Origin of the sequence: Litchfieldella qijiaojingensis, assembly GCF_014651875.1 — a bacterium.
GTDB lineage: Bacteria > Pseudomonadota > Gammaproteobacteria > Pseudomonadales > Halomonadaceae > Litchfieldella > Litchfieldella qijiaojingensis.
The window spans coordinates 57672-114606 of sequence record NZ_BMXS01000011.1 but is presented as its reverse complement, the minus strand read 5'-3'; the positions used below and the strand labels follow the sequence as shown (position 1 = coordinate 114606).

General features: G+C 60.9%; 54 protein-coding genes and 1 tRNA gene (2 of these 55 only partly in view). 24 read left to right on the top strand and 31 right to left on the bottom strand.

Annotation, left to right across the window (positions count from 1 at the left end):
• A protein-coding gene (locus tag IE093_RS12015; RefSeq protein ID WP_189469479.1) for a LysR family transcriptional regulator crosses the window boundary here: on the bottom strand, window positions 1-669 show its 5' portion. 237 nt of this gene lie to the left of the window's left edge; 669 of the gene's 906 nt are visible here — the first part of the coding sequence; it begins with the start codon at window positions 667-669; its stop codon lies off the left edge, out of view.
• A 182-nt stretch (window positions 670-851) separates the two neighbouring features.
• Between IE093_RS12015 and IE093_RS12010 the strand changes: the two genes are divergently transcribed.
• From IE093_RS12010 to IE093_RS11995, 4 genes are all read left to right on the top strand, one after another.
• Window positions 852-1841: a Bug family tripartite tricarboxylate transporter substrate binding protein gene (locus IE093_RS12010; protein ID WP_189469477.1), complete on the top strand. Its 990-nt coding sequence runs from the start codon at window positions 852-854 to the stop codon at window positions 1839-1841.
• A 25-nt stretch (window positions 1842-1866) separates the two neighbouring features.
• Window positions 1867-2301, top strand: a complete 435-nt coding sequence (locus IE093_RS12005; RefSeq protein WP_189469475.1) for a tripartite tricarboxylate transporter TctB family protein — start codon at window positions 1867-1869, stop codon at window positions 2299-2301.
• Between the two features lie 36 nt (window positions 2302-2337).
• Window positions 2338-3831, top strand: a complete 1494-nt coding sequence (locus tag IE093_RS12000) for a tripartite tricarboxylate transporter permease (protein WP_189469473.1) — start codon at window positions 2338-2340, stop codon at window positions 3829-3831.
• Between the two features lie 74 nt (window positions 3832-3905).
• A complete protein-coding gene (locus IE093_RS11995; protein WP_229803516.1) occupies window positions 3906-5186 on the top strand; it encodes an aminotransferase class V-fold PLP-dependent enzyme in 1281 nt (426 codons plus the stop codon).
• A gap of 6 nt (window positions 5187-5192) precedes the next feature.
• Here the strand turns inward: IE093_RS11995 and bluB are convergent, their stop codons facing one another.
• The 3 genes from bluB to IE093_RS11980 all read right to left on the bottom strand — a co-directional run bounded on the left by bluB (window position 5193) and on the right by IE093_RS11980 (window position 10130).
• Complete coding sequence (gene bluB, locus IE093_RS11990) at window positions 5193-5912, bottom strand: 5,6-dimethylbenzimidazole synthase (protein ID WP_189469469.1); 720 nt, start codon at window positions 5910-5912, stop codon at window positions 5193-5195.
• A 305-nt stretch (window positions 5913-6217) separates the two neighbouring features.
• Window positions 6218-8854, bottom strand: a complete 2637-nt coding sequence (locus IE093_RS22470; RefSeq protein ID WP_229803514.1) for a hypothetical protein — start codon at window positions 8852-8854, stop codon at window positions 6218-6220.
• Between the two features lie 4 nt (window positions 8855-8858).
• Window positions 8859-10130 carry a hypothetical protein gene (locus IE093_RS11980; RefSeq protein WP_189469467.1) on the bottom strand — a complete coding sequence of 424 codons (1272 nt, stop codon included), beginning with the start codon at window positions 10128-10130 and terminating at the stop codon, window positions 8859-8861.
• A 182-nt stretch (window positions 10131-10312) separates the two neighbouring features.
• On the opposite strand from IE093_RS11980, the gene IE093_RS11975 reads away from it, so the two are divergent.
• Genes IE093_RS11975 through IE093_RS11965 form a run of 3 tightly spaced genes read left to right on the top strand, consistent with a single transcriptional unit; the run spans window position 10313 to window position 14924 of the window.
• Window positions 10313-13339: a peroxidase family protein gene (locus IE093_RS11975; protein ID WP_229803512.1), complete on the top strand. Its 3027-nt coding sequence runs from the start codon at window positions 10313-10315 to the stop codon at window positions 13337-13339.
• A 22-nt stretch (window positions 13340-13361) separates the two neighbouring features.
• Complete coding sequence (locus IE093_RS11970) at window positions 13362-14429, top strand: catalase family protein (RefSeq protein WP_189469465.1); 1068 nt, start codon at window positions 13362-13364, stop codon at window positions 14427-14429.
• A gap of 27 nt (window positions 14430-14456) precedes the next feature.
• On the top strand, window positions 14457-14924 hold the full coding sequence (locus IE093_RS11965) for a hypothetical protein (protein ID WP_189469463.1): 468 nt from the start codon (window positions 14457-14459) through the stop codon (window positions 14922-14924).
• On the opposite strand, the gene IE093_RS11960 is transcribed toward IE093_RS11965, so the two are convergent.
• From IE093_RS11960 to IE093_RS11950, 3 genes are all read right to left on the bottom strand, one after another.
• Window positions 14903-15625: a glutathione S-transferase gene (locus IE093_RS11960; protein WP_189469461.1), complete on the bottom strand. Its 723-nt coding sequence runs from the start codon at window positions 15623-15625 to the stop codon at window positions 14903-14905. The genes IE093_RS11965 and IE093_RS11960 overlap by 22 nt on opposite strands.
• 41 nt (window positions 15626-15666) lie before the next feature.
• Window positions 15667-16353, bottom strand: a complete 687-nt coding sequence (locus IE093_RS11955; protein WP_189469459.1) for a glutathione S-transferase family protein — start codon at window positions 16351-16353, stop codon at window positions 15667-15669.
• A 70-nt stretch (window positions 16354-16423) separates the two neighbouring features.
• Window positions 16424-17419, bottom strand: coding sequence for a zinc-dependent alcohol dehydrogenase family protein (locus IE093_RS11950; RefSeq protein WP_229803511.1), 996 nt, complete (start codon window positions 17417-17419; stop codon window positions 16424-16426).
• A 192-nt stretch (window positions 17420-17611) separates the two neighbouring features.
• On the opposite strand from IE093_RS11950, the gene IE093_RS11945 reads away from it, so the two are divergent.
• A complete protein-coding gene (locus IE093_RS11945; protein ID WP_189469457.1) occupies window positions 17612-18748 on the top strand; it encodes a CapA family protein in 1137 nt (378 codons plus the stop codon).
• Window positions 18749-18771: 23 nt separating this feature from the next.
• Here IE093_RS11945 and IE093_RS11940 read toward each other — a convergent pair whose 3' ends face one another.
• The 6 genes from IE093_RS11940 to IE093_RS11915 all read right to left on the bottom strand — a co-directional run bounded on the left by IE093_RS11940 (window position 18772) and on the right by IE093_RS11915 (window position 23740).
• Window positions 18772-19569 (bottom strand): DUF2797 domain-containing protein, encoded by a 798-nt coding sequence (locus IE093_RS11940; RefSeq protein WP_189469553.1) that lies wholly within the window; start codon window positions 19567-19569, stop codon window positions 18772-18774.
• Between the two features lie 38 nt (window positions 19570-19607).
• Window positions 19608-19868: a YeaC family protein gene (locus tag IE093_RS11935; protein ID WP_189469455.1), complete on the bottom strand. Its 261-nt coding sequence runs from the start codon at window positions 19866-19868 to the stop codon at window positions 19608-19610.
• Window positions 19861-20727 (bottom strand): rhomboid family intramembrane serine protease, encoded by an 867-nt coding sequence (locus IE093_RS11930; protein ID WP_189469454.1) that lies wholly within the window; start codon window positions 20725-20727, stop codon window positions 19861-19863. The genes IE093_RS11935 and IE093_RS11930 overlap by 8 nt, the downstream gene beginning before the upstream one ends.
• A gap of 183 nt (window positions 20728-20910) precedes the next feature.
• On the bottom strand, window positions 20911-21897 hold the full coding sequence (locus tag IE093_RS11925; RefSeq protein ID WP_189469551.1) for a metallophosphoesterase: 987 nt from the start codon (window positions 21895-21897) through the stop codon (window positions 20911-20913).
• Between the two features lie 19 nt (window positions 21898-21916).
• Complete coding sequence (locus IE093_RS11920) at window positions 21917-22798, bottom strand: NAD(+) kinase (RefSeq protein ID WP_189469452.1); 882 nt, start codon at window positions 22796-22798, stop codon at window positions 21917-21919.
• Window positions 22799-22867: 69 nt separating this feature from the next.
• Window positions 22868-23740, bottom strand: coding sequence for a carboxylate/amino acid/amine transporter (locus tag IE093_RS11915; RefSeq protein WP_189469450.1), 873 nt, complete (start codon window positions 23738-23740; stop codon window positions 22868-22870).
• Window positions 23741-23764: 24 nt separating this feature from the next.
• Between IE093_RS11915 and IE093_RS11910 the strand changes: the two genes are divergently transcribed.
• A complete protein-coding gene (locus IE093_RS11910) occupies window positions 23765-24232 on the top strand; it encodes a DUF6314 family protein (RefSeq protein ID WP_268247398.1) in 468 nt (155 codons plus the stop codon).
• A gap of 25 nt (window positions 24233-24257) precedes the next feature.
• On the opposite strand, the gene IE093_RS11905 is transcribed toward IE093_RS11910, so the two are convergent.
• The 8 genes from IE093_RS11905 to IE093_RS11870 all read right to left on the bottom strand — a co-directional run bounded on the left by IE093_RS11905 (window position 24258) and on the right by IE093_RS11870 (window position 33209).
• Window positions 24258-25943: a glycerol-3-phosphate dehydrogenase/oxidase gene (locus IE093_RS11905; RefSeq protein ID WP_189469446.1), complete on the bottom strand. Its 1686-nt coding sequence runs from the start codon at window positions 25941-25943 to the stop codon at window positions 24258-24260.
• Between the two features lie 125 nt (window positions 25944-26068).
• Window positions 26069-27808 (bottom strand): ABC transporter substrate-binding protein, encoded by a 1740-nt coding sequence (locus IE093_RS11900; protein ID WP_189469444.1) that lies wholly within the window; start codon window positions 27806-27808, stop codon window positions 26069-26071.
• A gap of 57 nt (window positions 27809-27865) precedes the next feature.
• Window positions 27866-28138 (bottom strand): DUF2160 domain-containing protein, encoded by a 273-nt coding sequence (locus IE093_RS11895; protein ID WP_189469442.1) that lies wholly within the window; start codon window positions 28136-28138, stop codon window positions 27866-27868.
• Window positions 28139-28152: 14 nt separating this feature from the next.
• Window positions 28153-29082 carry a carbohydrate ABC transporter permease gene (locus tag IE093_RS11890; RefSeq protein WP_229803509.1) on the bottom strand — a complete coding sequence of 310 codons (930 nt, stop codon included), beginning with the start codon at window positions 29080-29082 and terminating at the stop codon, window positions 28153-28155.
• Window position 29083: 1 nt separating this feature from the next.
• Window positions 29084-29968 (bottom strand): carbohydrate ABC transporter permease, encoded by an 885-nt coding sequence (locus IE093_RS11885; RefSeq protein WP_189469440.1) that lies wholly within the window; start codon window positions 29966-29968, stop codon window positions 29084-29086.
• Complete coding sequence (locus tag IE093_RS11880) at window positions 29961-31061, bottom strand: ABC transporter ATP-binding protein (protein WP_189469438.1); 1101 nt, start codon at window positions 31059-31061, stop codon at window positions 29961-29963. Before IE093_RS11880 ends, IE093_RS11885 begins: the two co-directional genes overlap by 8 nt.
• 1 nt (window position 31062) lies before the next feature.
• The gene (locus IE093_RS11875) at window positions 31063-32151 is read right to left on the bottom strand and encodes an ABC transporter ATP-binding protein (RefSeq protein ID WP_189469436.1); all 1089 of its coding nucleotides are present in this window, start codon (window positions 32149-32151) and stop codon (window positions 31063-31065) included.
• Between the two features lie 536 nt (window positions 32152-32687).
• Window positions 32688-33209 carry a YqaE/Pmp3 family membrane protein gene (locus IE093_RS11870; protein WP_189469434.1) on the bottom strand — a complete coding sequence of 174 codons (522 nt, stop codon included), beginning with the start codon at window positions 33207-33209 and terminating at the stop codon, window positions 32688-32690.
• A 293-nt stretch (window positions 33210-33502) separates the two neighbouring features.
• Here IE093_RS11870 and IE093_RS11865 point away from each other — a divergent pair, with 293 nt between their 5' ends.
• From IE093_RS11865 to putP, 7 genes are all read left to right on the top strand, one after another.
• On the top strand, window positions 33503-33661 hold the full coding sequence (locus IE093_RS11865) for a hypothetical protein (RefSeq protein WP_189469432.1): 159 nt from the start codon (window positions 33503-33505) through the stop codon (window positions 33659-33661).
• Window positions 33662-33735: 74 nt separating this feature from the next.
• Window positions 33736-34146, top strand: coding sequence for a CBS domain-containing protein (locus IE093_RS11860; RefSeq protein WP_189469430.1), 411 nt, complete (start codon window positions 33736-33738; stop codon window positions 34144-34146).
• A gap of 367 nt (window positions 34147-34513) precedes the next feature.
• Window positions 34514-34587: transfer RNA gene (locus IE093_RS11855), tRNA-Gly, on the top strand.
• Window positions 34588-34647: 60 nt separating this feature from the next.
• Window positions 34648-35025, top strand: a complete 378-nt coding sequence (locus tag IE093_RS11850) for a hypothetical protein (protein WP_189469428.1) — start codon at window positions 34648-34650, stop codon at window positions 35023-35025.
• Window positions 35026-35102: 77 nt separating this feature from the next.
• Window positions 35103-35912: an AraC family transcriptional regulator gene (locus tag IE093_RS11845; RefSeq protein WP_189469426.1), complete on the top strand. Its 810-nt coding sequence runs from the start codon at window positions 35103-35105 to the stop codon at window positions 35910-35912.
• A gap of 194 nt (window positions 35913-36106) precedes the next feature.
• Window positions 36107-39298 carry a bifunctional proline dehydrogenase/L-glutamate gamma-semialdehyde dehydrogenase PutA gene (gene putA, locus IE093_RS11840; protein ID WP_189469424.1) on the top strand — a complete coding sequence of 1064 codons (3192 nt, stop codon included), beginning with the start codon at window positions 36107-36109 and terminating at the stop codon, window positions 39296-39298.
• 136 nt (window positions 39299-39434) lie between these two features.
• Window positions 39435-40913, top strand: a complete 1479-nt coding sequence (gene putP, locus IE093_RS11835) for a sodium/proline symporter PutP (RefSeq protein WP_189469422.1) — start codon at window positions 39435-39437, stop codon at window positions 40911-40913.
• A 63-nt stretch (window positions 40914-40976) separates the two neighbouring features.
• Here putP and IE093_RS11830 read toward each other — a convergent pair whose 3' ends face one another.
• The gene (locus IE093_RS11830) at window positions 40977-41264 is read right to left on the bottom strand and encodes a cyd operon YbgE family protein (RefSeq protein WP_189469420.1); all 288 of its coding nucleotides are present in this window, start codon (window positions 41262-41264) and stop codon (window positions 40977-40979) included.
• Window positions 41265-41563: 299 nt separating this feature from the next.
• On the opposite strand from IE093_RS11830, the gene IE093_RS11825 reads away from it, so the two are divergent.
• Window positions 41564-42172, top strand: coding sequence for an OmpW/AlkL family protein (locus IE093_RS11825; protein WP_189469418.1), 609 nt, complete (start codon window positions 41564-41566; stop codon window positions 42170-42172).
• 73 nt (window positions 42173-42245) lie between these two features.
• On the opposite strand, the gene IE093_RS11820 is transcribed toward IE093_RS11825, so the two are convergent.
• Window positions 42246-42746: a gamma-glutamylcyclotransferase family protein gene (locus IE093_RS11820; protein WP_189469415.1), complete on the bottom strand. Its 501-nt coding sequence runs from the start codon at window positions 42744-42746 to the stop codon at window positions 42246-42248.
• 13 nt (window positions 42747-42759) lie between these two features.
• Window positions 42760-43092 (bottom strand): YqcC family protein, encoded by a 333-nt coding sequence (locus tag IE093_RS11815; RefSeq protein WP_189469414.1) that lies wholly within the window; start codon window positions 43090-43092, stop codon window positions 42760-42762.
• A 285-nt stretch (window positions 43093-43377) separates the two neighbouring features.
• On the opposite strand from IE093_RS11815, the gene IE093_RS11810 reads away from it, so the two are divergent.
• The 4 genes from IE093_RS11810 (at window position 43378) to IE093_RS11795 (ending at window position 46355) form a co-directional block, all read left to right on the top strand.
• Entirely contained in the window at window positions 43378-44406 is a 1029-nt protein-coding gene (locus tag IE093_RS11810) for a DUF3549 family protein (protein ID WP_189469412.1), read from the top strand.
• 13 nt (window positions 44407-44419) lie between these two features.
• Window positions 44420-44857 carry an ATP-dependent zinc protease family protein gene (locus IE093_RS11805; protein WP_189469410.1) on the top strand — a complete coding sequence of 146 codons (438 nt, stop codon included), beginning with the start codon at window positions 44420-44422 and terminating at the stop codon, window positions 44855-44857.
• 38 nt (window positions 44858-44895) lie between these two features.
• Window positions 44896-45804, top strand: a complete 909-nt coding sequence (gene rimK / locus IE093_RS11800) for a 30S ribosomal protein S6--L-glutamate ligase (RefSeq protein ID WP_189469408.1) — start codon at window positions 44896-44898, stop codon at window positions 45802-45804.
• Between the two features lie 110 nt (window positions 45805-45914).
• A complete protein-coding gene (locus tag IE093_RS11795) occupies window positions 45915-46355 on the top strand; it encodes a hypothetical protein (RefSeq protein WP_189469406.1) in 441 nt (146 codons plus the stop codon).
• Between the two features lie 15 nt (window positions 46356-46370).
• Here IE093_RS11795 and IE093_RS11790 read toward each other — a convergent pair whose 3' ends face one another.
• From IE093_RS11790 to IE093_RS11760, 7 genes are all read right to left on the bottom strand, one after another.
• The gene (locus IE093_RS11790; RefSeq protein WP_189469404.1) at window positions 46371-47087 is read right to left on the bottom strand and encodes a SanA/YdcF family protein; all 717 of its coding nucleotides are present in this window, start codon (window positions 47085-47087) and stop codon (window positions 46371-46373) included.
• A gap of 28 nt (window positions 47088-47115) precedes the next feature.
• Complete coding sequence (sufT, locus tag IE093_RS11785) at window positions 47116-47679, bottom strand: putative Fe-S cluster assembly protein SufT (RefSeq protein WP_189469547.1); 564 nt, start codon at window positions 47677-47679, stop codon at window positions 47116-47118.
• Between the two features lie 32 nt (window positions 47680-47711).
• Entirely contained in the window at window positions 47712-48953 is a 1242-nt protein-coding gene (locus tag IE093_RS11780; RefSeq protein WP_189469402.1) for a cysteine desulfurase, read from the bottom strand.
• 2 nt (window positions 48954-48955) lie between these two features.
• Window positions 48956-50305, bottom strand: a complete 1350-nt coding sequence (sufD, locus tag IE093_RS11775) for a Fe-S cluster assembly protein SufD (protein ID WP_189469401.1) — start codon at window positions 50303-50305, stop codon at window positions 48956-48958.
• Window positions 50302-51054: a Fe-S cluster assembly ATPase SufC gene (gene sufC, locus IE093_RS11770; protein ID WP_189469399.1), complete on the bottom strand. Its 753-nt coding sequence runs from the start codon at window positions 51052-51054 to the stop codon at window positions 50302-50304. Before sufC ends, sufD begins: the two co-directional genes overlap by 4 nt.
• 67 nt (window positions 51055-51121) lie before the next feature.
• On the bottom strand, window positions 51122-52564 hold the full coding sequence (sufB, locus tag IE093_RS11765; protein ID WP_189469397.1) for a Fe-S cluster assembly protein SufB: 1443 nt from the start codon (window positions 52562-52564) through the stop codon (window positions 51122-51124).
• Between the two features lie 54 nt (window positions 52565-52618).
• Window positions 52619-53086 (bottom strand): SUF system Fe-S cluster assembly regulator, encoded by a 468-nt coding sequence (locus IE093_RS11760; RefSeq protein WP_189469396.1) that lies wholly within the window; start codon window positions 53084-53086, stop codon window positions 52619-52621.
• Window positions 53087-53684: 598 nt separating this feature from the next.
• Here IE093_RS11760 and IE093_RS11755 point away from each other — a divergent pair.
• The 3 genes in view from IE093_RS11755 to IE093_RS11745 are tightly spaced (at most 36 nt apart) and all read left to right on the top strand, a layout consistent with a single transcriptional unit that may run on beyond the window.
• Window positions 53685-55037: a UDP-glucose dehydrogenase family protein gene (locus IE093_RS11755; RefSeq protein WP_189469394.1), complete on the top strand. Its 1353-nt coding sequence runs from the start codon at window positions 53685-53687 to the stop codon at window positions 55035-55037.
• Window positions 55038-55047: 10 nt separating this feature from the next.
• Window positions 55048-56616: a glycosyltransferase gene (locus tag IE093_RS11750; protein ID WP_189469392.1), complete on the top strand. Its 1569-nt coding sequence runs from the start codon at window positions 55048-55050 to the stop codon at window positions 56614-56616.
• A gap of 36 nt (window positions 56617-56652) precedes the next feature.
• Window positions 56653-56935, top strand: partial view of a PilZ domain-containing protein gene (locus IE093_RS11745; RefSeq protein ID WP_189469390.1) — the 5' end (the start) only. Its footprint extends 1337 nt past the window's final position; 283 of the gene's 1620 nt are visible here — the first part of the coding sequence; the start codon lies at window positions 56653-56655; the stop codon falls past the right edge of the window.

Genomic DNA, 56935 nt, shown 5'->3' with positions numbered 1-56935 from the left:
ATCCGCGGTCAACGTGGCTGCCCCCATCCCCTGGTGAGATAGCCAACGGTTGACGCTCTGGGCGAATCCGGAACGCTTGCCCTGGCCGATCAGCGTGTAGTTGTCGAGCGCGCTGATCGGCAACGGGCGAGGCCCGCCGACCAATCCTTCACACGCCATCAAGGCCATTTCCACTTCCTCTACCAGCCGCGACTCGACACCGGGCTGAGCGAATGCTTCCGACACCATGGGAATCACCACCAAGTCCAGCTCTCCGTCCTGAAATTGCTGATAGAGGGTACGGCTCATGTCGATAGTGATATCCAGCCGGATCTCGGGGCGCTCCGTGGTGTAGTCGCGCAGAAAATTGGGTAACCACGTCAGGGCGGTAAGCTCGGTGAAACCGATACGGACACGATGCAGGGTCCGCTCCGGGTAGTGGTTCAGCTCAAGGATCCTATGGGCATTGCTGAGTGTGGCATGGGCTAGCTCCAGCATGCGCTCGCCTTCTTCGGTGAGCCGCGCGTTGCGACGTGAGCGGTCGAAGAGCTGGAGGCCGGTGGCCTCCTCCAGTTCGGAAATGCGCTTGGATACGGTGGATTGCGTGGCATTCAGGCGCTGGGCGGCGCGTTCGAAGGTGCCAAGTTCGACGACCTGTATGAAGGTTTCGAGCTGTTTGAGTGTCAGCATGGCGCTCTCACGCTTAGATGAAAAAAGCGAATGATAAGAGATGAAATTTATTCGCTTTTTAGAAAGTATAGATTGCTTTTACGCTGTTGTTGAGCGCTACGTCGCGTCACGCTTGGCAGCAAGAGCGCCGCGGTGGGCAAACTGAACGACTCACAACCACAACAGTAATAAGGAGTGTCTCGATGTTCGTTCAATCGAAGTTGGTAAAGCGAGTCGCACTAGCCGCGATGGCGACGACCATAGGGGTCGGTCTGGCCGGTGCAACCATGGCGGCAGAATATCCCACCAAGCCGATCGAGGTGATCGTCGCTTATGGTGCCGGCGGCAGCACCGACACCATGGCGCGCATCTTCGCAAAGTATGCCGAAGAAGAGATCGGCCAGCGGATGGTGGTAGTCAACAGGCCCGGCGCAGGGGGTGAATTGGGCTGGGTGCACCTGGCCAATGCCAAACCGGATGGCTACACGATCGGTTTGATCAACTCTCCCGTGGTGGAGGTCTACCCCTTCACCCGCGAGGATACCGTTGGATATTCCTACGAGGGTATCCGCCCTCTAGCCAACGTGGTCACCGACCCTGGTGTGCTGGTGGTCGCCGCTGATAGCCCCTATCAAGACCTGGATGACTTTGTCGCCGCGGTGAAGGACGATCCCGAATCGATTATCGTCTCGCACGAAGGGGTCGGCGGTGACGATCACCTGGCGGCACTCAATTTTGCCGAAGCGGCAGACATCGACCTGAGCTTCGTTGCCTTCAATGGCAACGCGGAGGCCACGGCAGCGTTGTTGGGCGGCCATATCACCGCCTTCGAAGGCAATATGTCCGAAGCGGCGGCACAGATCCAGGAAGGCAAGGCACGCGCCTTGGCGGTGTGGTCCGATCAGCGGATGGAGGCAATGCCCGACGTGCCAACCGGCATGGAGCAGGGCTATGAGGTGGAGGCAGCGGCTTCCCGTGGCTTCGCGGTTCCGGCTGGCGTGCCCCAGGAGGTCTACGACAAGCTGCTCGACGTCTCCCGTGCCGTCATCGACAACCCCGAGTTCCGTGCCGAGATGGCTCAGCTCAACATGCCGGTCAATCCCATTTACGGCCAGGACTATGTCGATTTCCTCGATGCCAGCCATGAGCGGTTGAAAGCGCTCTGGGAAAAGGATCCCTGGATCGAGCAGTGATCTTCCAGGCGCGGGGAGTTCTGACATGACACTCGTAAAAATCGACCGCGGTGTGGCCTTGTTGTTTGGCGTGGCCTTCGCCGCGGTGATAGCGACGGGGTTGGGGATGCGCGGCGACGCGGGGGTTTTCCCCGCGATCGCTGGCAGCTTGGGGATTATCGCCTGCATTGGCTTGGCCTTGGGTACCTTGCGTAGCAACCCTTCGGATGAACCTTCCGCACCGCTCGAAGTTCGTCGACTGCTGATCATTTGCCTATGCGTGCTGGGGTTGTTGGTGCTGATGGTAACGGCTGGCACCTTCATCGCCCTTCCGCTGTTCCTGTTCGCTGGCTTGCGATGGCTGGCCCGCTTGCGGTGGCTGACATCCTTGCTGATTTCACTGGGATTCACCGCGATGATCTACCTGATCTTCGTACAACTTCTGGCCGTGCCACTGCCGTCTGGATGGCTGACATCATGACTGGAATCCCGATCGCCACCTGGCCAGGAAATCGCTATGGATGTATTGCTTCCCGCCCTCGCTAATGTGCTGACACCGCTGGCCTTGCTGACGTTATTGCTGGGGACAATGGCGGGCATGACGATCGGCTCCTTGCCGGGGCTTTCTTCGACGATGGGGGTGGCGCTGTGCATTCCCATCACCTTCAACATGCCACCGGATCTTGCCCTGATGTTGCTGGGGGCCGTGTATGTCAGTTCGGTGTATGGAGGCTCCGTCACCGCCATCCTGCTGCGTACTCCGGGAACGGATGCGTCGATTGCCACGGCATTGGACGGGTATCCGCTAGCCGAAGCGGGACGAGGTGGGGAGGCGTTAGGCATGGCGACGTTGGCGTCACTTTTCGGCGGCCTCTTCAGTGTAGTGGTCCTGCTCGTCATCGCGCCCCCGCTGTCAACCGTGGCGCTGGCGTTCGGCCCGCAAGAGTATACCGTGCTGGCCATCTTTGGCCTGGTCACCATCGTCGGCGTGGCATCGGATCGGCCGATCAAGGGCATGCTTGCGGCGGCAGTAGGGCTGGTGCTCGCCTGCGTGGGTCTGGACAATTTCACCGGTATCCAGCGCTTCACCTTCGGCAATAGTGAGTTGTTCGATGGCGTGCCACTGCTACCGGCACTAATTGGCCTTTTCTCTGTCTCCCAGGCTTTCAATCTGTGCGTGCCTACCGCCGGTGGCGTACTGACTGGCCAGGGTCAAAAGCTCAAGGGGCGCAACCTGCCGCTATGGCGGGATCTGAAGCGTTGCCTGCGCACCCTGCTGCGTTCCTCGGTGATCGGCTCGGTGGTAGGAATCCTGCCTGGTGCCGGCACCAGTATCGCTTCCTTTATCTCTTACAACGAGGCACGTCGCCATTCGTCGACGCCGGAGCGTTTCGGCAAGGGCGAACTGGAGGGCGTGGCGGCCTCGGAGTCGGCCAATAACGCGGTGACCGGCGGTACGCTGATACCCACCCTGACACTCGGCATTCCCGGTAACGCTGTGACAGCGGTATTCGTCGGCGGCCTGACCATTCACGGCATGATCCCGGGGCCGAGCCTGTTCACCCAACATGCCGAGACGACTTACACGCTGATTTTCTCGTTATTGCTGGCCAATGTGCTGTTCGCGGTGTTGGGGCTATGGCTGTGCCGCTACCTAGTGGTGGTGACCAAGGTTCCCGGCGCGGTACTCGGCCCAATGATCCTGGTATTCAGCGTGATTGGCACCTACGCGCTACGTAACGAGATATTCGATGTGTGGTTGACGGTGGCCTTCGGTGTGGTCGGTTTCTTCATGGAGCGTTGGCGCTATCCGGCGGCACCGCTGGTCATTGCATTGATTCTCGGTCCGATCCTGGAAGTCAACTTCCGCCGATCTATGCAGATTTCCCATTGGGATTTGACCACCTTCTTCACTCGACCACTGTCGCTGACTCTGAGTCTGCTGGTGGTGGCCGCCCTAGCCTATCCGATATGGAACCAGTGGCGCCGTCACCGCGCTGCACTTGACTGATCGCCGAGAAAACCTCCGCCAAGGCCTGATCATTCATGTCACCTAATTTAAATGTATCCAAGGAAACAACGGCAATGACCGAAACGACAAACACCGCCACCCCGTTTCCCGATGACCTGTTGGCTCGGATTCGTGAACACTTCCTCTATATCGATCATTGTCCCTACAGTGGCAAACGGGTGTTTTTCGAGAACGCGGGGGGATCGCTGACGCTGAAGTCGGTAGTACAGCGATCCGCCGAGGTTGCCGGACTCCCCGACAACGAGCATCGCGACAATCCCGCCTCGCTTGCCATTTCGCGGATCGTAACGCAAGGGCGTGAAGACCTTGCCACCTTCTTCGGTGCGACGAGCGGGATAATCTTCGGCGGTGAAACCGGTACCGAATGCCTGTTTCGGGTGATTCGTGCGGCGGCCTTGTCGGCACAGGCAGGGGGCAGCATTGTCGCCTGCAGCGTGGAGCATCCGGCGACCTTCGACGCAACGGCGCAATGGGCACAGCGCACGGGCCGCGAGTGGATCGAAGTGCCCTTCGATACCCATACCGGCCGAGTTACCGCCGAGGAGTATGCGCGTCACGTGCGCCCAGACACCCGTGTGGCGACTATCCTCCATACCAGCCCGGTTACCGGCATGGCCATGGATGTTGCCGCCATTGCACGGGCGATCCGCCGCATCGCGCCTGAGTGCGTGATCATTGTCGATGGCATCCAGCATGCCCCTCACGGTTTCCTTGAGATCGATGCCTACGATGTCGATGCCTACGTAATCTCCCTCTACAAGGCGTTCTGCCGCTTCAACAATGGCTACGCATGGGTCTCCGATCGATTGAGCGTCGTCGAGCACGATCGGCTATCAGGCAAGCCAGCCAATGCCTGGGAACTAGGCAGCCGCGACCCATCAGCACTGGCCGGTGCCAGCGCGGTAATCGACTATCTCGACTGGCTGGGCAGTCACTACACGGGTGATGAATCCCGTCGTAAACGCCTGGTTGCCGCTGGCCTGGCGATGCGAAGCCATGAAAGGGCCCTTATGAATCGCCTGCTACAAGGTCGTTCGGGTGTACGGGGGCTTTGTGCTTATCCAGGAGTTCGCCTGATCGGTCAGGTCGATGACCCACACCGCGAAGGAGTCGTCTCGTTCGCCGTCAAGGACATCGACGCAAAGCAAATCGTCGCCCAACTAGGTGACCGAGGTATTCGTGTCCACGCCCGGTCCAACGATGTCTTCTCGGGCAATATCCTGCGCCCGCTGGGGCTGGACGCCGTAACTCGAATTTCACTCGCGCACTATAACAGCGTTGACGAAATCGACACGTGCCTGTCGGCACTGGCTGAGATCCTACCCGACAACTGATGCTTCTTAGGTCCTAAACATCTCTTGCTCATGAAGCGCGGCCTTTAGTGGGCTATTCGCCAGCGGATGGCCCCAGACATTTCCATGGACAAGCTCATGAATCGGCAACCGAGAGCGCCAGCCTTTGACCTCGAGCTCCGGCCGTGGGAGAAACTCGCTCACGTAACCAAGACATAGATACGCGACTGGATACACCTCATCCGGTAGCTTGAGGGTCTCTGCCAACCGTTCTTGGTCCAGAATACTCACCCAGCCCACGCCAATACCTTCGGCCCGGGCTGCAAGCCAGAGGTTTTGGACCGCTAGGCAGACACTGAAGAGGTCCGTTTCCAGGATGGTGTTCCGTCCCAAGACATGGGGGCCACCGCGGCTCCGATTACATGTGATGCAAAGATTGATGGGGCTCTCAAGGATGCCTTCGAGCTTGAGGTGGCGGTAGAGATCCGCCCGCTCACCAGTGTAGTTCTCGGCGGCCTTCCGATTCTCCTGCTCGAAAATCTCTCTGACCGCCTGCCTGACCTCGAGACTATCGATGACGACGAAATCCCATGGCTGCATGAACCCTACCGAGGGAGCATGGTGCGCAGCCTGCAGCAGCCGCACAAGTACCTCGGGTGGGATCGGATCAGACAGAAATTGCGACCGCACATCACGCCGCTCACGGATGGCGCGGTAAAGCCCGTTGCGTTCAGCCTCAGAAAAACAATTATTGTCGGACGTGTTCATCAATAGTTGTTGCTCGTGTTGATGTTCTGGTGCCCTAACGTTGGACGTGAGCCGTGGTGCTACCGGTCTTACCGCGAAGCGCGGCCTTACATTTCCGCCGTGATGCTGCCAATCGCGACCACGGCCACTTTTACATTAGTATCATAATGTTGGCTAATTATGGGGCGATCTTGCCTATAAATCGCGACCACGGTCGCTCCTACATTAGCATCTTGCTTTAGCTTAAAAACGCGATTCCTGCTTATCAAGCGCAACTGAAGCCGATCCAACATTAGTACCTTTGCATTGATGGGTAAGAGGGGCGTTCAGGGCTTGAAATGCTCCTCGCCGTTGATACGCTGCCGTACGCGCGAGGTTTCGTAGTAGATCTGCTTGCGGGCACGGTTCTGGTTGCCGAGTGGGCGGTGTTCGGGGAGCGCGTGCCAGGGGTTGATGGTCAGTTCGCGGGCCAGGCGGTCGCGTTCGGCGATGGCGAATTCCTGGCGCGGGATGCGTAGCCGGGCCACCGGGATTTCCGGCGAGGTCCAAATCACCGAGGCGTCTTCGATAGGCATGGTCACCGGGTCTTCCTGGAACTGGATGCGCATCTCGAAGACCACTTCCTCGACCTTGGCGAGGGTGCGCAGCATGGCCAGCCGCAGGTAGTTGTCCGGGGCCGGTAGCGGCACTTGCGATTGGCTTTCCAGCAGCGGCACGAAGCGGTACTTGAAGGCTCGCCCCTTGCCGTAGAGGTAGGGCACGCAACTCCAGTAGCTGACCTCGAAGGGGCTGCCATGGGCCTTGGCGTAGAGCCCCTGCAGCAGCATGTCGAGGTAGTGGGAGTCGAAGGGATTGAGGAAGTACCATACTGGCAGCCCGGCACCGATCAAGCGCTGCAGCTTGGCATTCTCGTAGACGTCCGGGGTGGTGAAGGTCGGTGCACTGATGGCCGAGAAGTCCTGGGTGTGTTCCTCGTCGTCAAGCAGCATCTCGCCGGGCACACCGGTCACTTTGACCCCCAGGCTGAGCACACCGTTGTTGCGGATGTCCGGCGTCACCCGCGGTCCCGGGCCGCCGAAGCGTACCCAGGCGTCGAAGCGGCGTGGCTCGCGAAACAAGCCGCAGCGCAGGTCGTCAGGCAGCTCCAGGACCTCGAATTCGGCGGTCAGCAAACCGTAGGTCTTGGTGTTGCCAGCGCGCTCGGCGGTACCGTGACGGTAGGTGCGCAGCAGGAAGGCGCTCATCAGCTCGGTGATGCGCTGGGTGACGTCCTCTTCCCCCGCCAGCTGCCGCTCTTCGGCGATGGCCAGGTCGGCATCGATGGCATGCTTGCGTCGTCGGCGCAGGATGATCGCTTGCACGGCATCGGAAGCCGGTTGCTGGAAGGCGCGGTCGAAGACGTTGCGCAGCCGCGTGAAGCGCCGGGTGATGCCGATGCCCACTTCCATGGCCGTATTGAACTTCCGCGCCGCCTGTAGCCACCAGGTATCGGGCAGCAGCGTAGCCGGCGCGGTCGGCGCGCTGACGCCGTTGGTCAAGCGATGCGGAGAAGCCGCTAGATAGCGCAGCGCACGCAGGCCAGGCAAGAAGAAGTAAGCTCCGCCGCGTACCTGCACGAAACGTGGCAGATCATGGTAACGGCGGCGTAGCGGTTCGTTCTGGACGGTGAAGGTCGCGCGCCCTTCGCCGCGGGCACCAATCAACGGGTCATTGTCGACGTGCAAGCCGGCAAAGTTGGCGTTGTTGACCCAGGTCTGCTGGACGAATTCGAACTGTCGGCTGATATCGGCGTTCAGGCACAGGAACAGCAGCCCACGTTCTTGGCCGTCGTCACCGGCGGAGAGCAGGTCGTCGGGGGCCAGGCTCTCTGCCAACGGCGGCCCGTAGGCCCGACCGCGACGCAACAGGCGGTGGCGGCGGTTGATCTCCAGGGAGTCATCCGTGCCGGGCTTTGGCGGCAGCATGTCGCGCGGGTTGGTGCGCCGGATATGCGCGCCGAAGGGACACCTGAGGCCCTCGGCATCCTCATGGTGATAACCGAAATCGTTGTCGGCGCCATCACCCGCGGGTCGGCGTGGTGCCTTGACCAGCGGCTCGCCATCGGGCCAACGGCCTACCATCTTCGCCGCCAGCGCTTGCCGCGCCTCGGGATTAGGTGCGACCTCGTCGAGCCACGACCAAAAGCCATGAACGTCCTGGCTAAGCTGGCGGAACACCAGATAGCTGCCGTTGCGTCCCAGGTCGCGCAGGTCGCTGTCCTGTATCACCTCCGGCAGCAACCCGTCGGGATCCTCGATCGGATCGACCAACGGGCGCATGGTGTATTGGTCACGTGCATTGGGATAACCGAGGATGAATTCCCCCGGGGTCACCAGGTGTCGCTTGTCCTGGCTCGCGCTGACCCCGGCCAGCTTGGGCTGTGAGATGCCGTCACGAAAACCGAAGTGCTCCCGCCCCCCAGGCAGTGGTTGGCTGGCCAGCGTCTCCACCACCTCGATACCAGCTTCGGTGAGGATTTGTCGCTGTTCGGCCAGCAGCGTCTCGAGCGCCTCAGTCGTGGCGGCATAGCACATCAGCAATGCATGGATCGCACGGCTGTGTGGCCCGCCCCAACGCCACCGCTCAGGGGCACTATCGCCATCATCGCCCAGGATGCGGCTGCGTCGTGGCGAGCCGGCCTGACCCTCACGGAATTCTCGGGAGAAACCCTTGAGCGCCTGCCAGGAAAGCTCCAGATGCTCCAACCCCGGCCAAGTAAATGCCAGGTGCAGGCGGCTTCCGCCTTGAGGCCGTCCCGCTGCGGCGCTATCGATCCTTTCCAACGTCTTGCCCAGCCAGCGTCGGGCAGCCTCGGGATCGCCGAAGGCCAGCATCAGGAAGCTGGCCTGGGGCAGTTCGCCGTAGCCACTGAGCACGATGCCTTGGATGTCGTCGAGTTCGAGTTGGGTGTTGAGTGCGGGCATGGCATCAGAACCGTTGCAGCCAGGCGCGACACTGCGCCTCGTCCATGGAACCCGACAGGCCGGCACGAATGGCCGCGTTGTTGGCCAGGTTGACCGCCGTCAGTCCGGTGTAGGCAGGTGCGTGGTACCACACCGCGGTAGGAATCTGGTGATCGCGGTAGTAGGCCTTGAAGGCCTGCTCGTCATTGGCGCCGCCGAACACCAGGAAATTCGTGCGCGGCCAGCCCAAACCGTTGCTGAACACCAGGTTGAGACCGAAGGCCACGCGCTCGATGAAATCGTCCTGGTAGCTCTCCGGACTGCCGTCGAAATTACTGAAGAAATACACCCGCGAACCCTGATCGATGATCACCCAGCGCGCAAAATGAATGGTATCGATCTCAGCGAGCTTGCCGCGATAGAAGACCCACGATACGGCGAGCTGCAACAGCCACAGGGCGATATGTAACAGCACGCGGCGGAAGGGGCCAGGCTGGATATACCCCACGGCCGACAACTGGTTGTGCACACCACGGTCCTCGTCGGCCTCGAGGACACGCACATGCTCGTCGCGCGGGCGGCGGTTGTGAGGCGCATTGCCCAACTCATGAAGACGCAGCAGGACTAACGCCAGCAATGTCAGCGGCCACAACAGCACAGCCAGAATCAGACCGATAAGCGCAATGCCTCCCAATAACAACCAGCCCTGCAACCAGCGCCAGCGCCCAGGCCCATTGGCAGGTGTCAGCGCGTCGCGAAGGTCGTCATCCGCAGCGACGAAATCGATCAGCGCCTGACGAATGGCCGTGGCGGAACGCTTTCCCCACTCCCCGTCATCCAGGTGACGTTGCAAGGTATCGTGAAGACGCGCTTCCAGACGCACCTGGGCCAGGCTGCGGCCCAGAGTATTGACATAGAAGGCCCCCACCCGATGTTGATTGTCGGCAAGATAGCGGCGTATCTGCTCGTCTCCCGCATCCTCCGGAAAGTCGCGACAATGGCCGAGCAACTCCCTCAAGCCCTCACCACCGACATCGACCAACTCGGCGAGATGACCATCGAGTTCACCATCCAGGTTGGCGGTCAGCACCAGTTGGGCGGGGCAATGTCGACGCGCCCGGCGATGAGCTTCAGGCAGCAATACCCAGCGGGCGAAATGAACCGTATCGAGTCGTTCGAAGGGTAGGATGTCGTTGCCGCCGGGATCCTGGCGCATCCGCTCGAGCAACGACCGCAGTGTGGCCTCGTGCCCGGGCCGGACTTCCATGACCACATTGAGCGCCGCCTGAGCTTTCATAGCTCCATCCTTAGCCGACAATACCAGGATGGCACCGCCGGTCCGTCATCCACTGTCCCTAGGAGTCTAGTCAGACTTCGGCATGGCAGCGTAAGAAAATCGTTGACTATACTTTTCCAACGTTTCATCGCCGGGCCACGGGGCTCCGCGCCTCGGGACGCTTCGCAGGGAGGTCAGTCGGCATGTCAGCTTCGCTTAAGGACGCCACACGCCCCGCTTCCGGGCACCCTTCCCGCTCACTTGTCCACCATGGTTGGCGCCATCTCACGCTGGCGGCCATGCTGGCACTTCTGTCGGCATCCGGCGCGACGCTGGTCAACGCGCAGGACACCTCGCCCCATCCCGAAGCCGACAAGCCCACCTGGCTGGAGACCTGGGCGTCGTTGCGTGCCTGCAAGCGCATGGTGGCCGGCGGCCTGCGGGACGTTCCAGACGACCGGGCCGACCGTTTTCTCGGCAAGGTACAGCGCGACACCGCCCATTGCCGTGGCGGACAGCGTGCCCTGGAAGCACATCGCCGCGACTCCCCCTGGGTGGACTGGCAAACCTATTGGGCCACCGGCGATGGCGCCTCGCGCAACGCCAACTACGACGATGGCTGGATTCGCTCCCTGGTCGGCGGGCTCGGCGAGCGCGTGCACCTCAACCCCAACGACCGCGGTATCGATGGCGCCCTGCTGGATCTGGAATACCAACGGGTCGAGTTGATCAAGTTCAACCTGTTCGACAACTACACCTATCGCGAGTATATCCAAGGCCGCGACGGCCAGCCTGGCACCACCCTGACCCGCTGGTATGCCATGCGGTTGCCGCCGGATCATCCCGATTACCAAGCGGTGGGCGGCGAGGGTGAGCAGCTCTGCCAGGGCGAGCTGATTCGCCACCGCACCCTGACCGGCATCTGCAACGACCTGCGCAATCCACTGATGGGTTCGACCGGCACCCTGTTCGCCCGCAACGTCGAATTCGATGAGACCTTCCCCGACGAAGGGCACAGCGAGCTGACCCGCGCTCGCCACGGCGATCGTCTCGATCTGATGACGCCGGATCCCCAGCGCATCAGCCGTCTACTGTTCACGCGCGAGCAGACGCAGCCGGACCGCTGCAACCAGGGACGGGGGCTACCCGACCATTCGCCTGACGCGCATTGCGACTACCACAAGGCGCCCTTCTTCAATGTGCTGGCGGCGTTCTGGATCCAGTTCATGACCCACGACTGGTTTTCCCACCTCGTGGAAGGCGAAAACGACCGCTCCGGCTTGCACCCGGCAGGGTGCGACCTCTCCCGCGAGGAGGCAGCCAAGCTCGGCTGCCGCCCTGATGATGCCTTCCAGCGCAGCCTGGTGGCGCAACAAGCGCCAGCCAAGTCCTTCGAGCATCAAGACAAGGCCTACCAACAGCGTGCCCATCGCACCTTCCGCAATACCGTCACCGCCTGGTGGGATGCCTCCCAGCTCTATGGTTACGACGAGGTCAGCGCCTCACGCGTCAAGCGCGATCCCGACGATCCCGCTCGCCTGCTGCTCACCCCGCTACCAGGGACTGACGAGGCCACTGGACAAGTCTATCTGCCCCGTTTCTCAACGAGTTGCGAACACGCCTCCGAGGAAGAAGCATGCGACCGGATCCATCCCGTCTGGTCCAATCAGGCGGCCACTGCCTTCCCCGATAACTGGACCGTCGGCGTAGCCTTCTACCACAACGTCTTCGCCCGCGAGCACAACGCCTTCGTCGAGGCTTTCCGCGAGCAGGCTGCCGCCACGCCGGAGGCGGACTCCGGCCTGCGTGACCCGGCCGAGCCGGATCGGGTGATTCGCTACGCGGACGTCACCGACGACGAGCTGTTCGAGGCTGCACGTCTGGTGGTCTCGGCGATGATCGCCAAGATCCACACTATCGAGTGGACCCCACAACTGCTCTACGACGAGCCGTTGTATCGCGGCATGAACTCCAACTGGCGTGGGCTCTTCGAAGAACATCCTTTCGTCGAGAACGCCCTCTCGCGCGTGCTCGACCGGTTGCGCGCCTCCGACGACGAACGTCACGCCAATGCCTGGTACTCGGTGCTCGCGGCCGGTCCGGGCATCTTCGGTCTAGGCAGCCAGCGTTACGAGGATGCTTCGGTGTTCGCCAAACTGACCGGCCAGCGCGAGGACATCTGGTCGCTGGACAACCCGGAGCATATCAACGGCGGCACCAATCACTTCGGCTCGCCCTTCAACTTCCCCGAGGAGTTCATCACCGTCTATCGCCTCCACCCGCTGGTCCCCGACCTGCTCGAGGTGCGTGATATCGAGACCCCCGACCGGATACACAAGAAGGTACCGGCCTTGGAGGGATTCCGAGTCGGCGCCAGCGACCTGCTGCGCCAAGAAGGGCTGGCCGACTGGGCCCTGAGCATGGGCCGCCAGCGCCTGGGTCTGCTGACGTTGGGCAACCACGGCCAGTTCCTGCAGAACCTGGCGATGGGGCATCTGGGCTCCGATTCCGGCAAGCTGGATATCGCGGCACTCGACATCATTCGCGATCGAGAACGCGGCGTTCCGCGCTTCAACGAATTCCGTCGCCAATACGGGCTCAAGCATCTGACCAGCTTCGACGACTTCGTCGACTCCTCCTTGCCGGAGGATTCCCCCGAGCGCCAACGTCAGGAGAAGATGGCGGAACGCATGCGCGAGATCTACGGCCAGCACGTCTGCGACGCCAGCCTGGTGATTTCCCATGCCTATCGTGACGCCGAGGGCAACTACCCCAACGACTGCCTGGGCCATCCCGATGGCACGCTGGTGGACAACGTCGAGGATGTGGATGCCGTGGTCGGCTGGCTAGCGGAGCCGGTACGGCCGCATGGCTTTGCCATCTCCGAGACACAGTTCGTGGTCTTCATCCTCAACGCTTCACGTCGACTGTTCAGTGATCGTTTCTTCACCTCCAGCTTCCGTCCCGAGTTCTATACTCAACTCGGACATGACTGGGTGATGAATAACGGTCCCGACGGTGTGGTGATGGAAACCGGCATGCCCAATGGGCATCGCCAGCCAGTGTCGCCGATGAAGCGTGTGCTGCAACGCAGCGTGCCGGAACTCGCCGAGGAACTTGAGTCCGTGGTCAACGTCTTCGACCCCTGGGCGCGGGATCGTGGTGACTACTATTCGTTGGACTGGGTCCCACGGCCAGGAGCGGAGAACGATGAGGCCTTTGTGGAGTAGCCGCGCCAGCGGAGTACTACCGATGGTCCTATGGCTGACGCTGTTGGGGGGGTGCGACAACTCCCCTGACCTCGGGCTCGGCGAGGAGCGAGTTTCCCCCGAGGAATCCCTGTTCGAAGCGGAAATGACCCGGCGGATTCTCGAGATCGCTCGTGAGCATCATAGCGAGCACCCGCAGCAGCCCATCCCGCGCTTCAATCAGCCCAAGACCCTGGCCTGCCCCGTCGCCACCTTCCGTGTCCTGGGGCTGGATGAGCGTCTGGCCCAGGGAATCTTCGCCGAGCCAAACGAATACCAGGCCATACTTAGGTTCGCCAATGCCACTGCCCAGGACGATCGGGAAAAGGATCTGCGTGGCCTGACGATCCGACTGTTCGATGTGGACGGTGCCTCCAGCGTCGACGGCACGGCCGGGCACCAGGACTTCCTGCTCAACAGTCATCCCAGATTGTTTGCCGGCACGCCGGAAGACTTCCATGCCTTCGTCTCGGCAGTGGCCGATGATCGTCTGTGGTGGTACTTCCTCAATCCGTTGGATCCCCACCTGAAGTCGCTATGGATTGCCTGGCAAGCCCGCAGCCAGCCCGATAGTCTGCTGGCCATCCGCTACTGGAGCACCACCCCTTATCGCTACGGTGAGGATGAGTCCGTCGCGGTGAAATATTCGGTACGTCCATGCCCCGACGATACCCCGCAGGATCGAGACACCGAGGGACCCGATGGTGACGATCCGCACTATCTGCGCCATACGATGGCTGAGAACCTGCGCACGGGCGAAGCCTGCCTGTCGTTCATGGTTCAGTTCCAGACCGACCCCGACAGCATGCCCATCGAGGATGCGTCGGTGACCTGGGATGAGGAAGACTCACCCTTCGAGGAAGTGGCACGCCTGACATTACCGCGTCAGGACGTTACCGCCCCGCAAGCCCTCAGTCACTGCGAAGGCATGGCCTTCAATCCTTGGAACACCCATCCCGCACACCGCCCTCTGGGCGGCATCAACCGGGTGCGCCGCGGCCTCTACCAGGAGGTTGGCGAGTTTCGCACTTCCCACGATGCAACACTGTCGGCAACGCCCGATGGCCCCTGACCGGCAACCCTGACGGAGGCAATAGCGATGAGCGCAACCGTGCAGCAATGGCTGGGAATGACGCGGGAACAGCTCGACGAACTCTACCGTCGAGCGGAACCGGGCACGATTCCCCATGGTGACACCCGTGGCACTGCGATCATCACCGGTAGCGCTTTCGCCCGGGCCTTTGCCGCTTTCGCGCGGCTGTTCGTCTGGCAGGGCAAGGTCTTCGACATGTTCGCCGAGGATGGTTCAGCGGGGGTGCTGATCAACAAGGTGACGCCGCTGAGCCTCAGCTTCGTGGTGGCCAAGGTCTACCGGGCACCGAGCTGGATGGATGGCAAGGAAACCATTGTCATCGATTACTCCCGCACCTCCTTCTTCTTCAGGGCGGTGCGCGACGAGATCCGCGAAGTCGAGCCCGGCGTCTATCTCGGCAAGGTATGGCTGGGCAAGACCCGCGTGCTGGATTTCGCCCTGGAATCCTTCTCTCAACCATCGAGCTCGGGATAATGCCGGAAAATACCCTGCTCGTTGAACGGCTGACGCCGCTCCGAAGCCAGATAAGCGGCGATATTGGGGCGCTCAGCAACCCTGGCCGCCAGCGCGCTCACCGCCGGGTTCTCGGGCTCAAGGCGTTGCATGGCCTGGGGAAAGGCATAACGCAAACCGGCGACCATCTGGAACAGCGACAGGTCGGCATAGGTCGGCGACTCGCCCACCAGCCAGGCATCTCCTTGTGGGTTGCGGCTCAGTACGTGCTCGAAGTAGCCCAGAAACTTAGGCAACCGTTCGCCGATGAACACACTGGCACAGCGACGAGCCTCGGCGCGCTGTTGCTCGTAGTACAGCGAGACACCGACCGGATGATGCACGTCGTGCACCTCGAGGAGCCAGTCGCAGAGGGTGAGCTGCAGCCCCTGCACCCAGAAGCGGCCTGCTTCGTCATCCTCCGGCACCAACCCCAGGCGCGGCCCCAGGAATTGCAGGATATTGGCGACATGGGAGACGACGATATCCCCCGCTTTCAAGAACGGTGGCGCGAAAGGTGGCCGGGGCGCCTGAGTATCGTCCAGGCAAGCAGAAATGGCGGGCACGCCATGCTCGGCGGACTGGCCGATGTCGAGATAGTCGGCACCGGCCTCCTCGAGTGCCAGGCGGATGAATTCTCCCCGGCCGGGAATGCGGGGCCAGTAATAGAGTTCGTAACGCATGATCACTCTCCTATCCTGTATCAGCCTCCCAGCCCTCCTGGCTAGTAGTGGGTTCGACGATCCTCCAATAGGGTCGCAAACTCACTCACTTCCGCCTCATGGGCGGGATCGCGCCAAGGCTCGCGCAGCGCTTCTCTATACCACTGCTGCATGGCGGAAAGCTCGAGTAGTCGATCGCTATACGCCATGGCGAGTTCGCCGAGTTCGATATCGTACGACTGAATCCGGAAGGCAACCGGGGCAAAGAAAGCATCGACGGCGGTAAATGCCGGTCCGGCGAGAAACGGGCCACCGAAGCGGGCGATTCCGTCGCTCCACAGCTCATCCAGACGGGTGAGGTCCCCATGCAAGGAGGCCGGGACATCGGTCAGGCGGGCACGAATCCCGCAATTCATGGCACAGCGCTGGCGCAGGGCGATGAAGCCGGCATGCATTTCGGCGCTGGCGCAGCGAGCCCAGGCACGCGCGGCGCCATCCTCGGGCCACACTCCGTCATGGCGTTCAGCAAGGTATTCGACGATGGCCAGCGACTCCCAGACGGCGGTGTCGCCATCGATCAGGCACGGTACCAACCCCGTTGGCGAGAACTCGCGAAACGGCGAGCTATTGGGCCCTGTTTCGAAAGGCGTCAGGCGTTCCTCGAAGAGGATGCCGAGTTCACGCATCAACACCCATGAGCGTAGCGACCACGACGAGTAATTCTTGTTGGCAATATGTAACCGGTACATGCTCTCCTCCCTGTTCCAGGACTCCGACCGTCACTATTGCCGGTCACGGGACCTACGTCCAGAACGTCATTCACGGTACCAGTACCGCTGCACCGGTCAGGCGACCATGACGCAGATCCTCGAGCGCGTGGTTTGCCTGCTCCAGGGGGTAACGCCGAGTCTGCGTCTTCACCGGCACCCGCGGTGCCAGGGCAAGGAATTCCTCACCGTCACGTCGCGTCAGATTGGCCACCGAGCGCAGGCAGCGCTCTTCCCATAGCAACCGATAAGGAAACGCCGGAATATCCGACATGTGGATGCCCCCGCACACGACCACGCCACCGGGGCGGACATGCGACAGTGCCGTGGGCACCAGTTCCCCCACAGGGGCGAAGATGATGGCAGCATCGAGGCGGGCCGGCGGCGCTTCGTCGGCTCCTCCAGCCCACACCGCACCGAGGCGACGCGCGAAGTCCTGTGCTTCCCGATCGCCAGGGCGCGTGAAGGCATAAAGCTGCTGACCGTTGGCGACGCTTAGCTGAGCGAGGATATGCGCGGCCGCCCCAAAGCCGTAAAGACCCAACCGATGAACGCCGTCACCCGCCATACGATAGGCGCGATAGCCAATCAAGCCGGCACACAGCAAAGGCGCGGCCGCCTCAGCGGTATAGCCAGCGATAGGAAAACAGAAGCGGGCATCGGCAACGCAATACTCGGCATAGCCTCCATCGCGGGTATAGCCGGTGAACTGCGCCTGGGGACAGAGATTCTCGCGTCCAGCGAGGCATTGCTCGCAGCTACCGCAGGTCCAGCCCAGCCACGGCACCCCGACCCGCTCACCGGATGCGAAACGCTCCACGTCCTCGCCCAAGGCAACGATCTCGCCAACGATCTCGTGTCCCGGCACCAAGGGCAGGCGAGGGTCGGGCAGTTCACCGTCCACCACGTGAAGATCGGTACGGCAAACGGCGCAAGCTTCGACCCGGATCGACACCTCGCCAGGCCTCGGTCGCGGCCGGGGGATTCTCTGCAAGGTCAGGGGAGTGCCCACTTTCTCGAACAACATCGCGCGCATGTCTTCACTCATGGCCACCTCTCCCATACACGATGCAAATCTGTCGATGCGCTTCGGTCTCGTGGCCGGAAGCGTGCGTCCTGTTCCAGCATAGCGGGTAGTACGCCAAGCCGAGCGTGAGAAAGGTCGAGGGATCGTCTGTACTGAGTGACAGAGGACATGATCTCGAAGCGGGAGCCGTACCGGCCCGCAAGGAGAGTCGCTATGAGTATCGAGTCGCTGAGAGAGTCGGGTGTCGACGAGAGCGTGACGCTGCTGTTGTGTGGCGATGTGATGACAGGACGCGGCATCGACCAGATCCTGCCACATCCCGCCAGCCCCGAACTCTACGAACCCTATGTGCGCGATGCCCGAAACTATGTGCGGTTGGCCGAGCACGCCAATGGTGAGATCTCATACCCCGTTTCATTCGATTACATCTGGGGCGATACGCTGCGCGAACTGGAACGGTTCCAGCCGGAAATACGCTTGATCAACCTGGAAACCGCCGTCACCCGCCATGACACACCCTGGCCGCACAAGGGCATCAATTACCGCATGCACCCGGATAATATTCCCTGTCTGACGGCGGCGGGCGTCCAGTGTTGCGCACTGGCCAACAACCACGTGCTCGACTGGCACTACGGAGGATTCAAGGAAACCCTCGCCACCCTCAAGCACAATGGTATCGCTTATGCTGGTGCCGCCAACACCTTGGCCGACGCCTCGCGACCGGCGGAACTACCGCTCGCCGGCGGTAGCCGATTGCTGGTCTGGAGCTTCGGCCTGGCCGACAGCGGTATCCCACGGGAATGGCGAGCCAAGGCCTCCCGCGAGGGGGTGTACCTGCTGGACAGCGAGTCCGAAGAGGAGGTCGAGGCACTGGCACAACGCATCACGGCCGAAAAACGCGACGGCGACATCGCCCTGATCTCGGTGCATTGGGGCAGTAACTGGGGCTACGAGATCCCTGCCGAGCACCAACGTCTGGCCCAACATCTGGTCGATGCCGGAGCCGATATCATCCACGGCCACTCCTCACATCACCCCAAGGGCATGGAGCTCTATCACGGCAAGCCGATCCTGTACGGTTGCGGAGACCTGATCAACGACTACGAAGGCATCGGCGGCCACGAGGGTTTCTACCCCGACCTGGCGCTACTGTTCTTTTGCCGCTGGCATCTGGGACGCGGAGAGCCCGGTGCGCTGTGGATGACACCGCTACGTCGCCGGCGCTTCGCCCTGGAGTATACCGGGGCCGACGACGCGAGCTGGCTGCGGGATACCCTGAACCAGGTCAGCCTGCCGGGGAGCCCGACGGTGACCGTAGACAATGAGAACCGCCTGCACTGGCTTGGATAGGCTAGGCAGTTTTCGTACAGAGCCTAATGAACCTCGACTTCATAGCCGGTAAATTTGCGCAAATTGATCACCCCGGTGTCGAAAATCAGGTACTGGCCCTTGAGACCGAGCAGGGTGCCGGCGACGTCGGGGGACTTGTCGAAGTTGTGCGAGACGATCTTGCGCGGATACTCCAGGACGGGATAGTCGAGCTCGACCGGACTGGCGTCGAGCAGTCGGATGGCATCGGCGCCGAAGCGCTCGCGCAGCCCGGACAGACCGCTTTCCAGACGCGCCAGCAGCCGGTCGCGCTCGGCGACCAGATCCAGGGACTCGACCTCGCCCTTGAGCATCGCGCGCCAGTTGGTACGGTCGGAGACCTGCTCCTTGAACAGCACCTCGGCGAACCCCGCCTGCTGACGGGTATCGACTTCCAGAATGGGTAGGGCTTGAACGGCGCCCTGATCCAGCCAGCGGGTGGGAAGCTGACTCTTGCGGGTGATACCGACCTTGAGCCCCGAGGAATTGGCCAGGTAGACCACATGGGGCTGGAAGCAATGCTGCTCCGCCCACTGCGGCTCGCGGCAGGTTCCGGCGAAGAAATGGCAGGTTTCGGGCTTGACGATACAGGTGTCGCACTGGGCGAGGGTCTTGAAACAGGGATAGCAGTAGCCCTGGGCGAAGCTCTTCTTGGTGGCACGACCGCAATGGGTGCAAGCGATCGCGGAGGTCCAGGTCAACCCCAGAGGCTGGCCCAGGCGCGGATTGAGCGCCAGGCGATGTTCGCCGGCGCGCAGCGTATAACGGGCCGGCTCGCTGCCCTGCCCCGGCTCGATGGCCATCTTGGTCAGGCAGCCACGCCACTCGTGGGAGGTATCGATCAATTCACCCACTTGATGCCATCTCCCTCGTCACTATCGCTGCCGCCACAACCCGCGTGCTCCAGATAACCAACACGGCTCTCCGGCGCCACCTCGTGTTCGATTTCGTACTTGATCACCGCCTCCAGGCACAGTTCGACCTGCTCGGGGCTAAGCACACGACCATCCGGCCACTTGCGCAACGCCACCGCCTGCTTGAGGCTTTCGTAGATGGTCGGGGTCATGTGCCGGATCATATCGTCGAAGGTCATGTCACTCATCTTGTCCTCGTTTGGCGCGCATACGGCCCGAATAATACCAGCCCATCGCCAGGCCCACGACCAGGCCACCCAGATGCGCTTCGTTGGCGACATTGCCGAAACCGACCACGGCCGCGAAATCGGTCATGGTGAAGATCATCCAGCCGAGCATGAACACCACCAGCATCTGCGGCACAAAGAAGCCGCTGTGCGGGACACGGCGCGACATCAGCCACACGTAGCCGAGCAGTGCGAAATCGACGCCGGACATTCCACCGAAGAGCACCGTGCCGGTGGCATACTGCGCCAGGTTGGCGCCCACGCCGGTGACCAGGACGATCATCAACATATGGCGGCTGCCCTGGATCGCTTCGATCTGGCGACCGAAGTACCACAGCCACAACATGTTGAAGATCAGGTGCATCCAGCCGAAATGCAGCAGCGCTGGCGAGAACAGCCGCCACACCTGCCCGGAAGCCATGGCCTCGCTCAGGCTGCCGAGCACCAGGCTACCATTGGCCACACCGACCGGCACGATGGTCATGACGGCGATGACCAGATCGCCAAGAATCGCCATCAGCCCAAATACCGCCAGACACAACGCCAGCAACGTGGCGGTGACCGGTGCGATCGTGAAGGGCCGAGCCAAGGGTGAAGCGGCCAGCTTGCGGCGACTCTGCCGCCCCTTGGGCATCAGCGGCTCGCCACGCTGCCAACGCTCGAGCAGTAGCATCAATTGATCACGCTGCCTGGGATCGGCCAGCCACAGCGTGTAGCCGTCCTCGTCCTCGGTGAAGCGGTGACCGATGCGATGCGCCCACAATGCCTCCCGCAAGGGGCGGGTGTCGGTGTCACGGGGCAGCATGAGCACCTTGTACATAGTCTCTCCCTCAGACAAAGAAAAATCCGGCGGAGGGGGCCGCCGGATAAGAGCAAGGGATCATTCAAGGGAACACCTTCTCTGACGACGGCGGCAACCGCGAGTTCACGCCCAACACGAAAAATTGTGTAATGATTTGTATCGCACCGCAACAACCGACTAACCGTCTCCCAGCGCCCGTCATCAGTCGAAATCGATCTCCCAAGGCCAAGGCCTGGCCCACTCTTCCTGCGGAACTCGAATCCACACGAAGTGGTTGGCATCCAACCGCCGCTCCCCACTCCAGCGATATGCCACCAAGCGCCCGAACTTGACCGCGCTGTAGTCGAGGCAGGCGATATTGGGTGCCGGCAAGGCAGGAATGCCTTCGCACCAGTAGTGACCGATGAATAGCGGAGGCTCCTCGGGACCGTAATAACTCAGTCTGTCACGTTCCGCCTCGGTCAGCGGGCGCAGTTCCAGGTCGCCGGGGAGGTTGTCGGGCTGGAACACGACGTCGCCGTAAGTCCGGGGATTTCGCGCCCAGAAATGGGCACGGAAGCTGCGCCGAGTGAAGCCATCGCCGGAGTGGATCTCGATGTCGCCGGGCAGCGAGATATGACTGCCGCGCGTCAGGCGGTCGAGCACCTTGAAGGCGAAACTGCCCGGCTCGACCGACTGCTGTAGGAACGCCTCGGTCATGCGGGCATCGGGATAGTGGCGTCGAAACTCGTCGATCAACGGTTGATCCCAGCAGGCATGCACCACCCGCAGGCCATCCTGCTCGAGAAGCAGTGGCATGTCCATGAACCAAGCCAGCGTTTCCTCCCATTCGACGGGATGTTCGCGGTATTGCTCCAGGGTTTCGTTGATGATTCGATTGTGTCGTGGGGTATGTTCACGCAGCCACTCACGCCCCGAGCAGGTCTTCGCACGCCGACAATAGGCCAGGGCATTGTATTCGTGGTTTCCCATCACGATCTGCGCTTCGCCCGCCTCGACCATGCGCCGGGCAATGGTCACCGCCTGGCGGATATGCGGCCCACGGTCGATCAGGTCGCCGAGAAAGATCGCTCGGCGTCGCGGATGCCGGTAGACCCCCTCATGTTGCTGGTAGCCGAGCTTTTCGAGCAATGCCGCCAACGTGGCGCCACAACCGTGCACATCGCCTATCAGGTCATAGCCTTCGATATCGGGATGGATGGTCACCTCACTCTCCCAGTCGACTGCTCCAGCCGAGTTTGCTGCGACAGACTTCGTAGAAGTTGTGGCCGTAGGGATGTAGCAACTTCAGACGCTGGGGCTTGCGGCGCACGTAGAGAATATCATCCGGTTTAGACACCACCTTGGTCTGGCCATCGCAACTGACATGCGGATATGCCTCGTTGGTTTCGCCGATATGGATGCGGATCTCGCTGCCGGCATCGACGACGATCGGGCGGCTCGAGAGGGTGTGCGGAAACATCGGCACCAGGGTGATGGCATCGATACGCGGATGCACGATGGGACCGCCCCCTGAAAGCGCATAGGCCGTGGAGCCGGTGGGGGTGGCGATGATCAAACCGTCGCTGCGCTGGCTATAGACGAACTGGCCATCGATGAATAGCTCGAACTCGATCATGCGCACGGCCTTGCCGGGGTGGACGACCACATCGTTGAGCGCCTCGGCGGTGCCCACCAACGCGTCGTCGCGATAGACCTCGGCATCGAGCAGAAAGCGCTCCTCGATCTCGTAATGTCCAGCCAGCACCTCGCCGACCTTCTCTTCCAGTTCGTCGGGAGAAATATCGGTGAGAAAGCCCAGACGTCCGCGATTGACACCTAACACCGGCGTACCGGTGCGGCACAGAGTCCTTGCCGCTCTCAGCAAGCTACCGTCACCGCCGACCACGATCACCAGATCGCAGATCTCACCGAGCATGTGCCCGCTGGCTTCCTGCTGGCCATGATCGAGCAGTACCGTCGCGGTGCGATCTTCGATAATGACATGGTAATCACCAGCAGCGAGGAAGCGGATCAGCCGCTTGAGCGTGTCGACGACCTTGGCACTGCCCAACCGACCAATCAGCCCGATATTCTTGAAGGATGTCATGGACTCAGCCTCTCCCATCGAGGCTGGTCATTATGCGGGGTCGTCCGCCCTCGGGCAAACCGATGCCCGTCAGGCCGGCGACGCGGCGTGACGACGCTTGACCCACCATTCGTTGACCAGCAGCGAAACGACGATGATCGCGCCGCCCAGCGCCAAGCGCGGCAAGTCGGCATCGCGGTTCCAGATCAGCAGGTTGACCAGCAGCCCAGCCGGGATCAGCGCGTTGTTCATGATCGCCAGCGCACCGGCATCCACCAGCGTTGCGCCCTTGTTCCACAGGAAGTAGCCCAGGCCGGAGGCCGCCAGGCCCAACCAGGCCAGCACTCCCCACTGCACGCCGGTGGTCGGCAGCATTTGCGAATTGCCGAATAGGCCGAAGGCGATCACTGCCAGCGCCAGCGCCCCCAAATAGAACCAGCCGAACACGCTGTGCTGTGGGAGCCCCTCGGGCAGCCGCAAAGCGAGATGTCGATAGGCGACCTGGCCAAGGGCGAAACAAGCATTGGCACCCTGTACTACCAGGAAGCCGAGCCAGAAATCGCTGCCCACCCCTTGATAGCGGATCACCGCGGCCCCGGCCACGGCAAAGGCTGCCGTGAGCAGGTAGAATGGCGTGAAGCGACCCTCCATGGCGTCGTCGATCAGGGTCACGTAGAACGGAGTGAAGATGGTGAACAACAGCACTTCAGGTACGGACAACAGCAAGAACGACTGATAGAAGAAGACATACATCAGCCCAAGCTGGATGGCACCGATTCCCATCAACGCCAATATGTGGCGATGCCCTAGCATTCGCGGCCGCAGGAAAGGTATGAACAGCAGCGACGCCAGCGCGATACGGGTCAATACCGCGAAATAGCTATCCACCTGCCCCGACAGGTAGACGCCGATCAGCGAGAACGAGAAGGCCCACAGCGCCGTGACGCCGACCAGATAACCCATGGTGAACTCCCGAGAGAGGCAAAGTTGACAGCGATTATACGCCTCACCCCCCGGCTGACGACAATCCGCCGGCTGGACTTTTCTTCCCGGTCGGGGCCGAACTCACGCTGCGCCTGGTCGGGCCGGGGGCACGGCACGGTGGAAACGACCACGATCGGCAATATCGTGCGCTTCCATGAACAGGGCCGCTTCGTGCCCGAAGGCAAGGCCCGGGCGGTGGCCTTCACCAATGTCTACCGCTGGGAGGTGGAAAGCGACCGACTGAGACTCTTCCACGAGCGCCGTGGCGCCGACCAGGCCGTATGGTTGTTCGACCTGGTCGTCTCCGAGCCCGGGACATCGACGACACTGGTCAGCCGCGATGCCCACGTGTGCGGTGATGACCGTTACGCGGCTCACCTGACGCTACACCCCGATGGCTTCGACCTGAACTGGCGCATCGAAGGGCCACGCAAGGATGAAGCGATCTACTACCGTTACCGCCACGACTGAGTCATCATGCCAACGCCCCAGGCCGTCACTCCCACCTCAAGGTCTCGGAATGTGCCGGATTGTCGGCGTGGGAACCGATACTCAAGGATTCCGGCGCCGACGGCTCGTGCCGTGCGGCGAAGTACTCCTCCAGCTTGTCCCGCGCCAAGCCGCCGAACAGAATCTCGCAGGCCTCCATTAGCCCCGGCGAGCGACGGATATCCTCGGGGCGCACCACTTGGGCGATCTTCGACCGGCGCCGCAGGAAATCCTCCAGCTTGGTGATCATCTCGCGGCGTTCGGCCTGGTGGATCTCGCAGCGCAGATATTCCGTGCCTTCGATCAGCACTTCCGCCTGACGCGGGTCCTCGCGGATCTCTTCCAGCATTTCGAGAGCGCGGGTGCCATAACGCCGCCATAACCGGGTACTCAGTACCTCGGAAGCCTCATCCGATGTCTGGCTGTCCAAGTCCATGAGGCGCGCCTGGTGGAAGAATTCGTCGCGCACCTGGCGGGGAGGCTCCCCGTACCAGTGGTAGCTCGGGTAGGGGATGTTCACGCCGAACCGATGCACGGCCTCGACGATCTCGTTGCCTACGTTGAGGCAATCGGTGAGCTTGCCGCCGTAGATGCTGAGATGCGCTGCCGCGTCATCCTTGTCGATGGCATGCTTGCGCGAAAGTTGCAGGAAGTCGCGCCCTCCCCCCGAGTTGCTCTCGACCACCAGCGGCCTGACCCCGCAACGGGTGGCGATGATATCCGCCTTGCCTAGCGGCCGGTCGAGACTCAGGCGCTTGTTGATGTTATCCAGCACGAAACGGATATCGTCGTCGGTGACATGCACGTCGGGGCCATCCACTCGGGTATCCGTAGTACCGATGCAGGTACGTCGCCCCATGGGGATGACGAAGAACAGCCGTCCATCGTCGGCGAAGAACGCAAGTACTCGCTTGTTTCGCGTGAGCCGAGGCACGATCAGGTGAATGCCCTTGGAATAGACGTGTCGATGCGAGGTGTGCTGCCCGGTCAGCGCATTGTGCTCGTCCACGCTGGGGCCAGCGGCGTTGATCAACACCTTGGAACGGATCTCGAAGGTCGTGCCATCCATCACGTTGCGAGCCTTGGTGATCCATTCGTCCCCCTCACGCCGTGCGCCAAGGGATTCGACGTAGTTGGCCACTACGGCGCCATGATCGATGGCGCTGCGTATGAAGTTGAAGACGAAGCGCGCATCGTTGTCATGCAGGTAGGCGTCGGAATATTCGAAGCCTCCCACGCACTCCTCGGTATTGATGATCTCCTCCATGGCCTTGATCCGTGACGGCGACAGGAATCGAGGCATGCGGGTGAAGCCACTGCCCATCAACCAGTACAGCCAGCTCCCAGCCCACAGATAACGCGGGTGATAGCGGAACCCTTCGCCGACGGTGGTCAGGAAACGGATCTCCTGCACCGTGGAAGGGTAACTCTTGATCAGGTGATTGCGGCTCTTGCACAACTTGCGCACCAGGGCAAAGTCATAGCTTTCCATGTACTTGATGCCCCCCCAGACCAGATTGGAGGAATGCATGCTGGTGCTGCCCGCGAAATCGCCGCGATCGATCAGCGCCACCCTGACGCCCTTGCCCGCCAATGCGGCCGCCGAAGCGGCACCATTGATGCCGCCACCGACAATCAGGACATCGTAGGCCCTGTCGGAAAGCTTGCGAAGATTGTTCTGACGAAGTTGCATGTGCGGCCCTTCTCAAAGCAAAGGCCCCGCTCGTTGCGGGGCCTTGGTCCCGTTCGAGCAACCGGTTCCCTCTTTCTCGCGAAAGACTCTGGAGAGCGGGCCGCGAACGACCCGCTCGAGCGTCATCAGCGCGTGCCGGCAGCCATCCACTCTTCCATCATCTGGTCGTAGGGAACGGTAGTACCCTGCGGCATCTCGTCGTCGAGTTTGGCTTTGGGGGAACCGGGCTGCGACAGCCAGTACTCCGGGCTCTCCTCGCCGTTGAGCGCCGGCGCGTAGTTCTCGAAGACCTTAGCCCGAGCCAGGCGCAACATGATGTTGTCGAGATCGCCAGCCAGGTTGTCCAGCGCCTCTTGAGGCGTGATATCGCCACTCACGGCGGGTGCCAGGTTCTGCCACCACAGCGGTGCCATGCGCGGATAGTCAGGCACGTTGGTACCGGTGGGTGTCCAATTGGACTCGTTGGGGCTGCGATAGAACTCCACCAACCCACCTAGCTGGGGGGCCAGTTCGGTCATCTCGTCCGAGAAGATGTCGGAGCGGCGAATCGGCGTCAGGCCAGCGATCAGCTTCTCCAGCGACACCGTCTTGGCCGTGGTGAACTGGGCGAACAGCCAGGCCGCGGTGCGGCGATCTTCCGGGGTCGATTTGAAGAAGGTCCAGGAACCCACGTCCTGATAGCCGACCTTCATGCCATCTTCCCAGTAGGGACCAACCGGCGATGGGGCCATGCGCCATTTGGGATTGCCCTCTTCGTCGGTGACCGCCACATCGGGGCTGACCATGTCGGCGGTAAAGGCGGTATACCAGAACATCTGCTGAGCGATGTTACCCTGCGCCGGCACCGGTCCGGCCTCGCCAAAGGTCATGCCCTGGGCTTCGGGGGGTGCATAGTCGCGCAACCACTCGACCATCTTGGTCACGGCGAACACCGCAGCCGGCGAGTTGGTCGCGCCACCGCGGCTGACACTGGCACCCACCGGGCGGCTCTGCTCATCGACCCGGATACCCCAGTCATCCACCGGGTTGCCGAACGGCACGCCGGCACTGCCCATGCCAGCCATGGACAGCCAGGAGTCATGGAAGCGCCAGCCAAGCGAAGGGTCGCGGCGTCCGTAGTCCATGTGTCCATAAACCCTTTGGCCGTCGATCTCGCCGACATGCTCGGTGAAGAACTCGGCGATATCCTCGTAGGCTGTCCAGTTGGTGGGCACTCCGAGATCGTAACCGTAGATATCACGGAACTGTTTCTGCAGGTCCTCGCGCTGGAACCAGTCGTAGCGGAACCAGTAGAGGTTGGCGAACTGCTGATCGGGCAACTGGTAGATGCTGCCATCGGGTCCCGTGGTGTACTGAAGGCCGATGAAGTCATCCAGGTCCAGGGTCGGAAGCGTATAGTCGGCCCACTCGCTCTCCATCGCTTCGGAGAGATTGATGGTGGCGCCATAGCGGATATGGGTGCCGATGGCGTCCGAGTCATTGACGTAGGCATCGTAAATGTTGCGCCCTGACTGCATCTGGGTCTGCATGTTATTGACCACATCACCTTCGCCGATGATGTTGTGAGTCACCTCGATGCCGGTCAGCTCGGTAAAGGCCTTGGCCAATACGTCTCGCTCGTAGACGTGAGTGGTCAGTCCCTCCGCCACGGTATTGATCTGCATGCCACGGAAGGGCTCGGCCGCCTTGGCGAACCACTCCAGTTCGGCTATCTGCTCTTCTCGCGAAAGGGTCGAGCGTGGAAAGACCTCGTCCACCAGGCGTTCGATGGTGGCTCGGGTATCATGCTCGTCGGCATGCAGTGAGCCACTCGCCAGAATCATGCTGGCGGCCAATAGAGAGAGTCGCATTTTTGTCGCTTTCATGATGACCTCTTCGTGAATTGTGGTTCGTCCCTGATGAAACAGCTCCATGATCGTGATTCAGCCCCAGCGCATCAGTACCAGCATCCAAAGCACCGACACTCCCAGAGCCAGCCAGATGCTCAGCGGCGTGAAGCCCACTACCACCAGATGGAGATAAGCGGCGGACAACAAACCAATGAACAAGCGGTCACCGCGAGTGGTGGCGATAGGCAGAAAGCCCTTGCGCTCGACCGAGGGAGAGACCACTTCCCAGGCTGTCATCCCGGCCAGCAAGGTGGCGATGGTGGCGAAAAAGATTGCCGTGGGCAGCGTCCAGACCATCCAGGACATGGCGTTTCCTCCCTTCAGGTACGGCCCAGGGCGAAGCCCTTGGCGATGTGGTTGCGAACGAAATAGACCACCACGATGCCCGGCAGGATGGTCAGCACCCCAGCAGCCGCAAGCGTGCCCCAATCGATACCCGAAGCCGTGGAGGTCCGCGTCATTACCGAAGCGATCGGCTGGGCATTGGTGGATGTCAGCGTACGAGCCAGCAGCAGTTCCACCCACGAGAACATGAACAGGAAGAACAGCGTCACGCCGATACCTGAACGAATCATGGGAATGAAGATCTTGACGAAGAACTTGGGGAAGCTGTAGCCGTCGATGAAGGCCGTTTCGTCGATCTCCTTGGGCACGCTGCTCATGAAGCCCTCGAGAATCCACACCGCCAACGGAATGTTGAACAAGCAATGGGCCAGCGCCACGGCAATATGGGTGTCGAAAAGTCCCACCGTGTAATAGAGCTGGAAATAGGGCAGCAGGAACACCGCGGGCGGTGCCATCAGGTTGGTCAGTAGCCAAAAGAACAGATGCTTGTCACCGATGAACTGATAGCGACTGAAGGCATAAGCTGCCGGCAACGCTACCATGATGCTGATCAGCATGTTCATCAGTACATAGGTGATGGAGTTCACATACCCCATGTACCAATTTGCATCGCTGAAGATATTGGCATAGTTCTCCAGCGTGAAGTCCTGGGGCCAGAACGTCAGCTCGCCAAGGATCTCACTGTTGGTCTGGAAGGACATGTTCAGCAGCCAGTAGATCGGTAGCATCACGAAGACGATATAAACCATCATCAGTACCCTGGAGCGGGTATGCGAGGGGCGTTTTGCCACCTTGATGACGGGCTTCGCTTGGCTTTGAATCGTGGCCTGGACGGGCTTCGCTTGGCCTTCGACCGTGACCTGTCCAGGTACCGCCTGCGTTGCCGAACGGGTGGAATCATTCATCTCAGGCCCCTCCGTCTTTCTTGTCTTTTTGCATGTTCATGATGGCGGTGTAGAACACCCAGCTGACCAGCAAGATGATCAGGAAATAGATCAACGAGAATGCCGCCGAGGGTCCGACATCGAACTGAGCGGTAGCCATGATGGCCAGCGCCTGACTGAGGAAGGTGGTCGAACTGCCTGGGCCTCCGCCGGTCAGCACGAAGGGCTCGGCATAGATCATGAACGAGTGCATGAAACGCAGCAGGATGCCGATCACCAGCACGTTGGTCAGCTTGGGTAGTTGGATATAACGGAAGATCGCCCAGCGTGAGGCACGGTCGATGCGCGCCGCCTGATAATAGGCCTCGGGAATGGCCCGCAAACCGCTGTAACAAAGCAGGGCGATCAGCGGCGTCCAATGCCATACGTCCATGATGACGATGGTGATCCAGGCATCCAGCGGGCTGCGGGTGATGTTGTAGGAATAACCCAATTCGCGCAGGCTCCAGCCCATCAGGCCAATATCGCCCCGGGTGAATATCTGCCAGATACTGCCCACCACATTCCAGGGAATCAGCAGCGGCAGGGTCACCAGAATCAAGATCGCCGAAGCCTGCCAGCCCTTCTTGGGCATCAATAGCGCAATGCCGATGCCCAGCGGCACCTCAATGGCCAGGATGGTCAGCGAAAAGGCAAACTGGCGCCCCAGGGCACTCTGCAGCGTTGGGTCGTTGAGCATCTGCACGAACCACTCGGTACCGGTGAAGTACCGTGTCTGGGCGTCGAAGACGTCCTGCACCGAATAGTTGACCACCGTCATCAGCGGAATGATGGCCGAGAAGGCGACCAGCAGCAGCATGGGCAATATCAGCCACCACGCCTTGTTATTGCGCACCTTGTTATTCATGGTCTATCTCCACTCGGAATTCATCGACGTACAGGCCAACCCATTCATCGGGGAAACGGATGTAAGCGCTCTTGCTCGGCACCGGGCTGTCTTCGTCGATACGCGCCTTGAGGGCGATATCCCCCAGCCGCAACGACAAGATGGAATAGGTGCCAAGATCCTGGACGTCCTCAACCACGGCCTCGATACCGGCTTCCACCGGCGTGCCATGCACCTCGACGAATTCGGGGCGAATGCCCAGCCTGACATTGTTGGAACGCGCCCTGGCGACGGCGTCATGTATTCCTCGTCCAACCGGTATGACGGTGTCGTCGGCAATGACCTCGCCGTCTCTGACGCGGACATCGAAGAGGTTCATGCCGGGGCTGCCGATGAAGTAACCAACGAAGGTGTGGGCGGGACGCTCGAAGAGTTCCCGGGGTGTGCCGAATTGCACCACTTGCCCCTCGTACATCACCGCGATCTTGTCGGCGAAAGTCGACGCCTCCAACTGATCGTGGGTCACGTAGACCATGGTGATGTTGAAGCGCTGATGGATCTCCTTGAGCTTGCGGCGCAGTTTCCACTTGAGCTGGGGGTCGATGACCGTAAGCGGCTCGTCGAACAGGATCGCCGAGACGTCGTCACGCACCAGCCCCCGCCCCATGGAAACCTTCTGTTTTTCGTCGGCAGAGAGATTCTTGGCCTTGCGCTTGAGCTGAGGAGTGAGGTCGAGTACGTCGGCGACCTCCAGCACCCGTTCATGGACCTTGTCCGCGGGTGTCCCCACGTTGCGCAGCGGGAAGGCGAGATTGTCATACACCGTCATGGTGTCGTAGATCACCGGAAACTGGAAAACCTGGGCGATGTTGCGCTCCTCGGGTGGCAAGGCGTTGACCACCTGGCCGTCGAAGAGAACCTCGCCGCTGGATGGTTCCAGCAGCCCGGAAATGATGTTGAGCAAGGTCGACTTGCCACAGCCGGAGGGTCCCAGCAAGGCATAAGCGCCACCCTGCTGCCAGACATGCGTCATTTCACGGATCGCGTAATCCTCGGGCGAACCAGGGTTCGCCAGATAGGAATGCGCCAGGGATTTGAGAGCGATTTCTGCCATGTCACACTCCAGAGAGACGCGAAGGGATATGCACTACGGTTCCCTGCCGATCGAAGGCATACACCTTGTGAGTGGGGAAATAGACCGTGATCCGTTGATCGACCTCGAACTCGTGGACCCCAGCCAGGTGCACCACCATATGAAAGAGGTCGTTGCTGACGTGCAGGAAGGTCTCCGAGCCACTGATCTCCGCCAGGTCGACTTTCACCTGCAGTTCCAGGTCGTCATCGGCCTGAGGCGTCAACGATAGGTGGGAGGCACGCACACCGAACTGATACTCGCCCGGCGCCAGGGTTCGCAGGTCGTCGTTGAGCGGAAAGTGAACGCTCCTGTCGAAAGTGATTTCCGAACCGGAGACCAACCCCCGGACCACATTGATCGGTGGCTCCGAGAACATCTCGGCAGTGAGGATATCGCGGGGACGATGATAGACGTCCTCGGTGCGGCCATATTGCAGTAACCGTCCCTCGTGAAGCACTGCGGTGTTACCGCCCAGCGCCAATGCCTCACCCGGCTCGGTGGTGGCATAGACGGCGATGCAATTGCGTGCACTGAACAGCGCCCGCAGTTCCTCGCGAAACTCCTCGCGCAGCTTGTAATCCAGGTTGACCAGAGGTTCGTCGAAGAGAATGACATCGGCATCCTTGACCAGGGCACGCCCCATGGCGGTGCGTTGCTGCTGACCACCGGAAAGTTCGAGAGGATAGCGCTCGAGCAGATGCTCGATATGCAGCATCTCGGCGGTCTCGCGCACTCGTCGGTCAATCTCGCGTTTATCGACACGCGCCAGCTTGAGCGGCGAGGCAATGTTTTCGTAGACCGTCAAGCTCGGGTAGTTGATGAACTGCTGATAGACCATGGACACGTTGCGATGGCGAACCGAAGTCCCCGTCACATTGTGACCGTCCACCAGGATACGTCCACGGGTCGGTTGCTCCAGGCCAGCCATCAAGCGCATCAATGTCGTCTTGCCAGCCAGGGTTCGCCCCAGCAACACATTGAAGGAGCCCGGTGCCAGGTCCAGAGTGACATCATCGATGTGGGTGGCACCGTTGACCACGTGCGTGATGTTTTCAAGGATCAGAGACATGGCTATCTCGTTGTCATCGTTGGTTATACAGTGGCGTAAGCCGGGGATACGACGATTCGGCGCGGATATAACGAATCGCTAGCGGGGCCGTACCGGAGGGTCGCCCAGTTGGCGAGAGAGGGGGTGCTCAAGCGTGCCATGGTTAATACCTTTGTATTGTCTTTGTGGAAGGCGAAGGCTCAGACATGTTCGTTTTCAAACAAAAGCAAACAAAAATGTTCGTTTTCGATAATGAAGGCTAGCGTACCCCATGGTGGGCTTCAATCGCTTTTTCGCCTCGACGACTCATACCATAGTCTATGAACCACGGGCATATAAGCGAGTATATGCGGCAGGGTATCGGGGCTAACAGATGAGGGATTCGCCACGCTTCAAGCGAATTCAGGCCATACGCCTATGTTCGATTGGCTTTTCGAGACAGGGCCACTGTTTCGTTTTCGATCATCCGTGATCTTGGAACACTCACGGGTGTGGCGGAGGGCATCGATCGAAGCGTCGCAAAAAGATGGGCGAGTGCAGGCAGTTTCGGACAACGCCTAAGCACGCTTGCGTAGCCACCAGCCATGCAACACACCCGGCAGATAGCCGAGCAATGTCAGGAGGATATTGACCCAGAAGTGGCGGCCCAACCCGGCTTGCAGGTAGACGCCTAGCGGCGGCACGAGAAAGGCTGCCACCGTGAGCGCCGTATTCGAGCTACCCGTGTGCGTTTCCGCCCTTGCCGGTTCCCTGGCAGATACGTTCACTGGCTGTCTTGGTGATGTCAGCGGAAGCTTTCCCTCCCAGTGCCCGACGCTGTCATCGCTATCGGGGCGATAATGCAGATGGGCCTCGGTATCGATCTTCTGCTGCAGTTCGTCAGCACCTGCCGCCAAATCCTCGTGATAGCGTTCCCAATCCTCCCAGTCATGGGGAGTGCCGGTTCTCGGGCGATGCTGCCCCGCTTCGCGGGCTCGGGACCAAGCTAGTTCCTCTAACGTATTGGGCTTGTCCTTTTCCTTGTCCCCGTCCTTGTCAAGGCGAACGCCTTTCCGGGCCAGATATTCACGTGCGTCCATCGGGCACCCTCCCGCTCTCGCCTACCCCACACTCATCATTAATTTCTATTGCCGGATTATATTCATTCAAATTCATGTCGATCCGCCGCTTGGGGATACTGACGTCCTTTTCATTTCAGTCATTTGAGGCACAACTCACTTGTCGACACCGGCTACCCGGTTCGAGTCGACGTTGCGCCTCGGGGTTCCCCATCGTCATCACATAGGACATAGAGGAGTTCGGATGCTGATCGCCGGAACTGCGGGCCGGACACCGGCGCGCCCCATTGGCGATCGTATTCAGCGATCCACAGATGGCAACCATCGGACTCAGCTATGCTGAACTGGAGAGACGCTATGGCGCTTGTGAATTCGAGGCGGGGCTACGTACCGCACTGCGTGACCTCAACGCCAACCTGCAACTGGGGCCAGCCATCGTCGAGCGTTGCATGGAATGCGGTCCCGGCGATTGAGGTATCGCCGGCCATGCAAGCGCCATGGTCGAGGTCCATAATGGACTATGTCCTCTGGCAGAAGGAGAATCGCCATGCCTAACAAGGCGCCCACCATCGTTCGCGACATCATGTCGCGTGACTGTTACCGCGTAAGTGGCAACACATCGGTAACCACCCTGGTCAAGGGATTGGCACTGCATCGCCTGCCCGGGGCTCCGGTGGTTGATGGCCGTGATCACTTGATCGGCTTCATCTCCGAGCAGGATGTCCTGGGCAAGGTACTGGAAAGTGCCTACCTCAATGACGAGCCCCCACTAGTCAAGGAGCTGATGCGTCACGAGGTGCTAGCGGTGTCGTCCACCAAGAGCATCACGGACCTGGCCCAGGAAATGCTCGGCACCAAGCCCAAGGTCTATCCGGTGGTGGAACAAGAGCGTCTGGTAGGGATCGTCACCCGGCGTGATGTACTCAGTGCGATTCTCAAGATGCGCACCGGGAACTGAGCCCACTCCTTCCTGAGGCAAAGGCCTCGGCAGTGCCGGGGCTACCGCCCCTTCCATCGCTTCGACAAGCGCACAAGAAAAAGCCGCCAGGCGAAGACACCTGGCGGCACAAGGATCGAAACTGCAAGCTTGACGCAATAGACGGAGCGACTGCTATCACCCGCGAAAAATTGCGCTTGCGTCCTTTGTGACCACAAAATGCCGAAAAGTTCTCAGTATCCGGCAAAGTTTTTTTCGGTGGTCAGCCGAAAAAGAGCCCACGGCTCCAGCGGGAACAGAAAAACAAGGGCTTACCGGGGTTGAGTGATTATCTTCGCGAGACGGCTTGCTTTCGATAACCCATTGGATTTACTATCGAAACCGCATTGCGGGTGTAGCTCAATGGTAGAGCAGAAGCTTCCCAAGCTTAAGACGAGGGTTCGATTCCCTTCACCCGCTCCATCCTTGCCGACGGGGCGACACGGCAACCACCTCACCGGCTTCATCACCAAGGTGCTGGTCATGGCACTGTTCCTGCTAGTCTTCGCCGTCTGCATGCTGGTCCTGTGTAGCGTGGTCGGCATCCTCATGCTATCCCGCACGCCTCGATACCGTACCGAACCCAAGGACCTGCTCGCGTTGTTCGACAAGGCCATCGACGGCAGCGTCGGCGAAACCGAATGGAATACCATCATCGGCTATCCCGTGCGCCATGACGACTATCTCGAGAACGTGCGTCGCCGTGCGCAGCACCTGATGGACGAACACGGACGGCCTTGGAGAGCAGCCAGGGGAGAACCCCTGATGTCTCCCGCGGGACGCGAGGAACTCGCCGCCCTGCGCGACCACTTGGCGGCTCACACCGCCCTGCGCGAGCAGCAACGCCAAGACGCTGAATGATGAATGAATAGCTGCCTTTATCGCACCCAAGCCATTACAATGGGCCATGCGCTTGCGTTCATGCCTGAGGTCACGTCATGTCCAGTGCCATCCGCCTGATCCCACTAGACAACACGACCAAACATCATGATCACGACTTCCACCAGATCGTGATCGGTCTCAATGGTCATGCCGAATTCGAGATCGAAGGGCTGGGTGGTTCCATTGCGTCGCTATCCGGCTGTATCGTGCCGGCCAATCATGTCCATTACTACGAGGGCATCGGCGAGAACCGGCAACTGATCCTCGACCTACCGGTCGACACACCCTCGCTGACCGGCCCACACCACGAGCTGTCCCGGCTCTTCGACGCACCACGTTTCTTCACCCTGGATGAACCGCTGCGCTTGTATCTCAACTTCCTGACCCAGGAATTGAGCCAACCTCATCATCGACACTCTCTCGCGCAGCGACAAGGGCAAGGCGACCTGCTTGCCGCCACCTTTCTGGGCTGCCTCCACGCCCGATTGCACCCTGACCTCCCCGCCAAGGGCACCAACCGCCTGAACCTCCAGGCGCTCGACCGTTTCATTCAGCGCCACCTCGCCGAACGCCTGACAGTTACCGACCTGGCGCGCTATGCCTGTCTCAGCGAAGCGCATTTCAGCGAATGCTTCCGCGCCCAAACTGGACTGACTCCCTATCAATACCTGTTGCGCCAACGCCTGGGAGCCGTGCGCCACCTGCTTACCTCGACCCGCCTGCCCCTGTCCGAGATCGCCGCACATACCGGCTTCGCCAACCAGAGTGCCCTATCACACGCTTTCCGGCGGAAATTTGGCCATCCTCCCAGCCAACTGCGACGCTCGGCCGACAAGACCGCCTCTCTGCTGCCAGCGAGCTCTTAACGACAAACTGGTTTTTTCCTAGACTAACGTCTAAGAAACCTCAACCGACTCCTCCATTTCCCGCGTTTTCGACAAATCCTGCCAAGGAATTGGCAAGACGACACAACCTTTCCCACTCTACATTCAGGCCCTCAACAAAGGGGGCGGCTCCGTCGAACAGTGGGGACGTCCACCCATCGCTATGGGGTAGTTACATGCTCAATGCCAACAACATGCTGGACAGCACCACCTGGAAACAGGATCTCGAGACGCTATTCACCCGTATCAGTGATCACTACATCGTCGACGAAGACGCCTTCGTCGCGGAACAAGTGAAACTTCTCGCCGCCGATGAGGAAGATTTCAAGCGCATCGCCGCCAAGACGGCCGAACTGGTGCGTGAAGTCCGCGATATGGATACCGCGGTGGATACCATCGATGAGCTGCTGCAGCAGTACAGCCTGGATACCCATGAGGGCCTGATGCTGATGTGTCTGGCCGAGGCCATGCTGCGCATTCCCGACAAGGCCACCGCCGACGCCCTGATCGAGGACAAGCTGGGCCCCGCCGACTGGAAATCGCACCTCGGGCAGAGCGAGTCCTGGTTCGTCAATGCCTCTACCTGGGGCCTGCTGATGACCGGTCGGGTGATCAACCTGGATCGACCCAAGGACGGGAAGCCGGCCAGTTTCATCAACAAACTGGTCAATCGCATGGGCGAGCCGGTCATTCGCCGCGCCATGTACGAAGCCATGAAGATCATGGGCAAGCAGTTCGTGCTGGGACGGGATATCGACGAAGCCCTGAAACGCTCCAGGCCCCTGTTCGACAAGGGATATACCTATTCCTACGACATGCTTGGCGAAGCGGCGCGCACACGAGCGGATGCCAAGCGTTACTTCGACGACTATGCCAACGCCATCGAGCGCGTCGGCAAGACCAGTGCGACACTTTCCGATCGCACCCCGGCACCATCGATTTCGATCAAGCTCTCGGCACTGCATCCGCGTTATGAATTCGGCCGGCGGACGCAGGTCCTCGAAGAGCTGGTGGCCAGCGTCAAGCAACTCGCCGCCATGGCCCGTGAGCGTGACGTGGCCGTGACCATCGATGCCGAGGAGGTCGACCGCCTGGAGTTGTCGCTGGAGGTCTTCCGCTCAGTGTTCGAAAGCGAAATCTGCCGCGGCTGGGGTCGCTTCGGACTGGTGGTACAGGCTTACTCCAAGCGTGCTCTGCCGGCGCTGCACTACCTGAACCGCCTCGCCGAGCAACAGGGCGACGAGATTCCCGTTCGCCTGGTCAAGGGCGCCTATTGGGACACCGAGATCAAGGAATCCCAGCAACTCGGGGTGGACGGCTATCCGGTCTACACGCGCAAGGCCAATACCGATGTGGCATACCTGGTCTGCTCGCAGTTCCTGCTGTCCGAGAACACCCGCGGGCGTCTCTTCCCGCAGTTCGCCACCCACAATGCCCATACCATCAGCGCCATCCTCGAGCTGGCCAATGAAGCCACCCGTGCCTTCGAGTTCCAGCGCCTGCACGGGATGGGCGAGGCTCTGTACGACGTCGCCCTGAAACGGGCGCCACAGGGTACCTATTGCCGCATCTACGCGCCGGTCGGTGCGCACAAGGACCTGCTGCCGTACCTGGTCCGTCGCCTGCTGGAGAACGGCGCCAACTCTTCCTTCGTGCACCAGCTCGTCGACCCGCGGGTTCCCGTGGAATCGCTGTGCGTGCACCCGGCGGAAACCCTCAAGCAGTACTCGACCTACGCCAACCCCAAGATTCCCTTGCCCAAGGACATCTACGGGCCGAAACGTCAAAATTCCAAGGGAGTGAACTTGAACATTCGCAGCCAGTACCAGCCGCTCATGGACGAGATGGCCGCCTTCATGGACAAGGAACACAACGTCAAGCCTCTGCTGGCCATCGAGGTAGCAGACGACCCCGCCAACACCCATGCGGTGCTGTGCCCCTTCGACCGTCGCGTCCGGGTCGGTAGCGTGCAGTGGACGACCAAGGCCCAGGCCAGTCAGGCCGTGGACGCCGCCTGGGCAGCGTTTCCGCGTTGGGATGCCACCCCCGTGTCCGAGCGTGCGGCGATCCTTCGTCGCCTGGCCGAGTTGATGGAATCCCACATGGCCGAATTGATGACGCTATGCTCGCGCGAGGGCGGCAAGCTGCTCACCGATGGCGTCGACGAGATTCGCGAGGCGGTGGACTTCTGCCGTTACTACGCCATGCGCGCCGAGGAACTGTTCGGCGATGCCACCCGTCTGCCCGGCCCCACCGGCGAATCCAACGACCTGATGCTGGCCGGCAAGGGCGTGTTTGCGGCGATCAGCCCCTGGAACTTCCCGGTGGCGATCTTCTGTGGCCAGATCATGGCTGCGGCAGTGGCGGGCAACACGGTACTGGCCAAACCCGCCGAGCAGACCTCACTGGTCGCCCACCGGGTCATCGAGCTGCTGTACGAAGCCGGCATGCCGCGCGACGTGGTCCAGTTGCTGCCGGGCGATGGTCCCACCGTTGGCAGCGTGCTCACTTCCGACCCGCGTATCACCGGGGTGGTGTTCACCGGCGGTACCGATACCGCCCAGATCATCAACCGCGCCCTGGCTGCCCGCGAAGGAGCCGCCCTGCCGACCCTAATCGCCGAAACCGGTGGCATGAACGCCATGATCGTCGACTCTACCGCGCTGCCCGAACAGGTCGTCGTCGACGTCATCCAATCGGCCTTCCAAAGCGCCGGTCAACGCTGTTCGGCCCTGCGCGTGCTCTATCTCCAGGAGGACGTGGCCGACCGCGTGATCGAGATCCTCAAGGGAGCCATGGACGAGTTGCACGTCGGTGACCCCCGCGACTTGGGCACGGATGTCGGCCCAGTGATCGACGAGGACGCTCGCAAGGGGCTCTCTGCGCATATCGAAACGCTCAAGGGTGAAGGACGCCTGGTAGCGGAGACCAAACTCGACCCGGCACACACTGCACATGGCACCTTCGTGGCACCGGTCGCCTTCGAGATCGATGGTATCGATGCCCTCGAACGCGAGCAGTTCGGTCCCATCCTGCATATCGTGCGCTACAAGGCCGAGGATATCGACGCGGTCATCGAGTCGATCAACGAGCGTCGCTATGGTCTGACCTTCGGCGTGCATAGCCGCAATGAATCCTTCGCTGAAGCCATTGCGCAGAAGATTCGGGTCGGCAACGTCTACGTGAACCGCAATATCATCGGCGCCGTGGTCGGGGTGCAGCCTTTCGGCGGTCAAGGGCTGTCGGGTACCGGTCCCAAGGCTGGCGGCCCGCACTACCTGCTGCGCTTTGCCACCGAGAAGACCCTGACCATCAACACCGCCGCCCTTGGCGGCAATGCCTCCCTGCTCGCGCTAGGCGATGACTGACCTGGTACGAACAGGCCGTCGGGCAAGGCACCTCGCCTTGCCCATCTGACGGGGGCGTACGAAACCACCTTGCCTGACCAATCACGGCAGGGGCATTTCGACGCCCGACAACAACAACCCCGAAAGGATGACCACCATGGTGCAAAACAACTTCTCCATTGGCTTCACCTTTGCCGTCTATCTGCTGGTCATGCTCGGCATCGGCATCGTGGCCTACAAACGAACCAACAACCTCTCTGACTACATCTTGGGCGGACGCTCGTTGGGTCCTTGGACCTCGGCCATCTCCGCCGGCGCCTCGGACATGTCCGGCTGGCTGTTGCTGGGTCTGCCCGGCGCAGCTTATGTCAGTGGCATCTCGGCAAGTTGGATCGCCGTGGGCCTGCTGGCTGGTACCTGGCTGAACTGGCTGGTCGTCGCCCGCCGTTTGCGCGTCTACAGCTTCCAAGCCAGCGACTCGCTTACCCTGCCCGAGTTCTTCGCGAACCGCTTCCGTGACAACACCCAGTTGCTGCGGGTGATTTCGGCAGTCTTCATCCTGCTGTTCTTCCTGTTCTATACCAGTTCGGGCCTGGTCGCCGGCGGGCGCTTGTTCGAAACGGTATTTGGCCTCGATTACACCGTGGCCGTCACCGTGGGAACGCTCACGATCATCGCCTACACCTTCATCGGTGGCTTCCTGGCGGTCTCCTGGACCGACCTGATCCAGGGCCTGATGATGGCCGCGGCACTGGCCATCGTGCCGATCATCGCTTTCGCCGACCTTGGCGGCGCCGGTGGTGCCGGTGCGGCACTGGCAGCCGAGAGCGACTTCATGCTGTCGTGGTTCCGCGATGCCTCCACCGGCGAGACGCTGACTACGATCGGTATCATCAGTTCATTGGCCTGGGGCTTGGGCTATTTCGGTCAGCCGCACATCCTGGCTCGCTTCGCCGCCATTCGCAGTGAAAAGGATATTCCTGCCGCCCGTCGCATTGCCGTGACCTGGTCAGGGCTGACACTGATCTGTGCCGTGGCCGTCGGCCTGTTGGGGGTGGGTTTCGTGTCCCGTGAACTGGGTGATGGCGAGACGGTATTCATGGTCATGGTCAACCTGATCTTCCATCCGGTAATCGCTGGCATCCTGTTGGCCGCGATCCTGGCCGCGATCATGTCCACCGCCGATTCCCAGTTGCTGGTCTCCTCCTCGGCCTTGACCGACGACTTCTACAAGGCACTGCTGCGCAAGGATGCTTCTCAGAGCGAACTGGTGTGGGTCGGCCGCTTCGCCGTCGTCGCGATCGCCATCATCGCCTATCTGCTGGCGCTCGACCCCGATGCCACGGTGCTGGACCTGGTGTCCTACGCCTGGGCCGGCTTCGGTGCCGCCTTCGGCCCCGCGCTGATCATGTCGCTGTTCTGGCGGCGCATGAACCAGTGGGGTGCGCTGGCTGGCATCATCGTGGGCGGCGTGACCGTGGTGGTCTGGGCCGAACTCTCCGGCGGTCTATTCGACCTCTACGAGATCGTGCCCGGAGTCATCTTCGCCTACATCGCCATCGTAGCGGTCAGCCTGGCCACCGAAGCACCGAAGAGCGAAATCACCGCTGAGTTCGATGCCTTGAGCCACGCCTGAAGCGACTACGACAATGACTGCCACGGGGCCGCCTGAGTGCGGCCCCGTGTTCGTTGAGATCAGTCACAGAGCTCGCCACAGTACCACCAGAGTAAAGAGCCCCAGCAGCCACCAGCAGGCAGGTTCGCCGAGCAGTCGGCGCGGCCAGCCCGGCCTGACCTTCAACCCTATCCCATGCATGAACCCTGCTCCCAGCGCCCAGGCCCCCAGCACAATCAGCGGCAGCCGTACCGGCATCGGTAGGGCACTGAGCAACTCGGGCTGCCACAGCAACCAGAGCGCCAACCAGGCCGAGACCGCCATCGACAGTAAAGGTGCCCAAGGCAGGCGACGTAACCGTTCATAGCGCATCGTCCGTTCTCTCCTTAGCCGGGAGCCATATCTCGCAGTAAAGAAGATTTTTCGAGGCACGGCGACCCCGCACTTTACAGCTTTACAACAGCTATACACCATAGCGCATATTTTATTCGACCTTAGTAAAAGCCCAATATCGTTACACCTCGATACACTGGCGTTATGGTACCTATCAACCTCATAACTTTTTTTAACGAGACTTAGGAAACACTGTTTCCTATAATGGCCTTGTCCAACTGATAGATGCCGACCATCCGGCCAGATGTGCGTATATCTGACGCACCAAGGAGTGACACATGAGTAAGATCAAATGGATGTCCGCAGCAGTGATCGCGGGTAGCTGTGTCTTCGCCGCTCAAGCTGCCATGGCTTATGGTGCCGGGGACTTCTTCGTTCGCGGTGGCTTTGCCAAGGTCGAGCCCGAATCCGACAACGGCCGGGCGCTGAGCCAGGATCTGGACGTCAGCGACGAGAATGGCTTCACCTATGGTTTCGGCTACCTGTTCCACGACAAGATCGGTGTCGAGCTCAACGGCACGGAAAAGTTCGAGCACGACCTGACCCTTGGTGGCGCGGATATCGGCAGCGTCGATCGCATGCCGGTCAACCTGTTGGTCAACTACTACCCGCTGGGTGGGCTGGATTCCCGCGTACAGCCCTATGTAGGCGCCGGTGTCAATTACACCCGTTTCTCTGGTGAGGAACTGTCGGGGTTGAATGTACGCCGCTCCTATGGCGCTGTGGGCCAAGTCGGCGTTGACTTGGCCGTGACCGAGAACTTCATGTTCAACGGCTTCGCCAACTATGCCGATGTGGACGCCGATGTACGGCTGAACGGCACGGAAGTCGGCGAGGCCAAGGTCGACCCGCTGACCATCGGCGGAGGCGTCACTTTCCGCTTCTAGGCCATGAGTGCCACAAAGCGCAACAGCCCGCCATGACGGCGGGCTTTTTCGTGCTTCGGCAACCAACCGCCAATCAACGTGGATTGTGGCGCGACAGACCAAGCACGGCGAGAGTGGCATCGTCGAGACCATCGATGGCATCCACCCTCCTCAGCCGGGCGTGATACTCCGCCGAAAGGAAGGGTTCGCCGGCCAGCAGGTGGGCAAGATACTCTCGCGCCGGTTTGAGCGCGGGACGTATACGCTCGGAGACGGCGATATACACCCAGGCCTCGACCGGCCCATGCTCGGTGACGATGGTGCGACGTTGACGTCGATAGTCGTGAGGAAACCCTTCGAAGGGATCCATCAGCTCGATCTGCGCCGGTTCGCACAACCGAAACAAAGCTCCCTCGACCCGCTTCCCGGGGCAACTCGCCACATTGGCATGCGCGATTCCGGGAATCCGCGACGCCTTGTCGAAACGCAGTTCATGGTCTTCCAGGATTCCGGCCATGACGCTCTCGGTGGCACCGATGCGCGCTTCGACCCGCGCCGGGTTCATGTTACTGCCATAGGCGAAATAATAGGGCATTGGCTGTCGCTGACTAATTCTCGGAGATGACGCGGTCGACTTCTTCGATGGCTTTGACCACCAGCAACAACGTGCTGGCCTTGACTTGGGATTGCTTGAGATAGACCTCGGCTGCGGGCGCTACCTGACAGGTATCCGGCAACGGCGCTTCGGCCTCGATCAGCTCATCAAGGCGTGCGATGAACACGAAACGCAACCACTGGGGTAGATCCATGGTATCGACGCAGAACGGCTGCTCGCTGTCGAAGGCCTCCACCGGCGGTTGTGGCATCTTCCACATGTCGGTTGCCTTCATGGTCGCTTCCAGGCGCCGCAGGGCCTCATCGAGTTGCTGATGAACGCTCATGATGTCTCCATGGATGGTACTTGGTGTCATTATCCCGGCTCGATGCCACCTTGACCACCCCGGGTAATGCACAGGGCAAAGCTCCCGATTCACAGAAACCCTGAACCAGCTTGTGGATAACCGCTGGAAAAGCGTCGCAGCCCTAGAAGGCATGCTGGCTGACGGCTTCCGTTCATTTTTTGACCACCGCCCACCACATTCCCCTACCCTGAGGGCATGTGCCCAACTACTGACAAATCGCCCACCTCCGGGGTACAGTGCGCGGTTCAAGACCGAGAAGACGATATGCAGCCGATCCATACACTCCACGACTTCTTCATTCGCAGCGGTGCCCGGGTGCATCTCTATCACCTGGGACGGCGCGTCATACCTTGTTCGCTCGACACGCTGGCTGCTTTCGAGAGCGGCGAGCAACCCTGGCCCTACCCCTGGCAGGGCCAGGCACGACTAGCCTGCGTGTTCACCCTGGGTGATGCTCCCGACCCCTTGACCTGGTTTCTAGCCCTGCCGCTGGATGAGCAAGGGTGCCTCGTACCTGCACCGCGTGATGCCTTCGTGCAGCGCCTGCTGGAAACGCTGGGCCGCAGCGTGGAACCCACGGCTCAGGACACCACCCCCACGGATAACCTGATGAAGGACAATCCACTGGCCTTCACACCTCCCTTGCCTTTCCAGGCAGTGATGCATGCTCGAGCAAGTCAGGCCTTCGATCGCCCGGCCAGCCAGCACCTGGAATTGGTCGAGGCGTATCTCGCCGGCGAGCAGAATGACGATCAGTGGCCGGCGCTGGGGCTTCAGGGGTTGGCCGACTTCGCGATACGTCATGACAGCGAGCAGGAGACGATGCTGGCACACCGCCTGCCGCGGTTGCCCATCGAGGTCCTGCGTTCGCTGTGCTTTTGTCTCGAGCATGTCACCATCGACATCCCCTTGACGAAAGCGCTGCGGGAATGCGGGGAACGGGCTGCCCACAACGGCGACCTGGAAACTCTATGCGCCTGCGTGCGCGCCGTGGGCGCAGGGCCCGACGAAGAAGTCGGCGCCTGGTTCGACGAATTGCTCGGCGACCCGCATGCCTGCGGCCCCGACCTGCTGGCGGCGATGGCCGCACGCGGCTGGGAGCATCTCGAAGACGATCGACGGCTGCCCCTGTTCCTGCAACGCCTGGCCGAACATCCCCAGGCAGACTTCTCCGCCCTGGCTCGAGACCTGGCCCTGATTCCTCGGCTCCGCCTGCCGCTATTGATGTGTCTGCGCGAGGCCCCGGCGGACTCGGCCATCGGCCGACGACTCGCCCCACTCCACCGTCAGTGATGGATCATCCTCAATGAAAGCATTGCCTTATCAGGTCAAGGCCGTGATCGGCCGCCGCGAAATGGTCACTCTGCCCGAGCTCGGCCTGACGCTGTGCTGCAAGGCCGACACCGGCGCGCGCACCTCGTCGCTGCATGCCGAGGACATCGAGTCTTTCGAGGAAGAGGGCCTCCTGTGGGTAAGGTTCATCACTCGCGGTGGTGGACCTGACAGCCCCGCTCACCCTCTCAAGTTGCATCTGCATGATCGTCGACGCGTCACCAGTTCCAATGGCCAGGGCGAATGGCGCTATGTGATCCGTACCCGCTTGGAACTCGGCGAGTTGGCGTTCCCGGTGGAGCTCACCTTGGCCGACCGTCGCAACATGCGTCATCCCATGTTGCTCGGCCGACGCGCCTTGCGTCGCCTGCTGGTCGCGCCGGGCACCGCCTTCCTGCACGGCGAACCCTGACCCGGACGCCCCACGTCGTCCCGAGGACGGAGAAAGACATGCATATCGCCCTGCTATCGCGTAATCGCAACCTGTATTCCACCCGCCGCCTGATCGAGGCCGCCGAACACCGTGGGCATAGCATCCGGGTCGTGGATACCCTGCGCTGCTACATGAACATCGCTTCGCACCGCCCCTCGATCCACTACAAAGGAGCGGAACTCGAGCCTTTCGACGCGGTGATTCCCCGCATCGGCGCTTCGGTCACCTTCTATGGCTGCGCGGTACTGCGCCAGTTCGAGATGAAAGGCACCTACGTTCTCAACGACTCGGTGGCCATTACCCGCTCGCGCGACAAATTGCGCTCGTTGCAGTTGTTGTCGCGCAAGGGGCTGGGGCTGCCGATCACCGGTTTCGCCCATTCGCCCGATGACATCCCCGATTTGATCACCATGGTCAAGGGCGCACCGCTGGTCATCAAACTGCTGGAAGGCACCCAGGGCATCGGTGTGGTGCTTGCCGAGACCAATCAGGCTGCCGAGAGCGTGATCCAGGCCTTCATGGGCATGAAGGCCAATATCATGGCCCAGGAGTACATCAAGGAAGCAGGTGGCGCCGACATCCGCTGCCTGGTGATCGGTGACAAGGTGGTCGCTTCCATGAAACGCCAAGCCGCCGATGGCGAGTTCCGCTCCAACCTGCACCGTGGCGGCAGCGCCAGCGTGATCCGCATCACTCCCGAGGAACGCTCCACGGCGATTCGTGCCGCCAAGGCCATGGGGCTTAGAGTTGCCGGGGTCGATCTGTTACGCTCAAATCATGGTCCGGTGATTATGGAAGTCAACTCCTCACCGGGCCTGAGGGGCATCGAAACCGCAACGGGCAAGGACATCGCCAGACTGATCATCGAGCATATCGAGAAGAATGCCGCCTTACCGCGCAAGACGCCCACCAAGCCCAAGGGCTGATCGCTCGAAAAGCGGTCAAACTTGCAAAAATGGCAAATTTCTTGGTCGCGGGGGTAGCAAAACAGTGTTCTCCCCCGCACAATCAGCGTCACCGGAGGAGGTGACCGCTCATGTTTCTCGATAATCGCCAAGTGGCGATGGACAGCGTCTTGGAAGCGCTGGCCGACAGCCTCGACTATTTCCAGGACAATCTCGAGCGCCTGCGCCCATCGTTGCGCGAAACATTGAAGCCACATTACGAGGCTCGCAGCGAGGCGATGCATGAGCTACAGGAATTGGCCAAGAAGCATCTTCGCATGCTGCCCCGCGATGCCGATGTCGAACGCGATGACTACCTGTGGCTGTGGAGCCGCCTGAAGAGCTTCGTCGGCAACGACAGCCAGGTGCTGATCGGCGAGTTGCTCGAGCAGGAACGCGTGCTGATGCAAGCCTTGGCCACGCTGTACACCCATCCGCTGCCGGACCCCATCGAACCGGTCATCGAGCGCTGCTGGAAGGGCTGTCGGGCCCTGATCCGCGAACTCTACAAGCTGCAGAAACGGCGTCGCTGAGTCGCACCACCCTCTTCAGTCGGATGGCTCCAGGGTTTCATAACGCGGAGGCCTGGGAGCCGGGCGGGGAGCGATCTGCAGCGGCTCTTCAGGTCCCAGAAAGTAGGGCTGGCGCTGCCACAGGTACAGATCGCCCAGAGTCGCTACCCGCGCCAACCACTCCCGAGCCTGCAGGCGCCAGACCCCCGCCACGTGCTCCGTGGGCACCGCGCATCCCGTGACCTCCAGTCCCAAGGCATCGGCGATGAACATGGCACGTGGCAGATGCCATGCTTGAGTGATCAGCATCGCGCGTTCGACTCCGAAGATGTCTCGCGAGCGCATCAGGGTGTCGAAAGTGCTGAATCCGGCGTAATCCAGTGTCATGTCCACATCGCGCACGTTCCGTCCACGCAAATCACGCCACATGGTCACCGGCTCGTTGTAGAAGCGCGTGCGGTTGTCGCCGGACAATAACAGGTGCTGAACGCGCCGCGCCCCGATCAGCTGCGATGCGGCGCTCATGCGCGCCTCGAAATGCGGATTGCGGCCACCGCCGCGACTCCAGTGCGAAGTGCCAAAGACGATCCCCACTGGAGCGGTGCTACACGTCAGGAGATCATACTCGATGCGCGACTGGGTCTTGTCCAGTACCCAAAGATTGGCACCCACAAACAGCAATGTCGCCAGAAGCGCAACGACTCCCAGCGACATCAATAACCTCTTCAGCAGTTTCTGCAGCATCTGCCGCATCCGCCTTCCTCACTTACGGCTGGAGCTGCTAGAACATGCCCAGCTCGAGCCGAGCCTCTTCGCTCATCATCTCACGACTCCAAGGCGGATCGAAGACGGTTTCCACGTGGACCCTGGCGATTTGCGGCGCGCCAAGAATCTTGTTACGGGCATCGGCGGCGATCACTTCCCCCATACCGCATCCCGGAGCGGTCAGGGTCATGCGAATGGTCACGATACGCTCGCCAGACAACAGTCGCTCGATGCGGCACCCATAGACCAGGCCCAGATCGACGATGTTGACCGGAATCTCGGGATCGTAGCAAGTGCGCAACTGATCCCAGACGAACTGCTCGATTTCGTCTTCACTGGCATCCTCGGGCAGTGACGGGCGAGGCAATGCCTCCAACCCCAAGGCATCGAGGTTGGCTCCCTCGATCAGGAACAACCGTCCTTCAAAGGCTACGCTTACTGAACTGCCCTTGGCCTGCATCACCGACACCACACTGTCCTCAGTCAGTGTCACGGTCTTGCCGAAGGGGATGGAGATTGCCTCCACATCCCGCTGCAGCGGTAGTTCCTGGCCTTTGTAGAGCCCTTCGATCTGCTCCATGGCTGCCATTCACACTCCTCCGCTACGTGACTTCAACGAACCATGCCGATTACCCGCTCGAGAGCATCGACGAAGATGTCGATCTCCTCGGGGGTGTTGTAAGCGGCGAAAGACGCCCGGCAAGTGGCATCGACGCCGAAGTGCGTCAACAGCGGCTGAGCACAGTGATGGCCGGTACGGATTGCCACACCCAACTGGTCGATCAGCAGACCGATATCCTGGGAGTGGGCACCGTCGACCACGAACGAGATCACACCGGCCTTGTGCGGTGCCGTGCCGAGGATACGCAGACCATCGACAGCCACAAGTCGTTCGGTGGCATGGGCCAGCAACTGCTGCTCCCAGCCGCCAATCAGCTCCAGGCCGATCCCGGACACCCACTCCAGCGCCTTGCCAAGCGCGATCACCTCGGCGATCGCCGGGGTACCGGCCTCGAAGCGATGAGGAATGTCGGCGAATGACGTCCCGGTATCGAAGGACACCGTCTTGATCATCTCGCCACCGCCTTGCCAGGGCGGCATCGCCTCGAGCAGCGCCGCCTTGCCATATAGAGCACCGGCACCTGTGGGTCCATAGACCTTGTGGCCGGAGAAGGCGTAGAAGTCGGCATCGATATCTTGCACATCGATCGGCTCGTGAGGTGCTGCCTGAGCTCCATCGATCAGGATCAGAGCGTCATGCGCATGCGCGATGCCAGCCAGTTCCTTCACCGGATTGATGGTGCCGAAGGCATTGGACACGTGATTGACCGCCACCAGGCGCGTGCGCTCGGTGAACAGGTCACGGTAAGCGTCCAGGTCCAACACACCACGCTCGTCTACCGGGATCACCTTGATCACGATGCCCAACTGCTCGGCAAGCAACTGCCAGGGCACGATATTGGAATGGTGCTCCATCAGCGACACCAGCACTTCGTCGCCTGCCTTGAGGTTGGCACGTCCCCAGGCATTGGCCACCAGGTTGATAGCTTCAGTGGTACCGCGGGTGAAGACGATCTCGCGCCGTTCGCGAGCATTGAGGAAAGCGCGTACCGTCTCGCGGGTTCCCTCGTAAGCCGCTGTGGCCTCGTCCGCCAAGGTGTGCAATCCGCGGTGGATATTGGCGTTGTAGCGCCGGTAGTAATCGTCGAAAGTGGCGATCACCTGCCGTGGTGTCTGGCTGGTGGCGGCATTATCCAGATATATTAGCGGATAGCCATGAACCTTCCGCTCCAGAATCGGGAAGTCAGCGCGCACCTTCACCACATCAAGGGTCAGCTCCTTGAGGGCTGTCATAATCATTCCTCCCCAAGCGCAACCGCGGTTTCGACCAGACCAGACAAGTTGAAGCGCTCGGGCAACTTGCCGGCCACCGCCAGTTCGACCCGTTCGGCCACGGCATCGAGCTTGACCGCCTCCATGACCTCGCCGGCGAAGGCCAGCGTCAGCAGGCCGCGGGCTGTCTGCTCGTCGATGCCACGGGTGCGCAGGGCATAGATCGCTTTCTCGTCGAGTTGGCCGGTGGTCGCACCATGCGAGCATTTGACGTCGTCGGCGTAGATCTCGAGCTCCGGCTTGGTATCGATCTCGGCGCGATCGGATAGCAACAGATTGGCGTTGTTCTGGTTTGCCTCGATCTTCTGGCTATCGCGCTTGACGATGACCTTGCCGTTGAACACGCCACGCGCGCGGTCATCGAGAATGCCCTTGTAGTTCTCCTCGGAGAAGGTACGGGGCGCGTTGTGATTGACCAGGGTATGGTTATCGACATGCTGCCGCCCCTGGGCGTAGAACAAGCCATAGTACTGGGTTTCGGCCCCCTCGGCGTTGAGGTCGGTGACGATGTCGTTTCTCACCAATGCCCCACCCAGGTTGAGATTGAACGACGTGAAACGGCTATCGCGTCCCTGGTCGACGTGCAGGCTGGAGATGTGCAGGTCGCCAAGCGGCGCTTCCTGCAGCTTGTAATAGGTCAGAATCGCCCCACGCTCGAGCAGCGCTTCCGATACCAGGTTGGTGAAGTTGGCCGCCTCGGCTTCGCCCACATGATGTTCGAGCACGGTGGCCTCGCTGCGCGCCCCAGCCTCGATCAAGACACGTGGATGGCTCATCACCGGTTGTTCATGGGCTCGCGACAGGAACTGCAAGATGATCGGTTTCTCCACCACCGTTCCCGGTGCGAGCCGAATCACTGCGCCCTCTTCGGCGAATGCGGTATTGAGCGCGGCGAAGGGTGAGAAATCGACACCAGCCAAACGCCCCAGTACCGCTCCGACCGCTTCATGGTTGGCTTCCAGAGCTTCGGTCAACGGCTCGATGGTCACACCCTTCGGCAATTCGGACAGGTCCGACAACGGCGCGGAGAAGATGCCGTCGACGAAAGTCAGGCGCAATGCCTCGATGGGCAAGGTCAGCGCTGCGGCAGACGCCCTGGAGAATTCCGCGTCGGTTGCCAGAGCGAAGTCACCACGCGCGATGGCACGCACATCGGTGTACTTCCAGGCCTCATTGCGCTTGGTCGGGAAACCCACCGCCTCGAAGCGCGCGCTCGCCGCCTGTCGCCGTGCGGCGATCCAGGTCGGCTCGGCGACATCGCGGGTCGCTTCGCGAGCCTTCAGGGCGTCGAGAAAGGTCTGTTCTTCACTCATGCGGCGGATTCCTCCACAAGCCAGTCGTAACCCCGGGACTCCAGTTCCAGCGCCAGGTCCTTGTCACCGCTCTTGACGATGCGGCCATCGACCAGCACATGCACCACGTCCGGCTCGACGTGATCGAGCAGGCGCTGGTAGTGGGTCACGATCAAGATGCCACGCTTCGGGTCGCGCAGTGAGTTGACCCCTTTTGCCACCACTTTCATGGCGTCGATATCGAGCCCGGAGTCGATTTCATCGAGCATGGCCAGTTTGGGCTGCAACACCAGCATCTGCAGAATCTCGTTGCGCTTCTTCTCACCGCCCGAGAAACCCTCGTTGACGGCGCGTTGCAGGAAGCTGGAATCCATTTTCATGAAGTTGATCTTCTCCTTGACCAGCTTCATGAATTCCGGAGCCGGAATCTCGCCCTCACCACGGGCCACACGCTGGGCATTGAGCGCCGCCTTGAGCAAGTAGACGTTCTTCACCCCAGGGATCTCCACCGGGTACTGGAATCCCAGCAGAAGCCCGGCCTGGGCCCGCTCCTCGATTTCCATCTCCAGCACGTCGCGACCTTCAAAGGTGATCGAACCACTCGTCACCTCATAACCGTCCTCGCCAGCGATCACCGCCGACAGGGTCGACTTGCCGGCCCCGTTGGGCCCCATGATGGCGTGGACTTCTCCTGCAGTGACGGTCAGCGAGAGCCCCTTGAGGATTTCGTTGCCTTCCACCGAGACGTGCAGATCCTTGACTTCGAGCATGTTTGGTACCTTTGTTTCGTTTCGCGCCGCCACAGCGACGTCGGAAAATTCTTTGGCCGGCGGTAAGTTAGCCTACGGCCCCTTCGAGAGTGACGTTAAGTAGCGCCTCGGCTTCGACGGCGAACTCCATCGGCAGCTCCTGGAACACGTCCTTGCAGAAACCGTTGACGATCATGTTCACCGCGTCCTCCTCGGAGATGCCGCGGCTACGGCAGTAGAACAACTGGTCCTCGCCGATCTTGGAGGTGGTCGCCTCATGCTCGACGGTGGCGCTGCTATTGCCGATTTCCTGATAGGGGTAGGTATGCGCACCGCACTGGTCCCCGATCAGCAGCGAGTCGCACTGCGTGTAGTTGCGCGCATTCCTGGCCCGCGGGCCGATCTTGACCAGTCCTCGATAGGACTGATTGGCACGCCCGGCGGAAATGCCCTTGGAAACGATGGTCGAGCGGGTGTTTTCGCCGATATGGATCATCTTGGTGCCGGTATCTGCCTGCTGACGGTTGTTGGTCACCGCCACGGAGTAGAACTCGCCGACACTGTCCTTGCCACGCAACACGCAGGATGGGTATTTCCAGGTGATCGCCGAGCCGGTCTCGACCTGGGTCCAACTGATCCGCGAGCGATCGCCACGGCAATCGCCGCGCTTGGTGACGAAATTGTAGATACCGCCCTTGCCGTCCTCGTCGCCCGGATACCAGTTCTGCACCGTGGAGTACTTGATGTAGGCATCTTCCAGCGCCACCAGCTCGACCACGGCGGCATGCAACTGGTTCTCGTCGCGCATCGGTGCGGTACAGCCTTCCAGATAGGACACCTGGGCCTGTTTCTCGCAGATGATCAGGGTACGTTCGAATTGGCCGGTGTTGGCGGCATTGATGCGGAAATAGGTGGACAGCTCCATGGGGCAGGTCACGCCCTCGGGCACGAATACGAAAGAGCCGTCTGTGAATACCGCCGAGTTGAGCGCAGCGAAGTAGTTGTCACCCTTGGGCACAACAGTGCCCAGGTACTGTTTGATCAGTTCCGGGTAATCGCGGATCGCCTCGGAGATCGAGCAGAAGATGACGCCCGCCTCTCCCAGCTTCTCCTTGAAGGTGGTGGTCACCGATACCGAATCGAATACGGCGTCCACCGCCACGCCGGCGAGCGCCGCGCGCTCATGCAGAGGAATCCCCAGCTTCTCGTAGGTCTCGAGCAGCTTGGGATCGACCTCATCGAGGCTCTGGGGGCGATCTTCCGGCTTCTTGGGTGCGCTGTAGTAGGAGATCGCCTGATAGTCGATGGGTGGATAATCGAGATGCGCCCAAGACGGCGATGTCATCTTCAGCCACTGGCGATAGGCATCCAACCGCCATTCGAGCATCCACTCTGGCTCGCCCTTCTTCTGCGAGATGAAGGCGATGGTGTTCTCGTCCAGGCCGGGCGGTACGGTATCGCTTTCGATGTCGGTCACGAAACCTTGTTTGTATTCGCGACGGACAAGCTGTTCCATTTCCTGAGTTGCCATTGATATCTCCCCCTCCCGGGCGGTTGCGATCGAGCCTTACTCGGGTGATGTCGTTCAGAGGTCGCTGGAGGCGGCCAGCGTCACGGTCTGTATGGGTAGTTGCACCGGCAGCTTGATCGGTGTGGTCTGCGCTAGATGCGCCAGTGTCACGCTGTCGAGCAGAGTACGCACGGCCATCGACACGCGCTGCCAGTTGTCGGCCACGCCGCAAGTGGCAACGAGTTCGCACTCGCCATCGGCATGGCTGCACTCGGTCATCGCCACTGGCCCTTCGATGGCAGTGATGATGTCACTGGCGGTAATCTGCGATGCCGAACGCGCCAGCCGGTAGCCACCTTGGGCACCACGCTGGGACTCGAGCAGACCGGCACGCACCAGCATCTTGAGCGTCTTGCTGACAGTGGGGTGCGGCAATTGGACAGCCTCGGCCAGCTCCGTCGCGGCATGTGGCTGCTCGGGATGGCGTGCAATCTGCGCCATCACCACCGCAGCGTAATCAGTCAACCGAGACATCTTCAACATGCCTGCACCATCCTCACCATGTGGCTTGTCTACCCTGCATTTCGATTGGGGACCATTTTAGTCCTGTATAAAGCCGATGTGAAGAGGGCGACTCGATTCGTGTCTAGCAACGTGAGGATAGCGACATGATCGGCACTGTTCGCATCAAAAACAACAATCATTCCCATTTGAGAAGATTGTCGCCATAACCTCCTAGAGAGATGAAAATGCGGCAAAAAGCCTCCGAGAACCGTTCACGGCAGCGCAGCAATTCTAAAGTACTTAAAAAAACAATTATTTATAGCTCACCATCAAGGAAATTGTTGCCGATTGGCAACAAGGTAACTCCCTGTTTTGTCAACAATCTTGGGTGAATTGACAAAAATGTCTCTTCATGGCGACACAAAACCGACTCCCACATCCCTCGGTGCCTCTTCATCATCGCCGAGCAGCACCAACAAAACACTGTTTTCAAATAAAAAGCCTATTCCCGGCATGGTATTGGCTTAGACCTTGGTGTTGTTGGATGCCAACGGACACCTCTATCGCCTCGACCTGACGGTCGCCTACACCAGGCGTCCGACATGTTGCGGGCAAGCAACGAGCAAGGAGCCACGCGATGCGGATCACGATTTTCGGCTCAGGCTACGTAGGACTGGTCACCGGAGCCTGCCTGGCCGATGTTGGTCACGACGTCACCTGTATCGATATCGATGCCGACAAGATCTCACATCTCAAGGACGGCAAAGTCCCCATCCATGAGCCGGGCCTCGAGACACTGATTCGGCACAATCTTGAAGAAGGTCGCCTGCACTTCACCACCGATGCCGCCGAGGCCGTGAACTTCGGACTGCTCCAGTTCATCGCCGTTGGCACCCCGCCCGATGAGGACGGTAGCGCCGATCTACAGCACGTGCTGAAAGTGGCACGCACCATCGGCATGCACATGCAGGACTACAAGATCATCGTCGACAAGTCGACGGTCCCCGTGGGAACCGCGGACCAGGTTCGGGCCACCATCGCCGAAACCCTGTCGGAGCGCGGCGCAGAGCTGGCGTTCGATGTCTGCTCCAATCCCGAGTTCCTCAAGGAAGGCGCCGCCATCGAGGATTTCTCCAAGGGAGCTCGCGTGGTGGTCGGCACCGACTCCGAACGCGTCAAACGCGCCATGCGGGAGTGCTACGCTCCCTACAGCCGGCTCCAGGACAAGCTGATATTCATGGACGTACGCAGTGCCGAGCTCACCAAGTACGCCGCCAATGCCATGCTGGCAACCAAGATCAGCTTCATCAACGAGATCGCTCACCTCGCGGAGCACGTGGGTGCCGATATCGAGCAGGTTCGCCACGGCATCGGCAGCGATCCGCGCATCGGCTACCACTTCATCTATCCCGGCTGCGGCTATGGTGGATCGTGCTTTCCCAAGGACGTGAAGGCCTTGTCGCATACTGCTCGCGGCCTTGGCCATGAGTCGGCACTGCTCGAGGCGGTGGAAGCGGTCAACCACCGACAGAAGGGGCAACTTTTCAACAAGCTGGCCCAAGCCTTCGACCACGACCTGCAGGGAAAGACCATCGCCCTTTGGGGCCTGGCCTTCAAGCCCAATACCGACGACATGCGCGAAGCGCCGAGCCGTACGTTGATGGAGTCACTGTGGGATGCCGGCGCCAAGGTGCAAGCCTACGATCCCGAGGCCAGCGACGAATGTCGACGTCTCTACGGCCAGCGCGGCGATTTGACGCTCACTCGGCATCGCGACGAGGCGCTGGAAGGCGCCGATGCGCTGGTGATCTGCACTGAGTGGAAGGCCTTCCGTGCCGTGGACTTCGACGTCCTGCGCGACGCCCTGGCGTCACCGGTGCTGGTCGACGGACGTAACCTGTTCGATCCGGACACCGTCAAGGCTGCCGGGCTGCGCTACTACGCCATGGGCCGGGGGGATTCCGTGCACATCGATGCGTCCACGGTCTAGGGGGCAGCCTATGACGCACTCGATACCCAAACCCTCCGTCGCTAGCCGGCTGACTGAGGTCACGACGTTCCTGCTGGGGCTCGCGCTGTTGATCGTGCTGCTCGCCGAGCTCCCTCGGGATATCTTTTCGCCCGACTCGAAGCGCTTCTTTTTCGTCATAGGCGCCATCGGCATCTGGCGCTACTCCTGGTGGTTCGTCCAGGCACTGCGTTCGGTATGGTACAACCGGCGGATCTTTCCCCGGCTACGCGCCGAGGCCGATGCGATCGGTGCGCAAGAGCGGCCGGATGCTCTCTATGTGCTGTGCACATCCTATCGCATCGAGCCCGAGGTCAGCTTCGCCGTCTACGATGCCTTGGTACGCGAAGCGCGAGACTATGGCGCACCCACGACGATCTTCGCCGCCATCTCGGACCGCACCGATGTCGATGTCATCGATCATGTCCTGGACCACAACGACTGGCCGGACAACATCGAGATCCGCTACATGTTCCAACGCGGCGATGGCAAGCGCTCGGCCATGGCCGAGGTACTGAGAGCCGTCTCACGATGCATGCCGACCGAGCGTTCACTGTTGGTGTCGATGGACGGCGACATTCGACTGGAGCCCGGCACCCTAGAAAGGTCCTTGTCGTTCTTCATGTGCGATAGCGAGCTAGGCGCCCTAACCACCAACAACAACGCTATCGTGACTGGCGGCGATGCCACCAAGGAGTGGTACGACCTGCGTTATGCCCAGCGCCATCTGGTGATGAGTTCGATGTCGGTTTCCAATCGTCTACTGGTGCTGACCGGGCGTTATAGTGCCTTCCGCGCCGACCTGGCGACCGAGCCAAGCTTCATCGAACTGGTCGAGAACGATCATGTCGAGCATTGGCGCTTCGGCGACTTCAAGTTTCTCTCCGGAGACGACAAATCGACCTGGTTCTGGCTGCTCAAGCGCGGCTGGAGGATGCGATACATTCCGGACGTGTATGTCTCCGGCTTCGAGGAACTTCCCGACCGCAAGCGCTTCTTCAAATCGACCATCGACCTGATGCGCCGCTGGTACGGCAACATGCTGCGTACCAGCGGCCGCGCGATCAAGCTGGGACCACGCCCGATGGGGATATTTACCTGGTGGAGCCTGGTCGATCAGCGCCTCTCGATGTGGACCACCCTGGTCGGGCCCACGGTGGCACTGCTGGTGACTCTGTTCGTACGTCCTTCGTTCATTTTCGCCTATCTGCTGTGGATCCTGTTCACACGCGGTATCGCCACCCTCGTCCTGGCCTGGCAGCGGGGGCGTTTCAGCCTGCTGTGGATCCCCTTGATCTACTACAACCAGATCGGTGGCGCACTGCTCAAGACCTACGTGAGCTTTCGCTTCAATCGCCAGAAGTGGTCGCGCCAAGGCATTTCCGCCGGGGAACCCGACGATCCCCTGGCGGTACGCCGTCAACGGCGCATGGGCCATTTCATCCATGGCGTCTGTGTCAGTGGCATGGTGTTCGTACTGATCATCACCACCGGCGTACTGCTACCACCCGATCTGGTCTCCCTGGCCATTCTGAAGGATTGGGGAATCCTCCCGAATTGACGCCCACAGCCACCTCAAGCAAGGAGAAGCGGACTCATGTCTGACCATTATTCCGATATCGATGGCGTCAACCGTACCGAACCCACCTTGGGGGGGCGACGCCGTACCTCGGCGCACTCCCCTGATGCTACGTCCGGCTCGGATCACGAACCATATCTCGAGCCCGGCTCCGAGCAGCGACAGAAGCGAACGACTCGGCCCGCCGACGAGCACTCTCAAAAAATGCGCCCTGATGACAAATTGCTTCATGAGCGCCGTGACGAACGTCGCCACGTGCGCATATCTCCGCCCTTCCATGTCAAGTTTGCCGACGGCAGCG

Excerpts from the sequence above, each read along its gene's own strand:
- IE093_RS12010 (WP_189469477.1), top strand. The coding sequence starts at position 852 with ATGTTCGTTCAATCGAAGTTGGTAAAGCGAGTCGCACTAGCCGCGATG.
- IE093_RS12005 (WP_189469475.1), top strand. The coding sequence starts at position 1,867 with ATGACACTCGTAAAAATCGACCGCGGTGTGGCCTTGTTGTTTGGCGTG.
- IE093_RS12000 (WP_189469473.1), top strand. The coding sequence starts at position 2,338 with ATGGATGTATTGCTTCCCGCCCTCGCTAATGTGCTGACACCGCTGGCC.
- IE093_RS11995 (WP_229803516.1), top strand. The coding sequence starts at position 3,906 with ATGACCGAAACGACAAACACCGCCACCCCGTTTCCCGATGACCTGTTG.
- bluB (WP_189469469.1), bottom strand. The coding sequence starts at position 5,912 with ATGAACACGTCCGACAATAATTGTTTTTCTGAGGCTGAACGCAACGGG.
- IE093_RS22470 (WP_229803514.1), bottom strand. The coding sequence starts at position 8,854 with ATGCCCGCACTCAACACCCAACTCGAACTCGACGACATCCAAGGCATC.
- IE093_RS11980 (WP_189469467.1), bottom strand. The coding sequence starts at position 10,130 with ATGAAAGCTCAGGCGGCGCTCAATGTGGTCATGGAAGTCCGGCCCGGG.
- IE093_RS11975 (WP_229803512.1), top strand. The coding sequence starts at position 10,313 with ATGTCAGCTTCGCTTAAGGACGCCACACGCCCCGCTTCCGGGCACCCT.
- IE093_RS11970 (WP_189469465.1), top strand. The coding sequence starts at position 13,362 with ATGGTCCTATGGCTGACGCTGTTGGGGGGGTGCGACAACTCCCCTGAC.
- IE093_RS11965 (WP_189469463.1), top strand. The coding sequence starts at position 14,457 with ATGAGCGCAACCGTGCAGCAATGGCTGGGAATGACGCGGGAACAGCTC.
- IE093_RS11960 (WP_189469461.1), bottom strand. The coding sequence starts at position 15,625 with ATGCGTTACGAACTCTATTACTGGCCCCGCATTCCCGGCCGGGGAGAA.
- IE093_RS11955 (WP_189469459.1), bottom strand. The coding sequence starts at position 16,353 with ATGTACCGGTTACATATTGCCAACAAGAATTACTCGTCGTGGTCGCTA.
- IE093_RS11950 (WP_229803511.1), bottom strand. The coding sequence starts at position 17,419 with ATGAGTGAAGACATGCGCGCGATGTTGTTCGAGAAAGTGGGCACTCCC.
- IE093_RS11945 (WP_189469457.1), top strand. The coding sequence starts at position 17,612 with ATGAGTATCGAGTCGCTGAGAGAGTCGGGTGTCGACGAGAGCGTGACG.
- IE093_RS11940 (WP_189469553.1), bottom strand. The coding sequence starts at position 19,569 with ATGGCCATCGAGCCGGGGCAGGGCAGCGAGCCGGCCCGTTATACGCTG.
- IE093_RS11935 (WP_189469455.1), bottom strand. The coding sequence starts at position 19,868 with ATGAGTGACATGACCTTCGACGATATGATCCGGCACATGACCCCGACC.
- IE093_RS11930 (WP_189469454.1), bottom strand. The coding sequence starts at position 20,727 with ATGTACAAGGTGCTCATGCTGCCCCGTGACACCGACACCCGCCCCTTG.
- IE093_RS11920 (WP_189469452.1), bottom strand. The coding sequence starts at position 22,798 with ATGACATCCTTCAAGAATATCGGGCTGATTGGTCGGTTGGGCAGTGCC.
- IE093_RS11915 (WP_189469450.1), bottom strand. The coding sequence starts at position 23,740 with ATGGGTTATCTGGTCGGCGTCACGGCGCTGTGGGCCTTCTCGTTCTCG.
- IE093_RS11905 (WP_189469446.1), bottom strand. The coding sequence starts at position 25,943 with ATGCAACTTCGTCAGAACAATCTTCGCAAGCTTTCCGACAGGGCCTAC.
- IE093_RS11900 (WP_189469444.1), bottom strand. The coding sequence starts at position 27,808 with ATGAAAGCGACAAAAATGCGACTCTCTCTATTGGCCGCCAGCATGATT.
- IE093_RS11895 (WP_189469442.1), bottom strand. The coding sequence starts at position 28,138 with ATGTCCTGGATGGTCTGGACGCTGCCCACGGCAATCTTTTTCGCCACC.
- IE093_RS11890 (WP_229803509.1), bottom strand. The coding sequence starts at position 29,082 with ATGAATGATTCCACCCGTTCGGCAACGCAGGCGGTACCTGGACAGGTC.
- IE093_RS11885 (WP_189469440.1), bottom strand. The coding sequence starts at position 29,968 with ATGAATAACAAGGTGCGCAATAACAAGGCGTGGTGGCTGATATTGCCC.
- IE093_RS11880 (WP_189469438.1), bottom strand. The coding sequence starts at position 31,061 with ATGGCAGAAATCGCTCTCAAATCCCTGGCGCATTCCTATCTGGCGAAC.
- IE093_RS11875 (WP_189469436.1), bottom strand. The coding sequence starts at position 32,151 with ATGTCTCTGATCCTTGAAAACATCACGCACGTGGTCAACGGTGCCACC.
- IE093_RS11870 (WP_189469434.1), bottom strand. The coding sequence starts at position 33,209 with ATGGACGCACGTGAATATCTGGCCCGGAAAGGCGTTCGCCTTGACAAG.
- IE093_RS11865 (WP_189469432.1), top strand. The coding sequence starts at position 33,503 with ATGGCAACCATCGGACTCAGCTATGCTGAACTGGAGAGACGCTATGGC.
- IE093_RS11860 (WP_189469430.1), top strand. The coding sequence starts at position 33,736 with ATGCCTAACAAGGCGCCCACCATCGTTCGCGACATCATGTCGCGTGAC.
- IE093_RS11850 (WP_189469428.1), top strand. The coding sequence starts at position 34,648 with ATGGCACTGTTCCTGCTAGTCTTCGCCGTCTGCATGCTGGTCCTGTGT.
- IE093_RS11845 (WP_189469426.1), top strand. The coding sequence starts at position 35,103 with ATGTCCAGTGCCATCCGCCTGATCCCACTAGACAACACGACCAAACAT.
- putA (WP_189469424.1), top strand. The coding sequence starts at position 36,107 with ATGCTCAATGCCAACAACATGCTGGACAGCACCACCTGGAAACAGGAT.
- putP (WP_189469422.1), top strand. The coding sequence starts at position 39,435 with ATGGTGCAAAACAACTTCTCCATTGGCTTCACCTTTGCCGTCTATCTG.
- IE093_RS11830 (WP_189469420.1), bottom strand. The coding sequence starts at position 41,264 with ATGCGCTATGAACGGTTACGTCGCCTGCCTTGGGCACCTTTACTGTCG.
- IE093_RS11825 (WP_189469418.1), top strand. The coding sequence starts at position 41,564 with ATGAGTAAGATCAAATGGATGTCCGCAGCAGTGATCGCGGGTAGCTGT.
- IE093_RS11820 (WP_189469415.1), bottom strand. The coding sequence starts at position 42,746 with ATGCCCTATTATTTCGCCTATGGCAGTAACATGAACCCGGCGCGGGTC.
- IE093_RS11815 (WP_189469414.1), bottom strand. The coding sequence starts at position 43,092 with ATGAGCGTTCATCAGCAACTCGATGAGGCCCTGCGGCGCCTGGAAGCG.
- IE093_RS11810 (WP_189469412.1), top strand. The coding sequence starts at position 43,378 with ATGCAGCCGATCCATACACTCCACGACTTCTTCATTCGCAGCGGTGCC.
- IE093_RS11805 (WP_189469410.1), top strand. The coding sequence starts at position 44,420 with ATGAAAGCATTGCCTTATCAGGTCAAGGCCGTGATCGGCCGCCGCGAA.
- rimK (WP_189469408.1), top strand. The coding sequence starts at position 44,896 with ATGCATATCGCCCTGCTATCGCGTAATCGCAACCTGTATTCCACCCGC.
- IE093_RS11795 (WP_189469406.1), top strand. The coding sequence starts at position 45,915 with ATGTTTCTCGATAATCGCCAAGTGGCGATGGACAGCGTCTTGGAAGCG.
- IE093_RS11790 (WP_189469404.1), bottom strand. The coding sequence starts at position 47,087 with ATGCGGCAGATGCTGCAGAAACTGCTGAAGAGGTTATTGATGTCGCTG.
- sufT (WP_189469547.1), bottom strand. The coding sequence starts at position 47,679 with ATGGAGCAGATCGAAGGGCTCTACAAAGGCCAGGAACTACCGCTGCAG.
- IE093_RS11780 (WP_189469402.1), bottom strand. The coding sequence starts at position 48,953 with ATGACAGCCCTCAAGGAGCTGACCCTTGATGTGGTGAAGGTGCGCGCT.
- sufD (WP_189469401.1), bottom strand. The coding sequence starts at position 50,305 with ATGAGTGAAGAACAGACCTTTCTCGACGCCCTGAAGGCTCGCGAAGCG.
- sufC (WP_189469399.1), bottom strand. The coding sequence starts at position 51,054 with ATGCTCGAAGTCAAGGATCTGCACGTCTCGGTGGAAGGCAACGAAATC.
- sufB (WP_189469397.1), bottom strand. The coding sequence starts at position 52,564 with ATGGCAACTCAGGAAATGGAACAGCTTGTCCGTCGCGAATACAAACAA.
- IE093_RS11760 (WP_189469396.1), bottom strand. The coding sequence starts at position 53,086 with ATGTTGAAGATGTCTCGGTTGACTGATTACGCTGCGGTGGTGATGGCG.
- IE093_RS11755 (WP_189469394.1), top strand. The coding sequence starts at position 53,685 with ATGCGGATCACGATTTTCGGCTCAGGCTACGTAGGACTGGTCACCGGA.
- IE093_RS11750 (WP_189469392.1), top strand. The coding sequence starts at position 55,048 with ATGACGCACTCGATACCCAAACCCTCCGTCGCTAGCCGGCTGACTGAG.